This window comes from Paenibacillus canaveralius (assembly GCF_047238265.1).
GTDB lineage: Bacteria > Bacillota > Bacilli > Paenibacillales > NBRC-103111 > Paenibacillus_F.
In genome coordinates this window covers 2,271,170-2,328,840 of record NZ_JBDFMM010000001.1, presented here as the reverse complement: position 1 = coordinate 2,328,840, position 57,671 = coordinate 2,271,170, and the positions used below count along the sequence as shown (strand labels likewise).

43 protein-coding genes, 1 pseudogene and 1 riboswitch (1 of these 45 cut by a window edge) are annotated in these 57,671 nt (G+C 57.0%); of the genes and pseudogenes, 18 read left to right on the top strand and 26 right to left on the bottom strand.

The features are described 5' to 3' along the window. The 4 genes from hrpB to ABC395_RS10925 all read right to left on the bottom strand — a co-directional run. Positions 1 to 406, bottom strand: partial view of an ATP-dependent helicase HrpB gene (gene hrpB / locus ABC395_RS10940; protein ID WP_413002956.1) — the start only. The gene continues 2,156 nt to the left of window position 1, outside the view; 406 of the gene's 2,562 nt are visible here — the first part of the coding sequence; it begins with the start codon at positions 404 to 406; its stop codon lies off the left edge, out of view. A gap of 46 nt (positions 407 to 452) precedes the next feature. Continuing rightward, the gene (locus ABC395_RS10935; protein ID WP_413002954.1) at positions 453 to 626 is read right to left on the bottom strand and encodes a hypothetical protein; all 174 of its coding nucleotides are present in this window, start codon (positions 624 to 626) and stop codon (positions 453 to 455) included. A 411-nt stretch (positions 627 to 1,037) separates the two neighbouring features. Beyond that, a complete protein-coding gene (locus ABC395_RS10930; RefSeq protein WP_413002953.1) occupies positions 1,038 to 15,596 on the bottom strand; it encodes an Ig-like domain-containing protein in 14,559 nt (4,852 codons plus the stop codon). A gap of 229 nt (positions 15,597 to 15,825) precedes the next feature. Then, positions 15,826 to 17,112: an MFS transporter gene (locus ABC395_RS10925; RefSeq protein WP_413002951.1), complete on the bottom strand. Its 1,287-nt coding sequence runs from the start codon at positions 17,110 to 17,112 to the stop codon at positions 15,826 to 15,828. A gap of 175 nt (positions 17,113 to 17,287) precedes the next feature. Between ABC395_RS10925 and ABC395_RS10920 the strand changes: the two genes are divergently transcribed. From ABC395_RS10920 to ABC395_RS10910, 3 genes are all read left to right on the top strand, one after another. Next, a complete protein-coding gene (locus ABC395_RS10920; RefSeq protein ID WP_413002949.1) occupies positions 17,288 to 18,106 on the top strand; it encodes an EcsC family protein in 819 nt (272 codons plus the stop codon). 45 nt (positions 18,107 to 18,151) lie between these two features. Beyond that, positions 18,152 to 19,126, top strand: a complete 975-nt coding sequence (gene gluQRS, locus ABC395_RS10915) for a tRNA glutamyl-Q(34) synthetase GluQRS (protein WP_413002947.1) — start codon at positions 18,152 to 18,154, stop codon at positions 19,124 to 19,126. Positions 19,127 to 19,279: 153 nt separating this feature from the next. Further along, positions 19,280 to 20,584, top strand: a complete 1,305-nt coding sequence (locus tag ABC395_RS10910; RefSeq protein ID WP_413002945.1) for an MFS transporter — start codon at positions 19,280 to 19,282, stop codon at positions 20,582 to 20,584. A 154-nt stretch (positions 20,585 to 20,738) separates the two neighbouring features. Here ABC395_RS10910 and ABC395_RS10905 read toward each other — a convergent pair whose 3' ends face one another. After that, positions 20,739 to 21,413 carry an SOS response-associated peptidase gene (locus ABC395_RS10905; protein WP_413002943.1) on the bottom strand — a complete coding sequence of 225 codons (675 nt, stop codon included), beginning with the start codon at positions 21,411 to 21,413 and terminating at the stop codon, positions 20,739 to 20,741. A gap of 317 nt (positions 21,414 to 21,730) precedes the next feature. Here ABC395_RS10905 and ABC395_RS10900 point away from each other — a divergent pair, with 317 nt between their 5' ends. From ABC395_RS10900 to ABC395_RS10875, 6 genes are all read left to right on the top strand, one after another. Beyond that, positions 21,731 to 23,608, top strand: coding sequence for an LTA synthase family protein (locus ABC395_RS10900; RefSeq protein ID WP_413002942.1), 1,878 nt, complete (start codon positions 21,731 to 21,733; stop codon positions 23,606 to 23,608). Between the two features lie 258 nt (positions 23,609 to 23,866). Continuing rightward, positions 23,867 to 24,307 carry a MarR family winged helix-turn-helix transcriptional regulator gene (locus ABC395_RS10895; RefSeq protein WP_103996009.1) on the top strand — a complete coding sequence of 147 codons (441 nt, stop codon included), beginning with the start codon at positions 23,867 to 23,869 and terminating at the stop codon, positions 24,305 to 24,307. A gap of 6 nt (positions 24,308 to 24,313) precedes the next feature. Beyond that, positions 24,314 to 24,964: a beta-barrel domain-containing protein gene (locus ABC395_RS10890; RefSeq protein WP_413002940.1), complete on the top strand. Its 651-nt coding sequence runs from the start codon at positions 24,314 to 24,316 to the stop codon at positions 24,962 to 24,964. Positions 24,965 to 24,978: 14 nt separating this feature from the next. After that, positions 24,979 to 26,628: a DHA2 family efflux MFS transporter permease subunit gene (locus ABC395_RS10885; protein ID WP_413002938.1), complete on the top strand. Its 1,650-nt coding sequence runs from the start codon at positions 24,979 to 24,981 to the stop codon at positions 26,626 to 26,628. A 46-nt stretch (positions 26,629 to 26,674) separates the two neighbouring features. Then, positions 26,675 to 27,211 carry an NAD(P)H-dependent oxidoreductase gene (locus ABC395_RS10880; protein WP_413002937.1) on the top strand — a complete coding sequence of 179 codons (537 nt, stop codon included), beginning with the start codon at positions 26,675 to 26,677 and terminating at the stop codon, positions 27,209 to 27,211. A gap of 25 nt (positions 27,212 to 27,236) precedes the next feature. Next, positions 27,237 to 28,376 (top strand): hypothetical protein, encoded by a 1,140-nt coding sequence (locus ABC395_RS10875; protein ID WP_413002935.1) that lies wholly within the window; start codon positions 27,237 to 27,239, stop codon positions 28,374 to 28,376. A 154-nt stretch (positions 28,377 to 28,530) separates the two neighbouring features. Here the strand turns inward: ABC395_RS10875 and pdxK are convergent, their stop codons facing one another. From pdxK to ABC395_RS10855, 4 genes are all read right to left on the bottom strand, one after another. Next, positions 28,531 to 29,343, bottom strand: coding sequence for a pyridoxine/pyridoxal/pyridoxamine kinase (gene pdxK, locus ABC395_RS10870; RefSeq protein ID WP_413002933.1), 813 nt, complete (start codon positions 29,341 to 29,343; stop codon positions 28,531 to 28,533). A 302-nt stretch (positions 29,344 to 29,645) separates the two neighbouring features. Then, on the bottom strand, positions 29,646 to 30,173 hold the full coding sequence (locus tag ABC395_RS10865) for an ADP-heptose synthase (RefSeq protein ID WP_413002931.1): 528 nt from the start codon (positions 30,171 to 30,173) through the stop codon (positions 29,646 to 29,648). Between the two features lie 130 nt (positions 30,174 to 30,303). Continuing rightward, on the bottom strand, positions 30,304 to 31,293 hold the full coding sequence (gene mgrA / locus ABC395_RS10860; protein WP_413002929.1) for an L-glyceraldehyde 3-phosphate reductase: 990 nt from the start codon (positions 31,291 to 31,293) through the stop codon (positions 30,304 to 30,306). Positions 31,294 to 31,497: 204 nt separating this feature from the next. Continuing rightward, a complete protein-coding gene (locus ABC395_RS10855; RefSeq protein ID WP_413002927.1) occupies positions 31,498 to 32,163 on the bottom strand; it encodes a YjgB family protein in 666 nt (221 codons plus the stop codon). A gap of 231 nt (positions 32,164 to 32,394) precedes the next feature. On the opposite strand from ABC395_RS10855, the gene ABC395_RS10850 reads away from it, so the two are divergent. The 3 genes from ABC395_RS10850 (at position 32,395) to ABC395_RS10840 (ending at position 34,105) form a co-directional block, all read left to right on the top strand. Continuing rightward, entirely contained in the window at positions 32,395 to 32,757 is a 363-nt protein-coding gene (locus tag ABC395_RS10850; RefSeq protein ID WP_413002925.1) for a VOC family protein, read from the top strand. A gap of 385 nt (positions 32,758 to 33,142) precedes the next feature. Next, entirely contained in the window at positions 33,143 to 33,625 is a 483-nt protein-coding gene (locus ABC395_RS10845; protein ID WP_413002924.1) for a DUF2975 domain-containing protein, read from the top strand. Further along, positions 33,626 to 34,105: a DUF2975 domain-containing protein gene (locus ABC395_RS10840; RefSeq protein ID WP_413002922.1), complete on the top strand. Its 480-nt coding sequence runs from the start codon at positions 33,626 to 33,628 to the stop codon at positions 34,103 to 34,105. A gap of 81 nt (positions 34,106 to 34,186) precedes the next feature. Here the strand turns inward: ABC395_RS10840 and ABC395_RS10835 are convergent, their stop codons facing one another. Both ABC395_RS10835 and ABC395_RS10830 read right to left on the bottom strand, forming a co-directional pair. Beyond that, complete coding sequence (locus tag ABC395_RS10835; protein WP_413002920.1) at positions 34,187 to 35,032, bottom strand: WD40/YVTN/BNR-like repeat-containing protein; 846 nt, start codon at positions 35,030 to 35,032, stop codon at positions 34,187 to 34,189. Then, complete coding sequence (locus ABC395_RS10830) at positions 34,933 to 35,421, bottom strand: hypothetical protein (RefSeq protein WP_413002918.1); 489 nt, start codon at positions 35,419 to 35,421, stop codon at positions 34,933 to 34,935. Before ABC395_RS10830 ends, ABC395_RS10835 begins: the two co-directional genes overlap by 100 nt. Before the next feature lie 345 nt (positions 35,422 to 35,766). Between ABC395_RS10830 and ABC395_RS10825 the strand changes: the two genes are divergently transcribed. Next, the gene (locus tag ABC395_RS10825) at positions 35,767 to 36,636 is read left to right on the top strand and encodes a cation diffusion facilitator family transporter (protein ID WP_413002916.1); all 870 of its coding nucleotides are present in this window, start codon (positions 35,767 to 35,769) and stop codon (positions 36,634 to 36,636) included. A gap of 89 nt (positions 36,637 to 36,725) precedes the next feature. Further along, complete coding sequence (locus ABC395_RS10820) at positions 36,726 to 37,370, top strand: hypothetical protein (protein ID WP_413002914.1); 645 nt, start codon at positions 36,726 to 36,728, stop codon at positions 37,368 to 37,370. Between the two features lie 195 nt (positions 37,371 to 37,565). Here the strand turns inward: ABC395_RS10820 and ABC395_RS10815 are convergent, their stop codons facing one another. The 7 genes from ABC395_RS10815 to ABC395_RS10785 form a co-directional block, all read right to left on the bottom strand. Next, positions 37,566 to 38,057 carry a cysteine dioxygenase gene (locus ABC395_RS10815; RefSeq protein WP_413002912.1) on the bottom strand — a complete coding sequence of 164 codons (492 nt, stop codon included), beginning with the start codon at positions 38,055 to 38,057 and terminating at the stop codon, positions 37,566 to 37,568. Between the two features lie 589 nt (positions 38,058 to 38,646). Further along, positions 38,647 to 39,477, bottom strand: a complete 831-nt coding sequence (locus ABC395_RS10810) for a Cof-type HAD-IIB family hydrolase (RefSeq protein WP_413002910.1) — start codon at positions 39,475 to 39,477, stop codon at positions 38,647 to 38,649. Continuing rightward, entirely contained in the window at positions 39,470 to 40,246 is a 777-nt protein-coding gene (locus tag ABC395_RS10805; RefSeq protein WP_413002908.1) for a DeoR/GlpR family DNA-binding transcription regulator, read from the bottom strand. The genes ABC395_RS10810 and ABC395_RS10805 overlap by 8 nt, the downstream gene beginning before the upstream one ends. Positions 40,247 to 40,455: 209 nt before the next feature. After that, the gene (locus ABC395_RS10800; RefSeq protein WP_413002906.1) at positions 40,456 to 41,409 is read right to left on the bottom strand and encodes an L-lactate dehydrogenase; all 954 of its coding nucleotides are present in this window, start codon (positions 41,407 to 41,409) and stop codon (positions 40,456 to 40,458) included. 72 nt (positions 41,410 to 41,481) lie between these two features. After that, positions 41,482 to 42,327: a hypothetical protein gene (locus ABC395_RS10795; RefSeq protein ID WP_413002904.1), complete on the bottom strand. Its 846-nt coding sequence runs from the start codon at positions 42,325 to 42,327 to the stop codon at positions 41,482 to 41,484. 16 nt (positions 42,328 to 42,343) lie between these two features. Then, positions 42,344 to 42,476: riboswitch (cyclic di-AMP (ydaO/yuaA leader) on the bottom strand. 250 nt (positions 42,477 to 42,726) lie between these two features. Further along, positions 42,727 to 43,266, bottom strand: a complete 540-nt coding sequence (locus tag ABC395_RS10790; RefSeq protein ID WP_413002902.1) for a DoxX family protein — start codon at positions 43,264 to 43,266, stop codon at positions 42,727 to 42,729. A 59-nt stretch (positions 43,267 to 43,325) separates the two neighbouring features. Next, on the bottom strand, positions 43,326 to 43,532 hold the full coding sequence (locus ABC395_RS10785) for a hypothetical protein (RefSeq protein WP_413002900.1): 207 nt from the start codon (positions 43,530 to 43,532) through the stop codon (positions 43,326 to 43,328). A 420-nt stretch (positions 43,533 to 43,952) separates the two neighbouring features. Here ABC395_RS10785 and ABC395_RS10780 point away from each other — a divergent pair, with 420 nt between their 5' ends. Then, positions 43,953 to 45,194: an acyltransferase family protein gene (locus ABC395_RS10780; protein ID WP_413002898.1), complete on the top strand. Its 1,242-nt coding sequence runs from the start codon at positions 43,953 to 43,955 to the stop codon at positions 45,192 to 45,194. Positions 45,195 to 45,618: 424 nt separating this feature from the next. Here ABC395_RS10780 and ABC395_RS10775 read toward each other — a convergent pair whose 3' ends face one another. Further along, complete coding sequence (locus tag ABC395_RS10775) at positions 45,619 to 47,973, bottom strand: YcdB/YcdC domain-containing protein (RefSeq protein ID WP_413002897.1); 2,355 nt, start codon at positions 47,971 to 47,973, stop codon at positions 45,619 to 45,621. Between the two features lie 71 nt (positions 47,974 to 48,044). Continuing rightward, positions 48,045 to 48,764: a potassium transporter TrkA gene (locus ABC395_RS10770; RefSeq protein WP_413002895.1), complete on the bottom strand. Its 720-nt coding sequence runs from the start codon at positions 48,762 to 48,764 to the stop codon at positions 48,045 to 48,047. 211 nt (positions 48,765 to 48,975) lie between these two features. Between ABC395_RS10770 and ABC395_RS10765 the strand changes: the two are divergent. Together ABC395_RS10765 and ABC395_RS10760 are read left to right on the top strand one after the other, a co-directional pair. Next, a pseudogene (locus ABC395_RS10765) lies at positions 48,976 to 50,032 on the top strand (FUSC family protein). 181 nt (positions 50,033 to 50,213) lie between these two features. Further along, a complete protein-coding gene (locus ABC395_RS10760) occupies positions 50,214 to 50,420 on the top strand; it encodes a hypothetical protein (RefSeq protein ID WP_413002894.1) in 207 nt (68 codons plus the stop codon). Between the two features lie 169 nt (positions 50,421 to 50,589). On the opposite strand, the gene ABC395_RS10755 is transcribed toward ABC395_RS10760, so the two are convergent. The 4 genes from ABC395_RS10755 to ABC395_RS10740 all read right to left on the bottom strand — a co-directional run bounded on the left by ABC395_RS10755 (position 50,590) and on the right by ABC395_RS10740 (position 52,819). Beyond that, positions 50,590 to 50,979, bottom strand: coding sequence for a hypothetical protein (locus ABC395_RS10755; RefSeq protein ID WP_413002892.1), 390 nt, complete (start codon positions 50,977 to 50,979; stop codon positions 50,590 to 50,592). Between the two features lie 110 nt (positions 50,980 to 51,089). Further along, complete coding sequence (locus ABC395_RS10750; RefSeq protein WP_413002890.1) at positions 51,090 to 51,335, bottom strand: hypothetical protein; 246 nt, start codon at positions 51,333 to 51,335, stop codon at positions 51,090 to 51,092. A 360-nt stretch (positions 51,336 to 51,695) separates the two neighbouring features. Next, positions 51,696 to 51,977 carry a DUF1294 domain-containing protein gene (locus tag ABC395_RS10745; RefSeq protein WP_413002888.1) on the bottom strand — a complete coding sequence of 94 codons (282 nt, stop codon included), beginning with the start codon at positions 51,975 to 51,977 and terminating at the stop codon, positions 51,696 to 51,698. 89 nt (positions 51,978 to 52,066) lie between these two features. Then, complete coding sequence (locus ABC395_RS10740) at positions 52,067 to 52,819, bottom strand: SDR family NAD(P)-dependent oxidoreductase (RefSeq protein ID WP_413002886.1); 753 nt, start codon at positions 52,817 to 52,819, stop codon at positions 52,067 to 52,069. 108 nt (positions 52,820 to 52,927) lie between these two features. On the opposite strand from ABC395_RS10740, the gene ABC395_RS10735 reads away from it, so the two are divergent. Beyond that, positions 52,928 to 54,802: an ABC transporter substrate-binding protein gene (locus ABC395_RS10735; protein ID WP_413002884.1), complete on the top strand. Its 1,875-nt coding sequence runs from the start codon at positions 52,928 to 52,930 to the stop codon at positions 54,800 to 54,802. 61 nt (positions 54,803 to 54,863) lie between these two features. Here ABC395_RS10735 and ABC395_RS10730 read toward each other — a convergent pair whose 3' ends face one another. Together ABC395_RS10730 and ABC395_RS10725 are read right to left on the bottom strand one after the other, a co-directional pair. Next, positions 54,864 to 55,568 (bottom strand): SanA/YdcF family protein, encoded by a 705-nt coding sequence (locus tag ABC395_RS10730; RefSeq protein ID WP_413002883.1) that lies wholly within the window; start codon positions 55,566 to 55,568, stop codon positions 54,864 to 54,866. Between the two features lie 458 nt (positions 55,569 to 56,026). Continuing rightward, the gene (locus ABC395_RS10725; RefSeq protein ID WP_413002882.1) at positions 56,027 to 57,448 is read right to left on the bottom strand and encodes a class II fumarate hydratase; all 1,422 of its coding nucleotides are present in this window, start codon (positions 57,446 to 57,448) and stop codon (positions 56,027 to 56,029) included. Positions 57,449 to 57,671 lie beyond the last annotated feature (223 nt).

Here is a 57,671-nt window from a genome sequence, read left to right as displayed (position 1 = left end):
GGCCCACGTCCGCCGCCAGATTCCGCTCGTGAAACTCGTCGAACAGCACGATTCCCGCTCCATCGAGAGTAGGATCGCGCTGGAGCATGCGGGTAAGAACCCCTTCCGTAATGACCTCGATCCTTGTCTTCGGCCCGACCTTCGTGTCCGAGCGCATCCGGTAACCGACCGTTTCGCCCGTTTTCTCTCCCAGCAGGGATGCCATGTAAGCTGCGGCAGCTCTTGCCGCAATCCGCCTCGGCTCCAGCATAAGGATGCGTTTGCCGTCCAGCCAGGATTCCTGAAGGAGAGCAAGCGGCACACGCGTCGTTTTGCCCGCGCCTGGCGGAGCGATAAGGACCGCGTTCCGCTCCCGCCTCAGCACGTCCAGCAATTCCGGGAGCACTGCCTCCACCGGTACGTTCATATCTGTATCCCCCGTTTAATCGTTAACAGTTAACGCTTGTCTCACTTTATGTAAAGGTGATTCCGTTAATTGTCTTTATCTTTATCTCGCATTCGGGCCCCGGCCCTGCCGGTTTTCCGCCGATTCCGCCGTAAGCTCGTATTCCTAAAAACGGCAGCCAGCAGTCACGGCGTTTACTTTTGCGACCAGAATCTTCATTAAACCGGATGCCGATCGTCATGAACCCGCTTCTTAAAGAAGCAGACGGCGCCCGAAATATCTCCGGCTCGCCTGATTTTGCAGCAAGCGGAAGCCGGGGATTAATAAATTGTCCGCACCAAGAGAAGCTCCCGCCTGGCGGTGCCCGGCGTCACATGACGGTGGCCAACCACCTGCGCCGAATCGTTTTTTTGAAAAACAAGAAAGAACAGTTCCGCCCGCGTTCCGGTATCATTTCCCAGTCTCGTATCACAGACGAATCCTGCAAAATCACGGATAAAGCGGGTAGAATCCTTCACAGCGAAAACCGGAAGTTCTTTTCACAGCATAAACCAATTGACCGCTTCCCGTCCATTCACCCCTCCGTGCAAAAAAAGAGGACGATTATTTCGTCCCCTTCAGTGTTCTCCCTGTACGCGTACCGCCTGCTTCCCTATTCCTCGACCTGAGGTTCCACAATAACCGTAAAAACGGCTTCGGTACGGTCGTCGCGGCTGTTTGCGATCTCGATAATGAAAACATCTATGCCCGTAAAATTCCGACCGGGATTGTACGTCCAGATCCCGTCTGCGCTAACCGTGGAATTTCCGTGTTTGGCCGGATTTTTTAAGAAATACGTCAACGGCAGTCCCAGCCTGCTCAAGGCTCGGACCCTGCCCTGAACTGGCGTATTCATCGAAGTCGTCCGGGTTTCGCCGCGCGCCGTCAGCGTATCGGGCACGGGCTCGCCGTTTCCGCCCTCGTCATCCTTCCTTTCGACCGTAATCGTAACCAGTGCGACGGAAACGCCTCCTCTGCCGTCACGGATAAGGACCGTAAACCGGTCGCTCCCCGTAAAGCCCGGGTCCGGCAGGTAAATAAACCTGCCTCCGGTCCCGACGCTGACTTTTCCCGATTCCGGCGGCAGCAGAAGCTCGAACCGCAGCGGATCGTTATCGGGATCGACCGCCTGCAGCTGCCCGTCGAGCGGAGTGTCCGCAAAGGTGGCGAAATACTGATCCGATACCGCGGGAGCGCGGTTGGACGGAAGAGTTCCCGCGGGGTTAACGGTAATCCGCACGGCCGCGAGTGTTTTTTCACCGGTGCGCAGGCTTGTGACGACTACTGTAAACACATCCGTTCCCGTGAAGCCCTCAAACGGCGTATACGTAAACGTTCCGTCCGGACGGATCACAACCGTCCCGTTGGAAGGAGCCCCCAGCAGTTCAAAGAGGAGTTGACCGCCTTCCGGATCGGCGGCTGGAATCCGTCCGGTTACCGGCTCCCCTTCACGGGTACCGAGTTCAATATTTCCGGCTACCGGCTGTTCGTTGACGGGCAGCACCGTTACCGACACTTCCAGAACGGTAAACGCCCCGTAAGTATCCGTAACCTCCACTTCAAAACCATCATTCCCCGCGAATCCCGAATAGGGTGTATAGCGGAAGCCTCCGTCCAAATCAAGCTCCACCGTCCCGTGCGCGGGCGGCTTTGCGACCCTAAAGCCGATGGAGTCCGCATCCGGATCGGCGGCGGTCAGCTTTCCGTAAACCGTCGTATCCTCCGGTGTCGAATAGGAAGCATCTTCGGCAACCGGCGGTAAATTCGCGAATGCGGTAGTTACGATGACCGACGCGATGCTGACGGCTCCATCCGCATCCGTTACACGGACCGTGAAAGAATCGGTTCCGACGAAGTTCCGGTTAGGCGTATACGTGTACGTGCCGTCCGCACCGATCGATGCCGTCCCGTTCACCGGCAGGGAATTCAGGTCGTAAAAGAGTGCCCGCCCTTCCGGATCGGCCGCCGCTACCATCCCGGATACCGGCGTATTCCTTGTCGTGGAGCTTTGAGCATCCTGGACCACCGGAGCCTGATTTGCAGGCAGGACGACGACACGGACTAAAACCGTCTGCAGGGTGCCCGATTCCGTAAGGACGAACGAATCGCTGCCCGTGAACCCCGGGTTCGGCACATACGTGAAGCTTCCGCCGGGATTTACCGATACCGTACCGTTCGGCGGGGGCGTGCTCACCTGATAGACCGCCGAAACTTCCGGGACGAGCGGGACCGTGCCGGTAACCGGCGTATTTTGCAGCGTCGTTAGAGTCGTTTCGCTCGCGGAGCCCACAAAAACCGGCGACACCTCGACGGTAATCGTCGCTGTCCCAGAAGCGCCCGACTCGTCTGTGACTCTTACACGGAAAAAATCAGTTCCGATAAAATTCGGATTCGGCGTATACGTGTACGTGTTTCCGGGACCTACAGCCGCCGTACCGCTGACGGGCGGTGTGTCCAGCGCGTAAGTGAGAACATCGCTGTCGATGTCGGCCGCATCGATTGTTCCGCTGACAGACCGGTTTATAAACGTGGATTCCGACACGTCGATCACCTGCGGCGGATCGTTGACGGGCAGCACTGTCACCGTGACGTCCGAAACGAACCCGGCTCCATGATTATCGCTCACGAGGACGGTAAAACCGTCGGTCCCGTTAAAATCCGGATCGGGGGTATAGATGAAGCTTCCGTCCGCGTTCAAAATCACCTTACCGTTCCCTGGCGCCGTATTGACGGTGTATACAAGCGGATCGCCTTCCGGATCATACGCCGGAATCGTGCCGGATACGGGCGTATCCTCTTGGGTAGCAAGGGCCAGCGGAGCCGCGAAAGGAGGATCGTTAACGGGCGTCACCGTGACGTTTACGATTGCCGATGTGATTCCCCCCTGACCGTCCGAAGCCGTCACTACAAAAAAGTCCGTGCCGTTAAAATTAAGATTCGGCGTATACGTGTACGATCCGTCGGCATTTACCACTGCTGTTCCGTTGGCAGCCTGTGCTGCAAGAGCATATACGACGGGATCGCCATCCGGATCGGCTGCCGTAATCTGGCCGTTCAGAACGGTATCTTCCGCGGTCGCCTCACTAAGCGTACCGAGAATGGGCGCATCGTTGACCGGAACGACCGTTACGGTTACGACCGCGCTGTCCGTTCCTCCGGCGCCGTCACTTACGGTTACGGTAAAACTGTCGATCCCGTTGAAGTTCGGATTCGGCGTGTAGCTGAATGCGCCGGCCGCCGTCACCGAAGCGATTCCGTTGGAAGCTTGCTGCGCCAGCGCAAACGACAGCGTGTCGCCGTCGGCATCCGATGCGGCTACGGTGCCGTTAAGCGGCGTATCTTCGAATGTGGCCGTATAAAGATCTTCCGCGACGGGCGGATCGTTTTGCGGAGTAACGACAATTAGTACCTGCACTTCGGCCGTGCCGCCCTGACCGTCGGCGATAACGGCCGTAAAACTGTCCGTCCCATGGTAATCGGGATTGGGCGTATAGATGTAAGATCCGTCCGCATCGAGCAACACCGATCCGTTCACCGGAGGCGTGCCCAGTGTGAAAGTCAGCGTGTCGCCGTCGGCGTCAAAGGCCGCAATCTGCCCCGATACCGGCGTATCTTCCGCCGTGTAATCCGTCTGCCCGGGCGCAGCGGGCGCGTCGTTGACCGGAGTCACCGTTATCGTAACGTTGGAAATCGCCGAGCCTCCCCGTCCGTCGTCCACTACGACCGTAAAAGAATCAGTCCCGTTGAAATCCGTCCCCGGCGTATACACAAAACTTCCGTCCGCCGAGACCGCCGCCGTTCCCCGGCTCGGAAATGTGCCGAGCAGGAACGTCAGCTCATCCCCGTCCGCATCCGTGGCCGTTACCGCGCCGGCAAGCGGTGTATCCTCGGGCGTACTCAGCGCCAGATCCGCCGTCACCGGCGCGTCGTTCACCGGCGTGACCGTCACCGTTACGGCTGCCGTTGCCGTGCCGCCATTTCCGTCGCTCACCGTCACCGTAAAGCTGTCGGTGCCGTTAAAGTCCGGATTCGGCGTGTACGTATACGTCCCGCCTGCCGTCACCACCGCCGTGCCGTTTACCGGCTGCGTTCCCAGCGCGTACGTCAGCGCGTCGCCGTCCGCGTCCGCGGCCGTGATCTGCCCCGTCACCGGCGTGTCTTCCGGCGTCACGTCGCTTACATCTGCGGCTACCGGCGTATCGTTAACCGGCGTCACCGTCACCGTCACGTGCGACACCGCCGTCCCGCCGCTGCCGTCGCTCACCGTCACGCTGAAGCTGTCCGTGCCGTTGAAATCGGCCGCCGGCGTGTACGTGAACGTCCCGTCCGCGTTCAGCAGCACGCTGCCGTGTCCGGGCCCTGCCGCCAGCACGTACGTCAGTGCGTCCCCGTCCGCGTCCGTGGCCGTCACCTGCCCCGCCGCCGGCGTATCCTCTGCCGTCGTCAGCGCCACGTCGGCCGTTACCGGCGGATCGTTCACCGGCGCCACGTTGACCGTGACCGCCGCGGTCGCAGTCCCGCCGCTGCCGTCACTCACTGTCACGGTAAAGCCGTCCGTGCCGTTGAAGTCCGGGTTCGGCGTGTACGTGTACGTGCCGTCCGCCGCCACCACGGCCGTTCCGTTTGCCGGAGGCGTTCCCAGCGCAAACGTCAGCGCGTCGCCGTCCACGTCCGCGGCCGTGACCTGCCCCGTCACCGGCGTATCCTCCGCCGTGTAATCGGTCTGCCCGGCCGCCACCGGCGGATCGTTCACCGGCGTCACCGTCACGGTGACGTGCGAGATGGCGAACCCTCCGGCCCCGTCGTTCACGACGACCGTGAAGCTGTCGAGCCCGTTAAAGTCCGGCGCCGGCGTATAGGTGAAGATGCCGTCGGCCGCCACCGCCGCCGTTCCGTGGGACGGCGGCGTGCCGAGCACGTACGTCATCGCGTCGCCGTCCGCATCCGTGGCGGTTACCGCGCCGGCAAGCGGCGTATCCTCCGGCGTACTCAGCGCCAGATCCGCCGTCACCGGCGCGTCGTTGACCGGCGTCACTGTGATCGTGACGGTTGCCGTGTCCGTGCCGCCGCTGCCGTCGCTCACCGTCACGGTGAAGCTGTCGGTGCCGTTAAAGTCGGGGTTCGGCGTGTATGTGTACGCGCCGGCCGCGGTCACGACCGCCGTGCCGTTTACCGGCGGCGTTCCCAGCGCGAACGTCAGCGCGTCGCCATCTACATCCGCCGCCTGCACCTGGCCGCTTACGGGCGTGTCTTCCGGCGTCACGTCACTAACATCGGCCGCCACCGGCGGATCGTTTACCGGCGTGACCGTCACCGTTACGTTCGCCACCGCCGTGCCGCCGTTGCCGTCGTCAACCCCAACCGTAAACGAATCCGTTCCGTTGAAATCCGGAATCGGCGTATACGTAAACGTGCCGTCCGCGTTCAGAACAACACTGCCGTTCGTCGGCTGTGTCCGGAGTGTAAACGTCAACGCGTCTCCATCCGCATCCGCAGCCGTAATCTGACCGGCCGCAGCCGTATCCTCGGGCGTTGTCAGCGCCAAATCGGACGTTACCGGCACATCGTTCACCGGCGCCACGTTCACTGTGACCGTCGCCGTTGCCGTTCCGCCGCTGCCGTCACTCACCGTCACGGTGAACGTGTCGATTCCGTTAAAGTCGGGATCCGGCGTATACGTGTAGGTGCCGTCCGCCGTCACGACTGCCGTACCGTTCACCGGAAGCGTGCCCAGCGCATAGCTCAGCGCATCGCCGTCCACATCCGAAGCTATGAGCTGGCATGTTACGGGTGTATCCTCCGTCGTGAAGCATTGCTCGTCGCCGACGACCGGCGGATCGTTAACCGGCGTGACGACGACCGTCACATTTGAAATGGCGAAACCGCCGTTTCCGTCGCTGACAACAATCGTGAAGCTGTCCGTACCGTTAAAATCCCGCGCGGGTACGTACGTAAACGTCCCGTCAGGCGCAACTGCCGCAGCCCCTCTTCCCGGACCCGTGCCGAGCACGAACGTCAGCGCATCCCCGTCCGCATCCGTGGCCGTCACCGCGCCGGCAAGCGGTGTATCCTCGGGCGTCGTCAGCGCCAGATCCGCCGTCACCGGCGCGTCGTTCACCGGCGTGACCGTCACCGTTACGGCTGCCGTCGCCGTGCCGCCGTTTCCGTCGCTTACCGTCACCGTAAAGTTGTCGGTGCCGTTAAAGTCCGGATTCGGCGTGTACGTATACGTCCCGCCTGCCGTCACCACGGCCGTTCCGTTCACCGGCGGAGTCCCCAGCGCGTACGTCAGCGCGTCGCCGTCCGCGTCCGCGGCCGTGATCTGCCCCGTCACCGGCGTGTCTTCCGGCGTTACGTCGCTTGCATCGGCGACCACCGGCGCGTCGTTAACCGGCGTCACCGTTACCGTCACGTGCGACACCGCCGTCCCGCCGCTGCCGTCGCTCACCGTCACGCTGAAGCTGTCCGTGCCGTTGAAATCGGCCGCCGGCGTGTACGTGAACGTCCCGTCCGCGTTCAGCAGCACGCTGCCGTGTCCGGGCCCCGCCGCCAGCACGTACGTCAGCGCGTCGCCGTCCGCGTCCGTGGCCGTCACCTGCCCCGCCGCCGGCGTATCCTCCGCCGTCGTCAGCGCCACGTCGGCCGTTACCGGCGGATCGTTCACCGGCGCCACGTTGACCGTGACCGCCGCGGTCGCGGTCCCGCCGCTGCCGTCGCTCACCGTCACGGTAAAGCCGTCCGTGCCGTTGAAGTCCGGGTTCGGCGTGTACGTGTACGTGCCGTCCGCCGCCACCACGGCCGTTCCGTTTGCCGGAGGCGTTCCCAGCGCAAACGTCAGCGCGTCGCCGTCCACGTCCGCGGCCGTGACCTGCCCCGTCACCGGCGTATCCTCCGCCGTGTAATCGGTCTGCCCGGCCGCCACCGGCGGATCGTTCACCGGCGTCACCGTGACGGTGACGTGCGAGATGGCGAACCCTCCGGCCCCGTCGTTCACGACGACCGTGAAGCTGTCGAGCCCGTTAAAGTCCGGCGCCGGCGTATAGGTGAAGATGCCGTCGGCCGCCACCGCCGCCGTTCCGTGGGACGGCGGCGTGCCGAGCACGTACGTCAGCGCGTCGCCGTCCGCATCCGCGGCGGTTACCGCACCGGCAAGCGGCGTATCCTCCGGCGTACTCAGCGCCAGATCCGCCGTCACCGGCGCGTCGTTGACCGGCGTCACTGTGATCGTGACGGTTGCCGTGTCCGTGCCGCCGCTGCCGTCGCTCACCGTCACGGTGAAGCTGTCGGTGCCGTTAAAGTCGGGGTTCGGCGTGTATGTGTACGCGCCGGCCGCGGTCACGACCGCCGTGCCGTTTACCGGCGGCGTTCCCAGCGCGAACGTCAGTGCGTCGCCGTCCACATCCGCCGCCTGCACCTGGCCGCTTACGGGCGTGTCTTCCGGCGTCACGTCACTAACATCGGCCGCCACCGGGGGATCGTTTACCGGCGTTACCGTCACCGTTACGTTAGCCACCGCCGTGCCGCCGTTGCCGTCGTCAACCCCAACCGTAAACGAATCCGTTCCGTTGAAATCCGGAATCGGCGTATACGTAAAGGCCCCGTCTGCTGCAACCACTGCGGTACCGTACACGGGAGCCGTAAGCAGTGTAAACGTCAGGGCATCATTGTCTCCGTCGACCGCTGTCAAGGTACCTGTAACGGCTGTATCCTCCGGAACGGTGACGGAGGCGTTGGACAGAACCGGCGCATCGTTCACCGGCAGGACCGTCACGGTTACCACAGACGTATCCGTTCCACCGTTGCCGTCATCGACGAGGATCGCAAAACTGTCAGTGCCGTTGAAATCGGCGTTCGGCGTATACGTGAAGGTGCCGTCGTCCCCCACAGCCGCCGTCCCGTTCAAAGGAGCTGTACTTAACGAATAGGCCAGCGTGTCGCCGTCCGCGTCCCGAGCGGTTATTTTCCCGCTGTACGCAATGTCTTCGGGGGTCGCCACCTGCAAATCAGCAGCCTCGGGAGCGTCATTGACAGGCGTCACCGTCACGGTGACAAGTGAATAATCGATCTGCCCGCCCGGACTCGAAGTTACCCGGACCGTAAACGAATCTGTTCCGTTAAAATCGGGATTCAGCGTATAGGTGAACGCTCCGTCAGGACTTACTGAAGCACTGCCATTGCCGGGAACTCCCTCCAGGCTGAAAACCAGTGTGTTACCCGGAGGCGGATTTCCCGTGACCGCTCCGCTGAAAGTCGTATCCTCGGGCGTCGTAACGGAGGCATCATTGCCTAATTCGGGATTGAGCGTAGGGATAACCGTTACCGCAACCCGGGCCGTATCCGTGCCGCCGTTTCCGTCGCTCACTTGGACGACGAAGGTGTCCGCTCCGCTGAATCCGGGGTTCGGCGTGTAGGTGAAGGAACCGCCCGCTCCGATGACGACCGAACCGTTCGCCGGTGGAGTTGACGTGATGTAGGAGAGCGTATCTCCATCCACATCAGTCGCCACGATCCGGCCGGTCACGGAAGAATCCTGCGGTACCGAAACGGACGTATTTTCCGCAGCAGGCGGGTCGTTGACAGGCAAAACCGTCAGGTTGAGGACAGAAATCCCCGAACCTCCGTTGCCGTCGTCGATCCGTACGGCCACCGTATCCGTGCCGTTGAAATTCAAACCGGGCGTATAAGAGAACGTACCATCCGGATTGACCGTAAAAACGCCGTTTTCCGGCGAAACGATTACCGTATACGTAAGCGGGTCGCCGTCCGGGTCAACCGCCCCGATAAGTCCGAAGAGTACCGTGTCTTCAGGTGTGGTCAAATTTTGCGGCGGAGCAAAAGGCGGATCGTTCACCGGTGTGACCTCTACCGTCACTACAGCGGTGTCCGTTCCTCCGCCGCCGTCGCTGACGAGGACCGTAAAGCTGTCGGTGCCGTTGAAATCGGGTGCGGGCGTATACGTGTAGGAACCGTCCGTTCCCACGACTGCCGTTCCGTTCGCCGGAGGGGTCGCAAGGCTGTATGTCAACGGGTCTCCGTCCGGATCGGCGGCGGTAATTTGACCGTTGGTCGGCGTGTCCTCCGCCGTGCGGTCCGACACATCGTTCGCGACGGGCGGATCGTTCACCGGCGTCACCGTAACGGTCACATTGGAGATCGCCGACCCGCCGCTTCCGTCGTTGACCACAACCGTGAAACTGTCCAAACCGTTAAAATCGGGTGCCGGTGTATACGTAAACGTTCCGTCCTGCAGAACGGCGGCGGTTCCGTTCGTCGGAACGGTTCCGAGCAGAAAGGTAAGGGAATCTCCGTCCGCATCCGTTGCGGTTACCGTTCCGGCAAGCGGCGTATCTTCCGATGTCGTCAAAGCCAGATCCGCCGTGACGGGTGCATCGTTGACGGGTGTCACCGTGACGGTAACGGCCGCTTCCGCCATTCCCCCGTTGCCGTCGCTGACAATGACTGTAAACGTGTCCGTACCGTTATAATCCGCTGCGGGCGTGTACGTAAAGGCACCCGCCGGCGTAACCGCCGCCGTTCCGTTAGCGGGCTGCGTGCCCAGCGTGAACGTTAGAGAGTCTCCGTCCGCATCCGTGGCCGTCACCTGACCGCTCACCGGAGTGTCTTCCGGCGTAACCAGCGCGATTTCCTCCGCTGCGGGCGGATCGTTCACCGGGGTGACCGTGACTGTGACGCCGGAGATGGCGGTTCCTCCGTTGCCGTCGCTTACCTGCACGGCGAACGTATCGGTTCCGTTAAAATCGGGAAACGGCGTATACACAAACGTTCCGTCCGCATTCACAACCGCGGTTCCGTTAGAAGGAGGAGCCGCCAGCGCGAAGGTTAACGCATCTCCGTCCACGTCCGTTGCCGTAACAGTTCCGCTTGCAGGGGTATCTTCCGGTGTCGTCAGAGCCACGTCCGTCGTAACGGGCGCGTCGTTCACCGGAGCCACTTGAACCGTAACCTGCGCTTCGGCGGTTCCACCGCTTCCGTCGCTGACCAGTACCGTAAAGCTGTCCGTCCCGTTAAAATTAAGCGCCGGCGTATAGGTATAGACGCCGTCCGCCCCCACAGACGCCGTCCCGTTCAGGGGGGGTGCCCCCAAAGCGAACGTCAGCGTATCCCCGTCCGCATCAGTCGCTCCGACCCGTCCTTGGACAGGGGTGTCCTCCAGGGTGAAAACAGCTTCATTAAGCGCAACCGGAGGATCGTTTACGGGCGTGACCGTAACCGTCACGTTCGAAATGGCCGAGCCGCCGTTCCCGTCGTTGACGACAACGGTGAAGCTGTCCGTCCCGTTAAAATCCGGGGCGGGAATATAGGTGAACGTTCCGTCGGCCGCAACCGTTACGCTGCCGTTTACCGGACCCGTGCCCAGTATAAATTGGAGTGCGTCTCCATCCGCATCCGCAGCCGATACCGCTCCCGCAAGCGGGGTATCTTCGGCAGTGGTCAGATTCAGATCCGCCGTCACGGGCGCATCGTTCACCGGCGTGACGGTAATCGTAACGACAGCGGTGTCCGTTCCGCCGTTTCCGTCGCTGACGGTCACGGTAAAGCTGTCGGTTCCGTTAAAATCCGGATTCGGCGTATACGTAAACGTTCCGGCTGCGGTGATGACCGCCGTTCCGTTAGCCGGCTGGGTCCCGATGGCAAACGTAAGCGGATCGCCATCCGCATCCACAGCCGTAACCTGGCCCGTTACAGGTATATCTTCGGGAGTGACATCCGCAAAATCATCCGCAACGGGAGGATCGTTCACGGGCGTAACCGTCACCGTCACGCTTGACAATGCCCTCCCGCCGTTTCCGTCGCTGACGCCGACTACAAAAGAATCGGTCCCGTTAAAGTCCGGTCCGGGAGCGTAAACGAACGTTCCATCCATATTGAGCGTAACTGTTCCATGCCCTGGAGAAGCCTCTACGGTGAAGGCGAGTACATCCCCGTCCGCATCCGCCGCGACGACCGCCCCGCTGACCGGGGTATCTTCCGGCGTCGTCAGCGTCACATCGGAGGTGACAGGCGGATCGTTGACCGGTTCCACCACGACCGTAACCGTCGCCGTCGCCGTACCGCCGCTGCCGTCACTCACGGTCACCGTGAAGCTGTCCGTGCCGTTAAAATCCGGGGCCGGCGTATAGGTGTAAGTGCCGTCGGCCGATATTACGGCGGTTCCGTTAGCCGGAGGCGTACCCAGCGCATACGTCAGCGCGTCTCCGTCCACATCCGCCGCAGTCACTTGACCGCTGACAGGCGTGTCTTCCAGGGTGACATCCGACCTGTCCGAGGCGGCAGGCGGATCGTTCACGGGTGTGACCGTCACGGTCACGTTGGAAATCGCCGATCCTCCCCTCCCGTCGCTGACGACGACCGTGAAGCTGTCCGTGCCGCTAAAATCGGGGTCCGGCGTGTACGTGTAGGTCCCGTCGGGGAGAAGCGATACCGTTCCGTGAGTGGGCAGCGTTCCGAGCACATAGCTCAGGGCGTCGCCGTCCGCATCCGCTGCGGTTACGGCACCGCTCAGGGGAGTGTCCTCCGGTGTGGTCACCGCCGCATCCGCCGTTACCGGGGAATCGTTGACCGGTGACACAATAATGGTGACGACAGCTTCCGCGGTCCCTCCGCTCCCGTCGCTTACAACCACCGTAAAACTGTCCGTTCCGTTAAAATTTAACGCAGGCGTGTAGGTGTAAGACCCGTCCGCCGCCACGGTTGCCGTCCCGTTGACGGGACCCGTTCCCAAAGCGAAAGTCAAGGGATCTCCATCCGCATCCTCAGCCGTGACCTGACCGCTTACCGCCGTATCCTCGGGCGTTGTCAGCGTCAGCGATTCGGGTACGGGAGGATCGTTGACCGGCGTCACCGCAACGGTCACCTTGGACACGGCCGAACCGCCGGCGCTGTCGCTTACTTCAACGACAAACGAATCGCTGCCGTTGAAATCCGGTGCCGGAACATAAGTGAATGTTCCGTCGGAATTTAAAGTGACGGCTCCGTTAGAGGCGGGTGCTTTTAACGTATAGGTTAACGTATCACCGTCGGCATCCGCAGCCGTAACGGCACCGCTTACCGGTGTATCTTCCGCAGTGGTCAGCGCGGAATCCGAGGCGGCGGGAGGGTCGTTGACCGGCGTCACCGTAACCGTTACCGCAGCCGAGTCGGTTCCTCCGCTGCCGTCGCTGACGGTAACGGTGAACGAATCCGGCCCGTTATAATCGGGCGCAGGGGTGTACGTATAGCTCCCGTCGGGACTTACGACAGCCGTGCCGTTAACGGGCGGAGTGCCGAGAGCGAAGGTCAGCGCGTCTCCGTCCGCATCCGATGCGAGGACCCGGCCCGATACGGGCGTATCCTCCGGCGTAACGACGCTCACGTCCTGCGCCGCAGGCGGGTCGTTGACCGGCGTTACCGTGACGACGATATGAGAAATCGCCGAACCGCCTTTGCCGTCGCTAACGACCACATTGAAGCTGTCCGTTCCGTTGAAATCAGGAGTCGGCGTATAGGTCACAATCCCGCCGTTCCCCAGTACTGCCGTACCGTGGGTCGGCAGTGTCCCGAGCACATAGGTCAGCGCATCTCCGTCGGCATCCGATGCGGTTACAGTGCCCGTTACCGGTGTATCCTCCGCCGTCACCAAAACGAGATCGGACGTGACGGGAGCGTCGTTGACGGGCGTGACGGTGACCTGCACAGAAGCAGCCGCCGTGCCTCCGCTGCCGTCAGTGACGACAACCGTGAAGCTGTCCGTGCCGTTGAAGTTCGCAAGAGGCGTATACGTATAGCTTCCGTCCGCCGCCAGTACAACCGTGCCGTGAAGCGGCGCGATGCCGAGCGTGTAAGTCAGCGCGTCTCCGTCCACATCGCTTGCGGTTATTTTGCCGCTCACCGGAGTATCTTCCGGCGTGACGACACTTCCTCCGGCGGCGACAGGCCGGTCGTTAACGGGCGTCACGACAATCGTGACGTTGGCGACGGCCGTGCCGCCTTTCCCGTCGCTTACCCGGACGGCAAAAGAGTCCGTGCCGTTAAAGTTAAGGCCCGGCGTATAAACGAACGTCCCGTTTGCGTTAAGCGTGACGCTTCCGTGCGTAACGGGAGCGGCCAGCGTATACGTCAGGCTGTCCCCGTCCACATCCGTCGCGGGTACGGCTCCGCTGACAGGCGTGTCTTCTGCCGTCGTCAAATTCACATTGGCGGCGACGGGAGCGTCATTTACCGGCGTAACCGTAATGGTTACGGAACCCGCAGCGGTTCCTCCATTCCCGTCGCTGACCGAATAAACGAAACTATCCTGTCCGTTGTAGTTAAGGTTGGGCGTATACGTGAACACCCCTGTCGGGCCGAATACAATCGTCCCGTTAGCGGGAGGAGCGGCCAGACTGAAGGTCAGCGTATCGCCGTCCGCATCGGCTGCCGTCACTTTTCCGCTCAGAGACGTGTCTTCCAGCGTAACAAGCGACAGATTCTGGGCGACCGGCGGATCGTTCACCGGCGTGACCCGGATAGTGACGAGCGAGTTTGCCGTCCCTCCGCTGCCGTCGCTGACGGTGACGGAGAAAGAGTCCGTGCCGTTGAAATTCGGATTCGGCACGTAAGTAAAAGTCCCGTTCGCGTTAAGCGTAACGGTTCCGTGTGCGGGCGGACTCCCGACCGTATAAGCCAAAGCGGCGGATTCGGGGTCCGCTGCCGGAATTTGCCCCGTAAACGATGTATCCTCGGGAATTGTTCCCGATACATCCGAAGCGGTCGGCGGGTAATTCCCGGCGGCTACAGTCACGACTGATGAAGCCGCCGTGCCATTGAAAACCGTTCCCCCGCTTACGCTCTGGAACTGGTACGTGACTGTCGCCTGATCGGCGAACTGCGGCGGATCGGTAGGCCGCGTTATGACCCGGCTTTGAAATTGGACCACGATCGTCTGGCTGTTCGCCAAGTTTCCGAGGGAGATGCCCGTGTAAGGATTCGCCGCGACTTGAGCCGTTCCGTTAACGGTCACGCTGCCCGTTACGAATGTGGTACCCGCAGGCTGCAGGTCTTTGAGCGTAAGCGTGTTGGCCGTAGCATTGCCGGAGTTCGTTATCGTAATTTTGTATGTGATTACTTCATTAATGTAAGCGGTCGTTTTACTTGCTTCCTTCGTTACGCTGATGACCGGCGCGTTGATGTTCACCTGAAGAGCCAGCGCATTGATCAGATAGACGTCGCCTGAAGTCGTTCCACGGATATTGGCGGACGTCTGGGAATTGACGAGTTTGGACGATACATCCACATTCGTGATGTCCCACCCCTGGCGGCCTCCGGATATGACGGAACCGGTAGGATGATTACGGTCTCCGAACGTTCCTGTCGTATCGAGCAGGCCGCCGTCGTTGTTAATCTGCGAGCAAAAAAAGTTGCTTACGGGATTGTTCGGCCCATAAATCGGCGTAAGATCGGCGGCTGTCGGCCCGAACTGCATCTGATCGCCCGTAAGCGGAGAATCCCCTTCCTGGGCGCTGACGAGAAGCCTCCCGCTGAGCGGGCCGCTCGTCGGGGTCGAAAAGCCGCTTACGACAGCCGAGGTCGTGCTTGAAGGTGTGTCCACCATCTCATTGCCTACGAAAACGGTCATGTTGCGCGAAGGCAGCGTCGCATTCTGATAAATGACGGCCAGCGTCCAGCCCGCATGATTGGTGCTGTTCTCGCTGTCACCCTGCGTACCCGGAACCCTGCCAACCGTATAGGTACCGCCTCCGCCGGACTGGACAAGACTCGTCACATTGGCCGACCTGACATAAAAATACCTCGTCGTATTCACGCTGGCCGTAGCCGTATCCGGCGTAACCGTAAAAACGCCGGCGTTGTTCGTGAGCGACACCGTATTGTTCAAGACGCCGGTAACATTTTCCCCGCCCAGGTTATAGCTCCCTCCCCAGATCAGTTCTGCATACAAGACGGTGCTCTGGGCGGGCAGGACGAGAATGGCCGAAGAAGAATTCAGCCGGTAATCGGACGTCGTTCCGAGCGGGTAAGTTCCGTCCCGCAAACTCGTGTTGACTGTCGTGAACGTTCCGATGGAGTGAGCCGTTCCCGGCGCGTTGGTATTGTTCGCTTTGCTGAGGCCGAGCGTATTGCCCGTAAACGTGATGGCCCCGTTGGTCGTCACCGAGTATCTGTTTATAAAAGGCAACCCGTATCCCTCCTTTCCGCTATAGATAGCTTATGCTGCGCCGGGCGGCGATTTGCTTCGACAAAGCTCGACCACTGGAAAAAAATAAAAAAAACGCCGAGCGGAACCATCCGCAAGACGCTTTTTTACAGCTCTATTCAGTGCTTGTAGGGCATGCTTGTAGGGCATGCTTTGATTGCACGGGTCAACGCCGCTTATGGCCGGGCCGCTCGCACTCCGTCAACCTCCCCTACAAAGCGGAAGCGACTTTGTTTTTACCGGCCGTGCGGGAGACGGGCGCAAGCTTGGGCAGAATGGACCCCAAGAGCAGCATTCCTGTAATTCCTGTCGCGAAAAGTAATACAGCCATCGCCCACGCGGGCAGGAACCCGCCGATCACGACATTGATGGCGCATATAAAATGGGCGCCGCTGTACAACATCCCGTTGACCGCCATATACGAGCTGCGCGCATGGTCGGGAACGATGTTCACGAGAAACGCCTGCTTGATCGGAACATAGATCAGCTCCCCTATGGTCGCGATCAGCATCAGGACTAGAAGGGCCCGCGGATGACTGCCCATGGCCAGGTAGCTGTAGCCCGCAATGTTCAGGAAGAGACCGACGAACATCGTGCGGGTGCCGCTGTATTTTTTAAGCAAAAAACCGGTAAACAGCGAAAGGACCACAATGGCTAACGTATTCTCGGTTCTCAGAATGCCCAAAAGCTCAAGACCGCTCAAGCCCGTCATGCCAGGCAGCAGAACGGCTCCGTGAATATCCCTCTCCAGGCGTATTCCGATATACTCCGTCAAATTAAACTCCACCGAAACCAGGAGCAGACTGGCCAGTATGTAGATCATAAAAGTCCGGTCACGGAACACTTCCCCGTAGCTTCTCAGAATGTGAAAAGGTCCGCCGCCCGGGGCCGGGACGCTTTCCCCCTCCGCCGGAGCAGCAGGTGCCTGCAGCGTTTCAGACAACAGGATCAGGGTAACGAGGTAAGAGACGAACGTGACCGCCGCTACCCCGATTAACAATTCGAACAAGTACGAGCTGAACAGGAACGCGCCGATTATACCGGCGATCGAGATCGACAAGTTATTCAGCCAGTACGTAATGCGGTACATAAATTTACGGGCCCCGGGCTCGGTCACGTCGATCAGCATGGCGTCAGCGGCGGGCTTGCTCAGCCCCCAAGCGGCTCCGATGACAAGACTCATCGCCAGGGTCAGGTACGGCGACTGAAACCAGGGCGAATTCGCGGCGGCCATCACCGCGTAAGCGGCGGTGCAGACGAGTTCGCTGGCCAGCATCAGTTTTTTGCGTCCGATGCGGTCCGCATAATAGCCGCCGATAAACGTGGCGGCGACGCCTGCGGTGATGTTGCCCATAACCGCTAGTCCGGCTATCGTCGTTCCGAGCGTTTTGGCGAAATAAACCGCCATGAACGGCAAAACCATGCCGCTTAGAATGCCCGTCACAAAGTGCAGCGTTATCCGGATTTTTACATTAGGGTGAAAATCTCTGAATCTCATATCCATTTCCTCATCTTCCGTCGGTGCTGGGTGCTTGTTTCCGTTTCCCCAGTGTACCAAATCGTTCCCCGTTAAAAAAGGTAAATGAACGGCAGAGGATTTCCCCTTTTCTGAACCGCTTTTCTTCTTTTGCGCGTATTACTAAAAAAACGACATCTCACAAGGAGGTCCGGACATGCACCCGGCGGAAACCAGAGACGAACTCCTCAACCAATTGAACGAAATTCATAGATGGGAAAACGAACAGAAAGATATCTTTTTCTGGGAAAAGCTAAGCCGCCTTCCTTTCGCCCTGCTGGACAAGGTTACCCCCCGTTTTCTTCAGGACCGTATCGGACAGCTTATCGATGAAATGGGAAGCTACATTCAAACCGGCGGTAAATACCTCGTTTCGGAAAAAGGCATGCTTGAACATCTTGCCAAGCATACGGCGGAGGAAAAAGAAGCCCGCCAAGACGTCCCGTCCATCCGGGAAGCCGCGCATCTCCCCCTTGCGGTCATGGACCGGGCCGTGGATTCCCTGTCCGAATCCAGATCGGCGCTCGCGACCGTACAGGGAGCCACCACGGGATTCGGCGGCATTTTTACGCTGGCGATCGATATACCGGCCCTGCTGGGCCTTTCCCTGAAAGTGCTCCAGGAAATCGCCGTCTGCTACGGCTACGATCCCAACGACAAGAAGGAGCGCATTTTTATTATCAACTGTCTGCAATTTTCCTCTTCCGATATCGTGGGAAAGAAAGCCGTCCTGGAGAAATTGTCCGATTACGACAAAGAGGGCCGGCAATCCGTTTCCCAGCTTCAGGGCTGGCGTGAAGTCGTCACGACGTACCGGGACAACTTCGGCTGGAAAAAGCTGTTTCAGATGATTCCCATTGCCGGCATGCTGTTCGGAGCCTATTTTAACCGGGGCACGATCCGGGACGTCGCCGAAGCCGGCAAAATGCTGTACCGCAAACGCCGCATTCTCGAAAGGTTGAACGAAACCTCTTAAAGGAGTATCTTCATAGATATCTCGTATGAAAGGGGCGTAACCACAATGAGCTCAAGCGAAATACGGGGGCGCTTCGCCCCTACTCCGTCCGGCGAACTTCATATCGGCAACGCCCGTACCGCTCTGCTCGCCTGGCTGCAAACCCGGGCGGCGGGCGGTACGTTCGTCCTGCGGATGGAGGACATCGACAAGCCGCGCTGCCGGCCCGAGCTGGCCGAACGGATCACCGAAGACCTGCGGTGGCTCGGCCTCTGCTGGGACGAGGGCCCCGGTGCGGGCGGCCCGTGCGGACCGTACGAGCAGAGTGCCCGCGGGCACCTCTACGAAGAGGCGCTGCGGAAGCTGCGTGAGAGCGGGCATCTGTACCCCTGCTACTGCAGCAGGGCCGAGCTTCACGCCATCTCCAGCGCCCCTCACGGCCTCTCCTCGGAAGGCCCCGCCTATCCCGGCACGTGCCGGTTTCTGACGGAAGGCGAGCGCGAGGCGCGGGCGGCGGTCAAAGCGCCCGCACTCCGCTTCGCGATGCCTCCGGAGGATGTCGCTTTCCGCGATCTTGCCGCGGGAGCGCAGATTTTCCCCGGCGGGGCCGGAGGGGACTTCGTCGTGCAGCGGGCGGACGGCATCGTCGCCTACCAGCTTGCCGCGGCCGTCGACGATGCCGCCATGGGCATCACCGACGTCCTGCGCGGCTGGGATCTGCTCGACTCCACCCCGCGCCAGCTCATGCTGCTGCGGGCGCTTGGGTACGAGCCGCCGCGCTACACGCATGTGCCGCTGCTCTACGGGCCCGACGGCCAGCGCTTGTCCAAGCGGCACGGCTCCTTGTCCGTGTCCGCCATCCGCCGCGCGGGAGTCCCGCCCGAGACGCTGCTCGGCGTGCTGGCCTTCCTGTCCGGCCTCACCGACCGGCCGGAGCCTGTTCAGGCTTCGGAGCTGACGGAGAACTTCCGGCTGGCGGCGTTTCCCCGTCATCCCGTACAGCTCAACCGGCAGCTGCTTCGGCTCTTATCCGCCGGCTGAGATATATTCCGCTCCCGACGTTCGGGAAGAAGCGGCAATTCATCTCCGGCCGGCAGGATAAAATTCCTCTTCTCTGCGCAAAGTATTCCTAGCTTTGGCGACCGGATCACCGGAGATCCTGAGGAATTCAACCGAGGAGAGTGAATCCGCCTTATGGAGGCGAAAAAAAAATGGGATCTCATTTCTGTGGCGTCCATCCCGCTGATCATGACTCTTGGAAACTCCATGCTAATTCCTATCCTGCCTTTGATCCGTGAAAAGCTTCACGTGACCTCCTTTCAGGTCAGTCTGCTTATTACGGTCTACTCGATCGCAGCGATTATCCTTATACCGGTTGCCGGGTTCCTGTCGGACCGGTACGGCCGCAAAATCGTCATCATCCCCAGCCTGATTATCGCCGGCATCGGCGGCGCCGTCTGCGGATTTGCAGCCTGGTTCATGCCCAATCCCTATATAACGATCCTGCTCGGCCGCCTGCTGCAGGGTATAGGCGCCGCGGGCGCGGCTCCCGTCGCCATGCCTTTGGTCGGAGACATGTTTACGAAGGAAAGCGACGTCAGCAGCGGACTTGGCGTCATTGAAACGGCCAACACGGGAGGCAAGGTGCTCAGCCCCATACTCGGGTCCGCCCTGGCCGCCATGGTCTGGTTCCTGCCGTTTATGGCCATTCCCGTTTTCTGCCTCATTTCCGTCCTGATGGTTCTTTTTCTCGTGAAAAAGCCGGAGAAAAACGGCGGCAAGGAAGCCGGCACCGACCATAAGAAAGCGAAGGCGGAAAACAAACGTGCGGACAAAAGCGGGAATCCCGCGAAGGGTCCGTCCAAAAAATCGGAAGACACCGACGGGGCACCGATCTCTCTTCCCGTATTCTTGAAAGACCTGAAATGGATCTTCTCCAAAAACGGAAGATGGCTGTACGCCATTTTCGCCATCGGCTGCATCTGTATGTTTTTGCTTTTCGGGGCTCTTTTTTATTTGTCGGAGCTGCTGGAAGAGAAGTACAAACTGCACGGCATTTTGAAAGGATGCGTTCTGGCGATTCCGCTGACTCTGCTCTGCCTGACGTCTTTTATTACCGGCAAAGTCATCGGCCAGCATAAAAAGCGGATGAAATGGCTGACGTTTATCGGCAGCCTGATTGCTTTGGGGGCGACTGTCGGCTGCCTTTTCTTCAATTCGCTGTACGGCCTGCTTACGATGCTTTCCCTGCTCGGCATCGGCATCGGACTCGCCCTTCCCTGCCTGGACGCCTTTATTACCGCGGGAATCGACAAAGCCCAGAGAGGCACGATATCCTCCTTCTACAGCTCCATGCGGTTCATCGGTGTGGCGATAGGTCCGCCGGTCGTATCCGTCCTGCTGTCCAAATATCCGGGTATTCTGTTCTATGTACTCGGCGCGGCCTGTCTGCTGGCAGTCTCTGCTCGCCCTGTTTGCCATTCATCCCTCTACGGATGAGGAGCCCCGGTCCAAACCGGAGCCTTCCCCCGCCTGAAAACGAAAAGGCTTGTCCCAGGGACAAGCCTCCTCTTTTAAGGAGATTTCTTTTTCCTAATCATCCTTCATTCACTTCGCTTACTTCATTTACTTCATTCAGGCCGGCTCTTGTTCTTCACTCTTTTATCCAGGCGACTTTTAAATTCATCTCTTCGATACAATGCGATTCGTCCAGTTCGAGGTTGGAAATGGCGGGCGTCACGGGATAGGCTTCCATCGCTTCGGCAGGAAAAGGCTTGAGGAGCGGGATGAGCCGATCGGTGTCTATCGCCCCCTGCGACATCCAGTCTCCGATCGAATGCTGATTCAAAATAACCGGCATCTGGTTATGGAAGGAAGTAATCAGCGCGTTCGATTCCGTCATCAGCAGCGTACAGGTCCGAAGCTCCTTCCCTCTCGGGTCGCTCCATACATCATACAAACCGGCGATGCCAAAAACCTCACGATTCCGGGGCACCACACGGACGGGATAGCTTTTCTTCCCTTCCGTCTTCCAATAATAAAAACCCGAGCACGGTACGATGCAGCGCTGACGCATAAAAATTTTACGGTAAGCGGGATCCTGATGAACCGACATCCCGTCCGCGTTGACCGCATCTCTTGCCCAAAACGGGACGAAACCCCAGCGGTATTCGTCCAGCACAAGCTCCCCGTTTACGGAAACGATTACAGGCACATGCTGCCGGGGCGAGATATTGTACCTCGCTTTGTAGGGAACCGCTATTTTGTCCACGGAGAACCGGTTCTGAATCTCGGCTAAATCGGCCGTCAGCGAATATTGTTTGCACATGGAAATCATCCTCCTGTTGCGCTTTATTGTGCCGCGCTCCAGGAAATATATTCTATTTAATTTTCCTTTTTTAGACATTTACCGACATTTTCAGACAAAATATTTGGTGGATGCCGCTTTTTGGGGTACAATAGTCCAGAAGAATATGGGGTTTTCCGTTCCTTTTCTATATAACAGGCGTTTTACATATGAATGGGTATTTCATCAATAAAAGTCTGTTATCCATGATTTGGTTTTACCTGTAAAGGGACACGTTCATAATTCCTTAATATTTTTCTTGTATAAAAGTATAGATCGAAAGGAAAGGAGCCTATTGCATGAGCATTCGATGGAAAGAATGGTATAAAAGCATGTTTGTTTGGACGATCGTGCTGCTGCTTGCCAAGATGGCACTGTTCCGGATCTTGGTCTATGACAAACTGACCCTGGATAAAATTTTAATAGACGCCTTCGATGTGATGGTAGCAGCCTGTCTTATCGAGCTTTTCCGGCCCGGGCGTGTAAAAACAGCACTTTTCTGGATTTTCAACATTGCAGTCAGTTTGGCATTGCTCGCATCCGCTATTTACTTTCAAAACTTTGGAACGGTTCCCATCTACACAACGTTAAAGCAGCTAAATCAAGTGGGACAAGTTTCTTCATCCGTACGTTCGATTATGAGACCGGAGGACCTCCTGTTCTTCGCGGATATTTTCGTTGTTCTGCTGTTCAAGCTCGTCGTGCGTAAAAGACCGAAAAGAAATTACGTGCCTTTCCGGCTTCCGTCACCGGTTACCTATGCGCTCATGATCGTGAGCGTACTGCTGGCCTCCACTTCCATTGCGGCCGCTTCGGGTACCAAGAACGAACTGAAAAAAGGAGAAGAACTCGGTTTCTTCGCTTATCAGGCCGTTTCTTTGTTTGACGGACTCCGCGCCAACCGGACCAACTATGCGGACATTTCCGAAGTCAAGCAAAATTTGACGGAGCTGGAAGCTTCCTATCCTCGGAGCGCCCCATTGGCGCAAGGGGCGGCGCCTAACTATTTCGGCACGGAAAAAGGCAAAAACGTGATCGTGGTCCAGCTGGAAGCATTCCAGAACTTCCCGATCAATCTGGAAGTGAACGGCCAGGCGATCACGCCGAACATGAATGAGCTGGTCAAGTCCAGCTTCTATTTCAACAACTTCTTCCAGCAAGTCGGGCAGGGCAACACTTCGGACGCCGAGTTTATTTCCAATACGTCCATTTACCCCACCGCAACCGTGGCCATGTCCAGCGGCTTCAACAACCGCGAGCTGCCCGGCCTGCCGAGAGCGCTTAACGCATTGCAGTACGAAACGAATACGTTTCACGTCAATGACGTCAAATTTTGGGACCGGGACAAAATGTATCCCGCTCTGGGATTTAAGCAGTATTTCGACAAACCTTCGTACACGAACGACAACTTCAATGCTTTCGGCGCATCCGACGAAGAATTGTACCGCACCGGCATGAAACGTCTCGTGGAACTGAATAACGAAAACCAGCCGTTCTACGCCCAGTTTATCTCGGCATCCAGTCACCATCCGTTCAAAATACCCGCGGATAAACAGACGCTGGTTCTGCCGGAGAACATCAAGGGCAAGCAGCTCGGGGACTATCTGGAAGCCGTCCATTATACGGACTATGCCCTGGGGACCCTGATCGACCAGCTCAAGGAGAACGGCATGTGGGACAAAACGATTCTCGTGCTGTACGGGGACCACTTCGGCCTGCAGCCGCAGGACAACGATCCTAAGATGGTCAAAGAGGCGCTCGGAATCGATTACCATGAGCAAATTTCCCGTTACAATATTCCGCTCATTATTCATGCCCCTTCCCAGCAGGAAGGCACTATGATCGAAACGGCCGGCGGCCAGCTGGACATTATGCCGACCGTAGCCAATCTGCTCGGCATCCGTCTGGAGGAAGCGGGGATTGTGCCGTTCGGGCACGATTTGCTCAATGTGACGAAGAACGTGTCCGGAATCCGGTATTACCTGCCGACCGGCTCCTTCGTCAACAACGATGTTTTATTCGTACCGGGCGAAGGCTTCGACGACGGGACCGCGGTCTCGCTCAAAACGCACCAGCCTGTCACGGATATCAGCCAGTACCGCAAAGATTACGACTATATTATGGATTTGATGGAGCTTTCGGATGAATATGTGAAGCTGCTTCCCGTCCGCAAATAAGTACCTACCGCTGCAGGAGCCGGATTTATTCCAGGCACCTGCCAAGAAGGCGGCGTCCCTCGGGACGCCTGCCTTCTTTCTTTTTTGCGGAGAAACGGTCCGGACGAGGCTGGATAGTTGCTGGATAGTTAGCTGGATAGATGTGGAGAAACTTCCGTTTTGATATGTTTGACATGTTATTTATTCCGTAGCATAATATTGACTATCGAATGTTTCACTTGTGAATCATTAAACAGTACAACGATAGGAGGCGAGAGCATGGAGAGCCCGCTTTACCCCATCTATACTTCTTTTCGTGAAGTTAATCAGACAATCAAGCGTATCCTTCGCACGAATGCGGAAGCGGTGGGGTTATCCCATGTGCAGTTCACGATTCTCCGACTCCTGAAAAATTGTCCCGGCACCAATGTGACGGAGTTGGCCGAGCGCATGCAGCAGACGAACAGCTCGGTCAGCGTAGCCATCGAACAATTGGTCGGGATGGGACTTGTGGATCGGATCCGCAGCGACGAAGACCGCCGGAACGTCAAATTAAACTTGACCGAAAGAGGTACGGAGAAGGTAAAGCTGTCAATGAATGAAGATTCGCATCTTTATAAACAGCTTGTGCGGATTTTGAAAGTCCCGCCTCAGGAGATTCAAAACATGCTGGACACGCATCAAAAAATTTTAGATCAGCTAAATGCCAAGGAGGAATAAAGTAAGATGGGTTACACCAGAATCGTTATCACCAACGTAGTTGTCATTATTGTTTTAATTGTCGCCGCAGTTACCGGCTATTATTTCTATAATCAGTCGACCACTTATATCAAAACCGAGAACGCGCAGATTGCCGGCCAGCAGATGCTGATTACCGCTCCCGCGACAGGCAAGCTTGAGGATTGGAAAGGCAAAGTCGGCCAAGTGTTTAAAGCCGGCGACGTCATCGGCACCGTTCAAACGGCCGGAGCTCAAGGAACTACAGCCGTTAACGTGTCTATGCCTGCCGACGGCACTGTCGTACAGACAAGCGCTTATGACAATGAAACCGTGGCTCCCGGCACACCGCTCGGTTATGCCTACAACATGAGCAGCCTTTTCGTCAACGCCAACATCGAAGAAACACAGCTTAAAAACGTGAAAGTCGGCCAAACCGTCGATATCTATGTCGATGCTTTCCCGAACAATACGCTGACCGGAACCGTGAATCAGATCGGCCAGGCTACTGCCGGTACGTTCTCCATGCTTCCGCAAAGCAACAGCAACGCGAACTATACGAAAGTCACTCAAGTTGTCCCGGTTAAAATCATGCTGACCGATAATCAAGGGGTTGCACTCGTACCCGGTATGAGCGCCGAGGTCCGCATCCATAAGTAAGGAGCGATTAAGGAATGTCCGAAACAAAAGCGTTAGTTGTCTATAAGGAGAAAGAACCCGAAGAAGACATGACGAAGCATCGTGGTACGGTGCTTCTCGTTTTAATTCTGGGTGCCTTCGTCACCATTCTTAATCAGACGCTTCTCAATGTGGCCCTGCCCCATTTGATGAATGATTTCAATGCGTCTGCGGACACCATTCAATGGCTGTCCACCGGTTACATGCTGATTAACGGGATTATTATTCCGATCTCCGCGTTCCTGATCGGTACGTTTACGACCCGCCAGCTGTTCATCTCCGCGATGATTTCGTTCACCGTCGGCAGTCTGATATGCGGCATGGCGCCGAACTTCACGATTATGATGATCGGCCGTATCGTACAAGGCGCGGGCGCCGGTATTATTATGCCGCTCATGATGACCGTTATTCTGAACATCTATCCCCCGCAGGTGCGCGGACGCGCTATGGGTACGATCGGGATCGCAATGTTCTTCGCTCCTGCCGTGGGCCCTACTCTGTCGGGCTGGATCATCGAGCACTGGACATGGAGAATCTTGTTCTACGTGGCCATGCCGATCGCCATTCTCGATATTATTTTTGCTTTTCTTGTCTTGAAAAACGTCACGAAAGTAACGAAGCCCGTTTTCGACTTCCTGGGATTCGTTACGTCGACGATCGGCTTCGGCTCGCTCCTTTACGGGATCAGTGAAGCCGGCAGCAAGGGCTGGGATTCCGTTCCGGTCGTCTCGACCATCATCATCGGGGTCGTCTTCATCGCCCTGTTCATCGTGCGCGAACTGACGGCCAAACACCCGCTTCTGAATCTGCGGGTTTTCAAGTACAACATGTTTTCACTGAGCACGGTCGTCAGCTGTATCGTGAACATGGCCATGTTCGGGGCGTCTATCCTCGTTCCGATCTATGTTCAGAACATCCGGGGGTACAGCCCGATGGAAGCGGGTCTGCTTATGCTGCCCGGCGCGCTTCTTATGGGGATCATGTCGCCGCTTTCCGGCGCCTTGTTCGACCGTTTCGGCATTAAGCCGCTCGCCTTTATCGGTCTTACCATTACAGCCGTCACGACTTGGGAATTCGCGCATCTTAACGCGGATACGACCTATTCGACCCTGATGTGGCTGTACACGATCCGCATGTTCGGCATGTCGTTCATTGCGATGACCATCATGACGACGGGGCTTAATCAGCTGCCCAGAGAGCTGGCCAGCCACGGCACGGCCGCTTCCAATACGGCGCGCCAGATCGCCTCTTCGATCGGAACGGCGATTCTGGTTACCATCATGACAAATCGCACAACCTATCATGTGGGCCAATATGCGAACGACCTGTCCTTGTCCAATCCGAACTACAATCCGTCGGGGCTGGAAAGCATGGGCGCCGCATTTGCCCAACAGATGGGACAGTCTCTGGCGGCCGGCAAAGCGTATGCGAGCCAGATGCTATACGGCCTCGTTACGAAACAATCGACCATTCAAGGCATCAACGACGCCTTCGTCGTTGCGACAGGCCTTACGATTGTCGCCTTAGTCGTTTCCTTCTTCTTCCGCCGCGTCGCTCACGGCAAAACCGCCAAGAAAAAAACGGCCGAAAAAACGGCCGAACCGATTGAATTGACGGAATCGAGCGGACAGACGGCGCGGGTCTGATATCCGCGCTTTCCCATTTGACCTTGTCACGGAAAGGAAGTCCATTATGAAAATTTATGTAGTTTACGACAGCGAGAGCGGCCATACCGAAGCGCTTGCCCGCTCTATCGCCGAAGGCGCCGCCGGTCATCCGGAAGCCGAAGTTCTTCTCCGCCACGTTAACGAAGCACAAATCAGCGAGCTGGAAGACGTGGATGCCATCATATGGGGCTGTCCGGGCCACTTCGGAACGATAAGCTCCGGACTCAAGAGCTGGATCGACAAGCTCGGTTACATGTGGGCCAAAGGCGAGCTCATCGGCAAAGTCGGCGCCGCGTTCTGCACGACGGCAACCGTACACGGCGGCATCGAGATGACGCTGTGGAACCTGATTACACCGATGCTGTACAATGGCATGATTATCGTCGGCCTGCCGAGCAACGTGCCGGAAAACGTGCTCTACGGCTCCTACTACGGCGTCGGCATCACTTGTCCGGTCGAGGCGTCCAAGGATGCGCCTCCCAACCTGCCGACCGAGTCGGACCTGGCTCTGGGACGCGCCCTGGGCAAACGGGTTGCCGATATCGCCCGAAAGCTAGCCTAAAGCGTTAAGGAAAGGATGATACCCGTTGGACTTATTTTATTTCCTGGCCATTGTGGTCATCGGCCTTCTGGTTCTCATCCCGGTTAATCTGAAGCTGTTCCGCAAGTCGGCGCAAAGCCGGCAGCTGGAGAAACCGGCCGAAGAGCAAACTTCGGAAAGCCGGGGCGGCAACTTAACCGAGGGCCGCGCTCCCGGAGCCGGCGAACCGCGCGTAGAAGCTCCTGCGGCACATGCGGGCACAATCGGCGCCGCACCCGCAGCCGCCGCTTCACCGGACCTCGCGGAGGCATCTCATGCCGGCACGGATCACGGACGCCCGGTGGAAGACCGCGCTCCGGAACGAGCCGTTCCCGCCGCAGCTTCCGAGGCGCCGGAAACCGCCCCCGCACGGCCGGACGCTCCGGCTCCTTCCCCGGAAGAGCCGGAGGAGGCACGTTTCGCGCAGACGGCTGACGAGTCCCTAACTCCGCCTGCTCAGCAGCCGGAGGACGAGCCCGAGCTGCCTCCACGCAGCCAGCGGCATGCGGGCCACACGCACGGCCGCAAAGCGTCGCTGCGCGGCGGCAGCATCCGTCCCGCGGCCCAAGCCCGGTCTGCCGAGGCGCCGCTGCCGGCGGAGCCGCCGCACGAAGCGGCCGCACAGCCGGATGCAGGCATGCTTGCATCCGGCGGAAGCCGTGCTGCGGAAAGCGCGGCCCCTTCGGCCGAGCCGCGGCTGCAGTCTGCATCCCTTTGCGGACCGCAAGCGCAGCGCCGAGCCGCCGCAAGCGGCAGACGCCGGCAGTGCAGCCGGCTCCGCAGACGAAGCGCCGCACAAACCGGCGGCTCCTGCGGCTACGGCTCCTGCGTCTACGGCTCCTGCGTCTACGGCTCCTGCGTCTACGGCTCCTGCGTCTACGGCTCCTGCGGCCGCAGCCGGCCACACCCCGGCTGCGGACCGCACGCCGTCCGGCGTTCAAGCGCCGCTTGCCGGCGAAAGAGCCGCTGCGGCTCCCGCCGGTGGGGCCGATGGAGACGACGGAGCGCATCCGGACATGGATTACCGCGAAGCGCTGCGCCGCGGTCTTCGTCCCGAACCGGAGCCGGAAGCCGCGCCCGAGCCGCGGAAAGACGAAAAATACGACGACCGGAAGTACCGCGATACACTGCGGGACATGTTCCGTGAAGCCGCGAAAAACGCCGGCAGCAGCGGAACGGATAATCGCAAGTAATCTCCGCGGAGTTCCACGGTCGTTCAGCACAAAAACCCCCGCATACGGAGATTTCTCCGCATGCGGGGGTTTTTAATATGTGCCGGTCCGGCAGTGACGAATGACGGCTTAGTTTCCGCCGCCGTATACCCGGTATGCCGAATGAAGCGTAGGGCCGACATACTGGTTCAGCGGGAACGAATGGCGGATCGCTTCCGTGATGAAAGCTTTCGCCGTGTGAACGGCTTCCCTCACGGATTTGCCTTTCGCCAGCTCCGCCGTGATCGCCGCCGAGTACGTGCAGCCAGCGCCGTGCGTATTCGACGTTTCGATGCGGTCGGATTCCAGCAGCTCGAACGTTTCGCCGTCGTACAAGACGTCAACCGCTTTGTCGTGCTGGAGCTTGCCGCCGCCTTTGACGAGCACGTATTTGGCGCCGAGCTTCTTGATTGCCGCTGCCGCTTCCTTCATATCTTCCACGGTACGCAGAGGGGCATGTCCGCTAAGCTGAGCCGCTTCGAACAGATTCGGCGTCACAATCGTGGACCGCGGCACCAGTACGTCGCGCAGGCTGACGGTCGTTTCGGGATGAAGCGCCTCGTCGTTGCCTTTGCAGACCATAACCGGGTCGATGACGACATTTCCGACGTTCTCGCGGTCGATGGTGCGGCCTACGAGCTCGATGATTTCAACGGAACCGAGCATGCCGGTTTTCATGGCATCCACGCCGACTCCGTGAAGAACCGTCTCCAACTGCGGCGCAAGCACCTCGGTGGAAATCGGGAAAACCTGATGGGCCCATCCGTTATGCGGGTCCATCGTGACAATCGTGGTCAGGGCAGTCATGCCGTATACGCCGCGCTCCTGGAACGTTTTCAGGTCGGCTTGGATGCCGGCTCCTCCGCTGGTGTCGGAACCCGCAATCGTTAATGCTTTGTACATAGTCTTGTCCTCCTTGCGATAAGGTCTTCGGTGTCGAATCAGAGGTGCGGTTTATAACGATCCTGCTCGAAAATCGTCTACTCTCTATCCTACGGCACCGCGTGAAAATGTGCAATACACCGGAGGCGCCGCGGTGTTTCTGCGGATCCTGCTCTCACCTGCGTACTGCGCCAAGCACCCGGCATCCCGTGCCCGGCAGCGCGGTGAGGATGGTGAACCATGCCGCAACGAAAAAAGCCGCCTTTCGGCGGCTTCACGCAACGGCTTTCACGTAACGGCCCGCCCGGAACGGGCGGGGCGCCTTACAGCAAATTTTTGAAATCGTCCGCGGATATGCCCTCTTCCACCGCAAACTCGAAGTCGTCCACATCGTATATCTGTACCGGAATTTCCGCCTGAATGATTTTTTCAACCAGCTCGACCTGATCGGTCAGCATAGGGGCCTTCTCGTGCAAGGCCGTCAAAATCAGCTCGGTTTCCACCGGATCGAACGATTCTCCGTAATGAGCGTTATCCACGGAATTAATCACGATAAAAGAGACCGAATCGTTCACGAGGATCGGCGGGCTTTTACGCCACGGGACGGTCAGGGCCCGTTCGATTTTTTTCTTGTTCAGCGGGTCCTCGAAAAAAGTGATCAGCTCTCCGATCATCCCTTTAACATGCGCGTCCTCCTGCGGATCGGGCATAACCGGCTCCAGGCTGTCCTTCAACTCGTACAACTCGGCAACGGTGGAGTACGGCAAAATATATTCTACCGGACGTCCGGGTACCAGCAGTTGTCCATATATGGCAACCAGGACGGACTCGATAATAAAGCGTCGGCCCATCGTTTCTTCCCCCTTTGTAGATCGGCACAGCCAAAATAGTCAACTACCATCATAACACTTCCCTCAGGGTCCTTCCAGCGTTATGGGAATATTTTGTCCGGCCGGGTGAGCATCGCAAGAAGCTGCCTGCTCAGGCTAGTACGGACTCGATCAGTTTCAGCTCTTCCGCGGTGAAGTGGAGGCCGGAGACAACCGCCGCGTTCTCCTCGATCTGTCCCGGCCGGCTTGCGCCGATCAGCGCCGAGGTCAGGCGTCCCTCCCTGAGCACCCAGGCAAGCGCCATCTGGGCCAGTGTCTGCTTCCGGTCGCCGGCGAGCTCGTTGAGCCTCCTGATCTGCTCCAGCTTCTCCGGAGTCACGTCTTTTTCCTGCAGGAAGACCGACGGTTTGGCCGCGCGGGAATCCGCCGGAATGCCGTCCAGGTATTTGGTCGTCAGCAGGCCCTGTGCCAGAGGACAATACGCAATGCTGCCGACGCCGTTTTCCTGGAGTACATCCTGCAGCCCGTTTTCGATCCACCGGTTGAACATCGAATACGACGGCTGATGAATAAGCAGCGGCGTGCCCAGCTCCTTCAGAATACGGATCGCCTCGGCCGTCTGCTCCGCCGTGTAGTTGGACACGCCGACATAGAGCGCTTTGCCCTGCCGGACCATCGAATCCAGCGCCATCATCGTTTCTTCGAGCGGCGTCTCGGGATCAAAGCGGTGGGAATAAAAAATATCCACATAATCGAGTCCCATCCGCTTCAGGCTCTGATCCAGGCTTGCCGTCAAATTTTTGCGGGAGCCCCACTCCCCGTACGGGCCTTCCCACATGAGATATCCGGCTTTTGAAGAAATGACGAGCTCATCCCGGTAAGGCGCGAGGTCCGTTTTCAGTATACGGCCGAAATTTTCTTCCGCCGAACCCGGTGGTGGCCCGTAATTGTTTGCGAGGTCGAAATGGGTAATACCGAGATCAAACGCTTTTCTGATCATCGCCCGGCTGTTCTCAAATGAATCCGATCCGCCGAAATTGTGCCACAATCCCAGTGAAATGACCGGCAGTTTCAAGCCGGAACGTCCCACCCGATTGTAAACCATGGAACCGTAGCGATCCTTATCCGCCAAATAATGCATAAATATAAGCACCTCCGTCGATGAGTAAGTTAGTATGTCCGTTAGGAACTTCGTTCCGGCCCCGCTTCCCTCTTATAAAAAGCCGTATAAAAAGACCGGTATACATTGAAATTCGCCCGCAAGCTTCATTTACCTGCCGCGCCGCTTCTTAATCATTCGGACACATTAAAAAAGGCGGCTCCCTCGGAGGGAACCGCCCGTCTTTTATCCGGCCATCAGATTTTTGGCATCCTGGGGGCTGTACACCGAGATGTGATCCACCCTGCCGGTCGATTTAGGAATGACGAACTTCAACTGATACTGACTGCCGGCTGCGTACGTATAAATCGTATCGCCCCCGTTGACGGTTACTTCCGCCGGCTCGCCCAGCGTCTGTTTTATATCCGCAAGAGCAAGCTGCCGGAGGGCTTTATCGTAGGAACGCACATCGAAGATCAGCATCCCTTTGTTGAAGCCGAAAGTGACTCCACGTTTCTCATAAGTCGCATATTGGCCTTTCCCCGCCCCTTCCTGCTTGTCGGGCTTGCCCCATTTCTTCTCTACCTCGTCAAAAAGTCCCGTGTGGGCGGCATACTCCACGCCGGCAATCTGACCTTTGCGCGCCAGCTCCATGAGGCCTTTGACCTGCGCCGCTTTATCGGCAGCGGCCGAATCCCCTTCTTCCGGCTTGGCCGACGGAGTCGGCGCTGTGCTCGGAGCCGGGCTGCCGCCCGGACTTGCCGACGGAGTCGGCGCGGCGGAAACGGTCGGCGCGGCTGTGGGAGCCGGCGCGGGTTTCGAATCCGAGCCGCATGCCGTCAAAGCAAGCGGCAGGGACATAACGGCAGTCATCATCAGCATACGGCTTTTGTGCGTTAAGTTTGAGTTCATGGCTTCCATCACTCCTCGGGTCGTTTCAGGGAGTCTGCGCTCCCCGTTTTTTTCTGGGCTGTGATTCACGGATCTGACATTTACGGCCTCGGCCCTCATCTTGCCGAACGATGCGCGCTTTCGCAAGCGTACGCTTCCCTTCGCCGGTTTGATCTTGGGCGGAAGCTCCACTATACTTGAGCTGGATACACTATCCAGACCCTATTTCGAGTATACTCCAGGAGGACAACCATGATCAAACAAGCGGGCACGATTGCGGTTTATGTCAAGGAGCAGCAGGCATCCCTCAAATTTTGGACGGAACAGGCCGGGTTCGCCGAAAGGGCCAACCATCCGATGGGTCCCGACGCGTCCTGGATAGAAGTGGCGCCGCCCGGCGCGCAGACGCGCCTCGTGCTTTATCCGAAAGCCATGATGCCCGGCTGGGAGGAGCAGAAGGCGGCCATCGTTTTCGAATGCGACGATATTCATGAAACCTACAAGACGTTGTCCGCCAAAGGCGTCCGTTTTTTGGAACCGCCGAACAAGATGCCTTGGGGAACCTATGCGCGTTTCGAGGATATCGACGGAAACGAATTTTTGCTGAAGCAGTAGAAGGCCCCGAAAATCCGGACAGCTCTTCCTGCGCAGCCAAAAACACCCGCCTTTACGGACGGGTGTTTTTTATTTCGGCTATGTTAAATCTTAGGATATGGAACCTATTCGAGTAATTGATGAGATTCAAGAGCAAAAGCACAAAAAGGGACTGGTCTGCCCGCATTGTCCTAATAGAGTCGTCGTACGTTTCGGCCAATATATTAGTTTCTTGCTGCGCTAAAAAAGGTCCTGACCGAAGCATTCCAAGGTATTGTCGAAATGGACGAGACTTATTTCTTGTGAAAATTTCAATAACAATATAATAAAATACAATATAGAATTATTGTAAAACGATATATCACATGCTAAAATCATGTTGTCATAAATAAGTGAGGTGCTTTAAATGAATGTTAAACAAGGTTCAACCATTTTCTTAAAGGTAATTATTTTTCTCGCTGGAATTGCAGTGCTTGCTTTGTGTGTCTATTGGTTGCCTGCAGCAACGAGGAGAGATGCCCTAGCAAATCCGGATTACCATTACCAGGTTTATCCCCTTTTAGTATGCGCGTATGGAATCTGTATGACGTTTTCTGTCGCATTGTATCATGTGTTTAAGCTATTAACTTATATCGAAAGGAACAACGCTTTCTCCGAGGTATCCCTTAAATCTTTGAAGGTGATAAAGAGATGTGCCTTTACAATCATCTTCTTCATTTTGTTAGTGATAGCATACTTAAAGGTGCTTGCTAAAACCACAGGAGATGACGCGGCGGGTCCGATATCGCTAAGTCTAATGGCTATTTTTGCAACAAGTATAGTTGCAGCCATTTTAGAAGTTCTTCAAAAACCAATCAGAAATTTTCTGGATAAAAAAGAGGTGTTATAAATGGAAAAAGCACCCACATTGTTTTTAAAATTAGCGGTCATTCTTATGGGGATTCCAGTTCTTGCTCTGTGTATATTTTTAGTGCCTCATGTAGCGAATTTCGCATCCGAATCATACCCGAATATCGCTTCAGTGAAATATTTCGTTTTCATCCTTATGTATGGAGCGGCTATCCCTTTCTATTTTGCTCTCTATCAAGCTTTCAATCTTTTGCGTTATATGGATAAAAGCAAATCATTTTCAACCTTATCCGTACATGCATTAAAGAATATAAAACATTGTGCGATTACCATCAGCAGTTTATATGTATTAGGCATGCCGCTCATTCATTTTATTGCGAAGAAAGTTGACCCTCCTATTGGTTTATTGGGACTCCTTATCATTTTTTCTTCGTTGGTTATCGCTTTTTTTGCCGCTGTCCTTCAACGGCTTTTGCAAGAAGCGATTCACATAAAATCAGAAAATGATTTGACGGTCTGAAAAAGTTAATAACCGCCCTTTACAGGGCGGTTATATTTTTGGTTGAACATTAACATTGAAAATGAACATAGCCTTATTTTTTTATAAAACGGACCACGATTTGCCGCCGTCTTTGGTCTGCACCAGAACGGATCTCTTCTGATCCTTCGTTTCGAGAAGAATCCAGCCCACATTTTCCGAAATAAATTGGAGCTGGGTCAACTGAGGGTATTTGCTCCACGTTCTCGACAAGATCTTATCCTCGCTCAGAGGTGCCCACGTTTTGCCTCTGTCGGTCGAGTGATACACGATATTTTTATCCAGGTACCATCCGTCCGTCTCACTCAGGAAAAAAGGCAGAGTGAACGCGTTGGACTCTTTGTCGGTTCCGACTTTGAAAGGCGCGTAACTCCAATTGACGCCTCCGTCGTCGGTAAATAAACCGTGAAACTGATCCGCCTCGCTGCTCGGACAGCTGAACGGAATCCAGCCTTTGCTCCGGTCCGACCCGAAGAAAACGGGCTGCAGCACGTCCACCACCTCGCAGGCTTCGCTGCTCCGGGCACTGGCGATTACTTTGCTTTCTTTCCACGTCCGTCCGCCGTCCTCGCTCCGGTACATTTTCGGCTGTCCTTTCACTTCCATGGACAGCCAGCCTGTCCGCAGATTCTGAAAAGTCAGTCCGGTAATGGTCCCTTCCTGGGGAAGATCGGCATCGGCTGTCCGCTGCCAGGTTGATCCCCCGTTGGAAGTGGAGTACAGGACGTGGCCGGAATCGGCCTTGGACGGGTCGGTGATGCTGAGCATCCAGCCGTTCTGCGGCGTCTGAAAATCCAGTACGACCGGGTTCATCTGTTCGGGCAGCTCGGCGGCTTTCCAGCTTCCTCCCCGTTCTCCGTCTGCCAGATGGTGGTCTTTCTGCCCTCCATGTCGCTGCGGACGATCCATCCCCTCTGCTTGTCCAGGAAGGAAATAGCCTGTCCGTAGCCCGGTGAGAACTTGAAATTACCGGCTGACGGAGGAGACACGTTCTGCCAGGTCTGCCCGCCGTCCAGCGTCCGGTACATGCGTAAAGACTCGTTCGTCACGCCCCAGGCGTAGCCTGTCCTATCATCGATCAGATGAAAATCGAGCAGCCTGGTCTGGATCTGGAACTCCGAAGGGGTATCCTTCTTGGTGTCCGGCCCCGGCTTGACCGTCGGCTGCGGTTCGGGAGTCGCCGTCGGTACCGGCGCCTGAGGCGCACCGGCCTCTTTGCTGCTGTCCGTACTGAGGCAACCGCTTAACAATCCTGCCATAAGCAGGCCTATCAGGAGCAGAGTGCTTCTGCGAATCATGCTGATACCTCCTAACCGGTCAAAATACAACCTTTTGCGTAACCCTGTTTGTAGACCGGCTTGCAAGCAGCCGGCTCATTTTCTATCAAAACAACGCTATCTGAAATTTCGCGGGGTTAAATACCTTACCCTATTGTAAAGAATTTTTCGGTTTCATTCCACCCCCCGGCGAATAAGTGCCGGAACAGCCCGCTGCCTGCGCTCCCGCGAAAGTTGTCCCGAACCAACATAGTGGACCCCGCCCATGTTTTCAGCCGCTGGTCAACACTGTTTCTCTAGACCCACACGGTTATCGTCCGGTACGATAGAAGTCCAGAACTAAGCAGGGCTATGGAGGCAGCGCAAGTGGACGCATATAACGATTTAAAACAAGGCGAACGGGGTGCGTGGACATCCATTGTCGCCTATATCGCACTGACCGTGCTTAAACTCGGCATCGGATACCGGGCCGGTTCGGAAGCGCTCACGGCCGACGGCCTTAATAACGCCACCGATCTCATCGCTTCCGTGGCTGTCCTGATCGGCCTGCGGATCTCCCGCAAGCCGCCCGACAGCGATCACCCTTACGGCCATTTCCGTGCCGAGACCATTGCGGCGCTCGTCGCTTCCTTTATCATGTTTGCCGTCGGCATACAAGTATTCATTCAGGCGGCCGGCTCTTTCGCGGGCCCGAAGCTGGAAGCCCCCGGCATGCTCGCCGCGTGGGTCGCTTTGCTGTGCGCGGCCGTTATGTACGGCGTGTACGCGTACAATATCCGGCTTGCCCGCAGGATCAACAACAAAGCGCTGCTGGCCGCCGCTTATGACAACCGCTCGGACGCTTTCGTCAGCCTGGCCGCTTTCGCGGGCATTATCGGAGCGCGGCTCGGGCTTCCCTGGCTCGATCCCGTTGCCGCCGTTCTCGTAGCCTTTCTGATCTGCAAAACGGCCTGGGGCATTTTCATCGATGCCGCCCACGCGTTAACGGACGGCTTCGACGATAAGAAGCTCGTGCTCTATAAACAGACGATTGCCGGAACACCCGGTGTGGAAGGAATCGAAGACGTCAGAGCCCGCGTTCACGGCAACCAGGTGCTGCTCGACGTCGTGATCGTCGTGGACTGCCGGCTTACCGTCGCCCAGAGCCACGATATCGCGGAAGATGTGGAGCAGCGGATGCTCCGCAAGCACAAGGTCGGTCATGTGCATGTGCACGTCGAGCCGACCCCGATGTAAAAAAAGCGGACGATTTTCTCTTGAACCTCACGCTGCGTGATGTGTTATTCTCCAATGCATAGACATGAAGCGGAGGTGATCGTCAGTTGTTGGATTTTATTTTACAGTATAAGTGGGCGTTTTTTATCGGAGGAGAGGCGGTTTTCTGGGGCAGCATCGTATGCTTTCTCCTGCTTCGCTACGTCTGGAATTACAGGAAACTGAGCAAGCTGTTTATTGCGCTGTTCCTGCTGAGCGATTTGTGGATGGCGGCCATCGGGTACCTGGATTACAGACGTACCGGACAATTCGAAACCTTCCAATGGGTGATTCTGATTTTTCTCGCTTACGCGTTGTTTTTCGGACGGAGCGATTTACGCAAGCTGGATACCCTTATCGCCAGAAAAACCGCAAAATGGCGGGGAATTCCGGAACACGAGCTTCCTCCCGCCGAGCCGAAATTAACGGGAGCCGCCCATACGCGCCGCGAGCTGAAGAACTTCTCGGTACATTTTGTTCTCTATGCCGCCGTTACGGCCGTTCTGATCGCGGTTTATGGAATACTTCCCGAGGAATCGCTCCCGCCCGAACCGTCCGGCCCGCTTGCTATTCGCCTAGTCTTGGCCGGCATCGTAAACCATGAGACGGCGGCCTCCGTTTTGAAAGTGTGGAGCCTCATACTGGCTGTTGACGCCGCCATTACGCTGTCGTATGTGATTTTTCCCAAAAAGCCGGATAAAACGATTTCCGGATAGCGTTTTGTCCGGAATGAATGCCGTTATATAGCACCGGACGGATCTCCGTTCGCTTGAAAGCCGCTCAAAAAGCCCCGGATGCGCCGGGGCTTTTGTTTTTTTCTTTTGCTAAAACCGCTGCCAGCCTCACTGCTTCACGTGTATCTTCGGACTGTGGCGTGCCAGTCCGGCAGCGAGGCAAAACACGCGCAAACATCAGATCACGAAGTCAAGCACCTCACGGTAAGGCAGATACGCTTTCGTCCCCGTTAACGGAGGCGAGTATACGTGAAGGCTTACAATCCGCTCTTTATGTTCGTTGCGCATTTCGTGAATTTGGCCGCGGGGGGCGTACATGCACTCACCGCTGGCGACGGTAGCCGCCATAAAAGGCTCGGGATACCCGCCCCGGTCCAATTCGTACCACACATTGAGCATCTCGCCTTCAATAACGCGGGCACAGCCGATCGAAGAACCGTGATCGTGAATAGCCGTTTTGCCGTGCCCCGGCAGATGGACCACGACGACCTCCACATCGGCTGTCCGCAGCAGCACATGCCGGCCGTAAGCCAGCCGGTCCGGCTCGGTAACGTGCGGTGCGATTTTGTCCTTCGTCAGGGCTAAGGCTTCCAGTCCTGCCCTAAGCTCGTTCATCGTCGGTTTTTTTAAGCCGCCGAACGCATGTTCAATCGATTGAAGCAGATTCATGCCGCATCCTCCTGTATATCAGGTATTCTTATGGAATGAATAACCGGAATTGATATCAGGATATGGGCCGGACCGCAGGATGGTGCCTGATCACGCCTTGCGGTTCAGCTTTAAAAACGCGGCAATCCGGCTTCCGACCGTCGTTAAAAGGCCCGCCCGGGAAATCCCGGACGGGCCTTTTCGCGTTGCGGCCGTTATCGTGCCGCGCCGCACACAGGGTACTGCGCGCCGCGTGAGCACGCGGGGACGGTTCCCCGCGAAACGCCTGCGGACCGGCAGGATTACGCTCCCGCTGCGAAAAGATGCCTCTCCGCGGGGGATTACGCTCCTGCGGGGTCCGTTCCGGCTTACGAACACCGCCGGCTGAAAGAAGAGCCGGGGCTGGCTTCGCAAGCCGGGAAACTCCGGCCCGCCGAGCGTCCGCCATAGACGTGCGCTGACCGTCTTTAAGCTTTAGTTTTGGTTTTGGTTTTGGTTTTGGTTTCGGTTTTGGTTTTGGTTTCGGTTTCCGTTTTGCTTTCGGTTTGCTTTCGGTTTTGCTTTCGGTTTTGCTTTCGGTTTTGCTTTCGGTTTCGCTTACGGTTCCGGCTTAGGCTTTCGCCCCCGCCGCCTTACGGCCAACGCCGCCGTGGTTGTGCTCCAGGACGGCCGTCACCGCTTCCGCGACCGACGAGGTTGTATGACCGGCTCCCGCTTTTACCTCGTCCCGGCTTTTGATCATCGCAAAGCTGTGCGGCGTCAAGGCGAACATCGGCAGATCGTTGAAAGAATCGCCGATGCAGGCAGCTTCCTCATGCCGGAGACCGAGTTCTTTAAGCAGCAGGGCCAGGCCGGTTCCTTTGGAAACCCCCGCGGGCATCAGATCCATACAGTCATGATCGGAAATGACGGCCTCCACGCTGCCTTCATATTTTTGCATAAGCTCCTCGCGGAAAGACAGCAGCTTCTCCATATCGCCGAACAGGGAGAGTTTGCAGGGCTTCACCTGTCCCGAGCGGATTTCCTCGCCGATATCGGGCTGAAGATGAACCGGGCTCAACTGGCGCTCCTCGTAAGGCCTGGAAGCGTCCGTGCTTCTGTGAAGGCGGATCGTCTCGTCCGAGCAGCAAACGAAGAAGACGAGTTCCCGCTTCGAGACGATCTCGAACAGATCGGACGCCCGGTCTGCCGGGAAATGCGAGGCGTGAAGCTGCTCTCCTTCCCTGGTGTAGACGGCAGACCCGTTCTGGCTGATGCCGTAAGCCCCGACGCCTACCCGGTCCATAATCTTCCGGATATCGGGATACAGCCGGCCCGATGCGATGCAAATCTGCACGCCCTGCCCAGCCGCTTCGCGCAGCATGCGGGCATCCGGTTCCGCGACCTCCAAATCGGCATTCATGAGTGTACCGTCCAAATCCGTTACGATCAGTTTAATCATGCTGAGTATCCCCCTCTACGATGAGCAGCTCCACATCATGCCTTTCCAGCAGGCGGAGTATGCTTTCTTCCGGCTCCCGGTCCGTTACGATCACATCCACATCTTCCATACCGGCAACTTTATAAAACAACTGTTTGCCGAATTTCGTGTGATCCGCCAAAACGACGACACGATCAGCTCTGCGAATCATTTCACGCTTAATGGAGCCGTCCTCTTCATGCGGGTAAGAAAGCCCGTCAGGGCTGATCCCGCAGGCGCCGAGAAACAGCAAATCCACGTAGTAATCCCCCAACTGCGCCAGCGCAGTCGCCCCGAACAAAAACCGGTGCTCGAGATCAAGCTGCCCGCCGAGCATATGGACCTTGAAGCTTTTACTGTCTGCGAGTTTCGCCGCAATATCGATGGAATTCGTCACAATGACATTGTCCGTCGTCTGTATATGCTCGGCGACCGTCGCAACCGTCGTCGACGTGTCGAGAAACAAGTAATGCTTGTCGCGGATCAGCTTGGCGGTTTCCCGGCCGATCTGCCGCTTCTCGTCCGACGCTTTCTGCATCCGGTCCTTATAAGCGGTCACCGCGCGGTTCATCGACGGCAGCATGGCTCCTCCGCGTGTCCGGACAATCAGCCCCTGCTCATCCATCCGCACAAGATCCCTCCGCGCGGTGTCCCGCGACACGTCGAACCTGTCGCAGATTTCCTTCACGTCCATCCGCTGATGATCCCTTAAGTAGTCCATAATCGCTTCGATTCGTTCTTCCTGAAACATATCGGCACACCCTTAAGTGATTTCATGTAATTGTTAATGATTTATAAGTAATTATAAGTTTTGTTAAGTCGTTTTGTCAATCAAACGTATTTCCCTCCAAAAAAACACCTGCACAACAAACAAAAACAACTGCAAAAAAGCGGCTGATAAATCAGCCGCCCGTTTGACATTTTATTAGCATGCCCTGTATGAGTTCATCTATCTTCCGCCTAAAGGCGTTCCGAAATCGACTCGATCATTTCCCGGATTTTCGCTCCCGATTTGCGGAGCTTCTCTTCTTCTTCATCGCTCAGAGGCAGCGTAATGACTTCCCGCACGCCCGTACGATCCACAATACACGGAACCCCGAGATACACGTCTGACATCCCGTGATAATTGGAGACGAACGTCGATACGTTGAGCACGGCTCCCTCATCGCGCAGAATCGCGGTACAAATCCGGTCAAGCGCCAAAGCGATCGCATAATAGGTCGATCCCTTCGCTTCGATAATCTGATAAGCCGCGTCCCGCGTATTCCGGAAAATTTCGTCCTTATCATCCTGATTCAGTTCAAGAGGCAGACCGGCAAAATTCGCCAGACTCCATAGAGGCACTTCGGAATCCCCGTGCTCTCCGACAATCGCCGCATGAATGCTGCGCGGGTCCACTTGAAGCTTCTCGCCGATCAAATAACGGAAACGCGCGCTGTCCAGCAAAGTTCCCGAGCCGATGACACGGTTGACGGGCCATTCCGACTTTTTCCACGTAAAATAAGACATAATATCGACCGGATTGGTCGCCACCAGAAGAATACCTGTCTGGTTGTACTTCGTCACATTCTCGACGATGCCGTTAAAAATGTCCACGTTGCGCTTAAGCAGATCGAGACGGGTTTCCCCCTGCTTTTGCGCGACACCCGCACAAATAATGATAATGTCGGCGCCTTCACAGTCGGAATAATCTCCCGCCCATACTTTGACCCTGCCGGTAAACGGCAGGCCGTGGTTCATATCGAGTGCGTCCCCGTTCGCTTTCGCGTGATTATAATCGATGAGGACAAGTTCGGACATCCGCTCTCTGAGCAGCAGGGTATACGCCGTAGTGGAACCGACGGCCCCCGTTCCGATGACAACAATACGTGTTTTTTTGGCTGTTTCCAGGTTATCGAATTCGTTAGCAGACACGAGAACCTCTCCTTTCAGGGGAATTCTGGTATTATTGTAGGCGAATTTCCCACTAAAAAGCAAACGTCCGGTCTACAAAACGATAAAATAGGCCCGGGATTGCTCGAAAAGCGCCGGCTGGTCCAACTGAAATCCGGTACCGATATACCCGCAAGTCTGCACCGGGGCAAGACGCGCGGGTTCGGGATAGCCGCCTTCTTCCAGCCAGTCCGCTCCCAGCACCGCAGCGGTATGCTCCCACAAGCAGCAGGCCGGACCGATCAAATAATCTTTATGCATCGCCAGAGCCGTTCCTTCCTGCCGAAGCATGTACGCGCTGCGCAGATCATCCAGCAGAGATCCGCCGCATCCCGGGTGAATCTCCCGCTCCGTCCGGAGCGCATTAGCGGAGCTTTGCGCCGAAACGGCAATTTCGATGCGCGCGACCTCACCGCTGCGGGAACGGTAACGCGGTTCCGGGCCGGACCGTAGGCCGCCTTCCTCATTCAGGACCGCCGCCGGCCGGGCACTGAATGAGCTCGTAACGGAACGGCCGCAGCTCCCGTAATATCCGGCTCCCCCGTAGCTTCCGAGGACTTCCACAAACGGTTTACGCCGTGACCGGGATATCAGATCGAACAGCGCCATCTCGGCGAGATCCGCTTTGACATTTCCCCAGAGAACGCGGTTCAAACGGACGATATCGAGTGCTTGCGTCGTCGTCGTTTTTTGTAGCCGGTACAGGAAACGGGCCCAGGTCACAAGGTCGAAATATTTCTCGTTCACCGCCATCAAGCATTCTCCCCAGCCTGTCTCTCCCGCCTCGTCCGTAAGCTTCAGCAGCCCGTACCGGCAATTCTCCAGTGTTCCTTTGGCATAATGATAGCAGCAGGGTACATCGAATTCGAACAGTTCAATCCGGATAATTCGTGCGTCCATTCTTCCTTTTCCACTCCTTTTCTCCCAATAACGCTTGCGAGGTTAGCTGCCGGGTTCGGGTTTGAGAGACCCCTACGGATACGGATTCCGATTCACCCCAGAAATGTGGGTCCCCCGCTTCTCGTTTGAGAATTAAGCGCGCAGATGAAGATGATGACAGAACCGCCTCCGGCGTCCGGACAAGCGCTCCGAAGCCGGATCCGGCGGACCCTGAGAGTATGTTACCTCCGCGAATCGGGCCTGTAAACAAATCCGGTGGACAGCCCGATTCCATTTTGTGCCATGTAACCCCATTCATTCTATCGTTGCTTCATCAGGCTGTCCGGTGCTCATTCTTTCTCCGTTTATCACAAAAAAGCCCCGGTATCCGGGGCTTTTTCGGTAAGCATTATCGTTCGGTCAGATATGAGCGCGTGTCTTGCCTCCCCCGAGAGTCGGGTTTGCGCCGTGGTCTCCGCGATGGCGGAGAAGCTTGCGAAGGTAAGGAAGGATGTAATAGTCGGCTCCGAACTTGCCGGCGTTGGCTCCTGCGGCGATGACGATCACACCGAGCAGGATCATCCAAGGGTTCGTGCTTACGGTACCTGCGAAGAGGAACATGAAGTTCATCAAGACTCCGAAGAATGCTGCCGCCGTTGTCAATGCGCCGAGGACAAGACCCAGTCCTACCAGAAACTCTCCGAGCGGAATCAGTACGTTAAACAGTTTGGCATTCGGCAGTGCGAAGTTTTCGAGGAACGCGGTGAATGTCGGATAGACCAGCTCGTTGGTCGCTTTATCCATAACCGGCTTCGCTACCGCGCCTTTCAGGAAGCCCGTGGCGTCAAATCCGCCCGTCAGTTTGTGCCATCCTCCGGTAATCCATGCGTATCCGAGATAAAAGCGGAGGATGAGCATCAGACCTGCCGCGTAGACGTTCGTTCTTAACCAGTTAAACATATAAATTTCCCCTTTCAAGCTGCGTATTCTGTATGATGGTTTTGCGTGTTTCCGTTTCTTTAGAGCCAGTACTGCTCGATCAATCCGCATTCCGCTTCCAGAGGAAGAGGAAGTCCGGTTTTGCCGGCCGCTTGCATTCGGCCGATTTGCCCTGCCTGCACACAGTCGAAGCATAAATCTTTATAACCTTCGGGGTGCTGCTGAAGCCGGGCGCCGCATGCCTCACAGTGTGCAGGTGCCGCGTTTACAAGATGAAGGGCGGTCATGATACTCGCATCCTTTCGAGTTCGCAATTTATTTTGTGAATATTTTCACATTCTTGGCCGTAGAAAGCTTTTCTTCCCTTCCCGAATCATTCAGGAAGTTCGGATGAGCCGGCGGAGCCGTCAGCTCTGGTTATCAGAGGCTTTAACCGGCAGTCTTCGCAAATCCAGGAGGATTTGATTTTTTTCACGATCGGAATACCGGAACCGCATTGCGGGCATCTTCCTTGTTGAACTTGCGGGTCAGCTGTCTCTTTCATGGCTCCTTCACCTTCTTTCGTGTGTTGTTCTCTCTTTCTGACTTTAGTATAGTCCTCCCTCGGGAGGTATGTATGTGATATTAATCACACTTAGCCCAAAATAAGTGATAATAATCATGTTCAAGCATTCTTCATAATGAAAGCCGTTACTTAATAAGGGCATGTGAATAATATCACAATTACTTCAACCAAGAAGTTCTATACTTTTTTTAGAAAGCCAACTACCCGTAACAGCCGCTTCCGGCAGGTTTGGCTGCCTGGCGTTTCTACTATAGAAAAAGAAACAACGAAAGTCCGAACCGAACAAAAATTTGCACAAAGCGAGATGACCTCCATGCGAAACCATACTGCCGTCTATTTCACAAATGTCCGTTTTTTCCTGATCCTGCTGGTCGTTCTGGTCAACCTGCTGCTAACCCTCCCGCCTCTGCCGGAAGCCGCGCAGGCTGTCGTGACCGCCATCTTCACGTTTCATCTGCCGGTGTTCGTGCTGGTAACCGGCTATTTCGCCAAAACCTACTGGCAGAAACCCGAAGCGGCAGCCGGAATGCTGCGGATCGCCCTGCAGTATCTTTTCTTTCAGACCTTGTATTCGGTCCTTGATCTGTTCTGGCTCCACAGCCCCGGCATCCGGTATTCGTTCTGGCTGCCTTACTGGATGCTCTGGTTCCTTACCGCACATTTCGGCTGGAAGCTGCTTCTCATCCCGTTCACCCGGCTTAAGCACCCGGTGGCCGCCGCCATCCTGCTCGGCGTAGCGGCCGGCTTCCTGCCGGCGGAAGCGGGCGCGTGGCTCGGCCTGACGCGCACGCTCGTGTTCTTCCCGTTCTTCCTCGCCGGCTACTACTGGCGGGAAGAACGGGAGCCCCGGCGGCGCCCGGCCGTGCGGCGCCTCGCGATCCGGGCCGCTGCGGCGCTGCTGCTGCTGGCGCTGCCCGCGTTCTGGCACGCGGCGGGCGCGGAAAGCGCCGCGCAGTGGCTCGCCGGCGGCGCCGGCTACGCGCAGCTCGGTGTCCCGGCCGCGGCGGGCACGCTGCTGCGCCTCGGCTGCTACGCGGCGCAGGCCGCCGCATCGGCTGCGTTCCTGCTGCTGCTCCCGCGCGCGGAAAGCCGTTTGACCGTCCTCGGCGGACGGACGGTCTACGTCTTCCTGCTCCATGGCGCCGCCATCAAGCTGCTGGGCGCAGCGGGGCTCCTGGAGCTGCTGGCCCGGCTGATGGGCGCGGGAGCGGCGGGGACCGCCGGGGCGCTTGCGGCGGCATGTGCGGCCGCGGCCGCGATCGTGGCGGCGCTGTCGGGCCGCCGGTTCGCCGCCGCGATGCGCCCCTGCATCGAGCCGGACGCGGCCCGCGCCCTCCGCTGGCTGCAGCGGAGACTGCCCGGCCGGGCGCGCAGCACGTACTAGCCGCCATGCGCGGACTTTGCCCGTTCGGATTGCGGCTGTTTCCGGCATCAGGAGCGGAGTTTCGCCGCGGTGCGGCGCGTAGGGCCGGAATTAACCGCCTCCGGCGCCGGGCTCTCGAGCGTATGCCTGGCAGCAGGTTATGACGCCCCGCGGACTGATCCTTTGCACCGGCTTATCGAAGCCTGATTATAAGCCGCCTCCGCTTCCAGCCGTTCACGAACTAGAGTCGCGCGGCATATCGGTCTACAGCAAAAAAGCCCGGCCTGAATAACTCTGGCCGGGCTTTTTTTGTCGCTATGCTGCCCTCATTTCCGGACTCCGCGCACCGGTCATCCTCGCTGCGCATTCTTTAACGGGCCAGCGGGTTTACGCCCCTGCGAGGCCGGATCCGCTTCATTGCCGCCATTCTTGGCTTGGACGCCGGCTAATAGGCTATCGGCTGATCCGTTCTGCCTTGAAGCCCCGCCATCCGCAAAAGAACGATGGCCGCCTGCGCCCGCGTTACCTTATCATGCGGACGGAACTCGCCCCCGATATCCCGCATCAGGCCAAGCTTCATGACCAGGAAAACATCGGCTTTATTCCCGATAACGTCTTCGTCCGTTACCCCAAGCTTGCCGATCGGTTTATTCAGCAGGGAGGAAAGCTTCTCGTACCGCAGCTCGTTGACAAGCGCCGCGGCAAGCTTCTCGCGCGTCAAAGGCTCATCCACACCGAGCTTCTTTTCGGGGTCTGTCTTCAACCGGTTCAGATCGGTGAGCAGACTGACGGCTCCGTAGTAGGGACTCCCCGGCTGGACATCCGCATAAAGCGCTTCGGCCTTCCGGTAGCTCTCCCCGTAAAACGGCACCGGTCTGATTCCACGGGCAAACATCGTCAGCCAATCCCCGTAAGTAAGAACGGCTTCCGGGTTCACATTCCCGTCCCCGCCGGGCACGAGAACTTGGAGCCGGAGGAGTTCGGCCAGCTCTTTTTGCGCCCAATGGTCTTGTATATCCTTTGCCTCGGGCGGCTTGGCGGCCGGTTGGCTGAACGGTCTCAAATCCCGGAGCTTGCCGGACGACGCATCGAGTACCTGCTGGATCGTCTCCTCTCCGGTGACCTGCCGGTAAACGAGCAGCAGTTTTCTGTCTTTCTCATCGCCCCTGTTGTAGAAAGCCCCGTTCATCGTATAGGCCAAGCTTACTTGTCCGTCGCCCTGCAGACGTTTCAGGGCCTCTTCCTTCGTTACGGCAGCGGGTTTAACCGCCTTTAAAGCCTCACCGATGTCTTCCTGCTCGTAAGGAAGCTGAAGCGTATACAGGCTCCCGTCTCCGTGGAGATTGAGGATAATGAGCTGATCCTGAACGGGAATTCCTTTATAAACCCGCTGAAACTGGTACGTAAACGGCTCGTTTTTCTGACTTGAAGCCTGGTTCGTTATCGAATCGTTCTTGATCAGCTTCCAGTTTTCAGAGGCTTGCGGAACGAGCTTATCAATCAATTGAAGCGCTCTCGCATCCGCGGTTTCTTTTTTAATGCTGCGCGCCTTCACGTTAGAATTCCGGTTCCAGGGCGGATAGACTCCGTTATCGTTTAGTTCGAGGATTTGCCCCGTCCGGACATCGACAATCGCACTGTATTTGTCGCGGTTTTCGGCTTCGTCCTCCCAGTTCAGACTCCAGACGAGCTGTCCGGGCACGCGCCAGTCTTCCTGCTCAAATTTCTGAACCAGCTTGCTTCCCTCCGGAACGTAACCCGTCGCTTTTACGCGTTCTGCCGCTTGCTCCGCGCTTAGCGGCGCTCCCGTATGCGTTTTGAAAGAAGAGCCGGTTTTCGGGATATCCACATAAGCCGAAGGCCCGTAGGCGGTATAAATTCCCGTGGACACATACTCCCCGCTCTGCGCGTCGACAGGCATATAAAACAAAGGATTCCGTGCATAACCGAGTATCCATTCTTCAGGACCCGATTCATTATGAAGTTTCACGTACTGCAAATCGACCGTAAAATCCTTCTTGTACTTGGCGGCCGCCTCCTCCGAGGTTATTTGAGGGGCGGCGGAAGGAAACGAGCCTCTGTGAAAACTGGCGTTGAGCCCCGTAACCCGGCCGTCCCCGCTTACCCGAACGTTGATGCCTTCGAAATCGACGAACAAACCGTTCACTTTACGCCTGAATGACAAATCGTAAGAGAGCGGCCCGAACAGCGCGCTTTGTGATCCGTTGGCAAAATAACGTTCAAGGGTTTCTTTTTCCAGGGACGGCACCGCCTTTTTCACAAAGTCCAGGGCGATTTGAGCGGCTTTCTCCTGATTGACCGCCGGGGGATAAAAACTCTCCTTTTCTTGAAGCCGGTCGTCAGGAATAGCGGTAGACAGAACATCTCCGGTCCGTGCATCCACCCTACTGTGGAAGGACGTAGTGGAATTTCCTTGCGTCACGGACCAGGAAATCGTCCAGGCAAGTCCCGGAAGGGGCGGATAGCCGTCCGCCGAATCGTCCAGCTTCGCCGACGACACTTCCGCTTTCTTGAGGTCGGGAAACAACTCTCTCAGCCTGGCAATCGCCTGCTCTTTCGTAATCTTGGCCTCTTTCTCCAGCTTGGCGCTATCCGGTATTTCGGCTGCTGGAACCGGTGCGCTTCCGGATACGACTTTCGGTTCCTCCTGAAACCTGTATGCAGGAGCGGACACCGGTTCCGCACCGATATTTCCGGGCAGCAGAAGACCGACTCCAAGAGAGCCGGCCACCGTAAAGAGCCCCGCTTTGCGCAAGCGGTCCGCGCGTTTGTTCTTCATCCCAAATCCCTCATCTCCATTTGTTAAGGTTTTCCATATTATTTAAACGCATGGAAGAAGGAATAGTTTCGTCACAAGAGAGAAACGGCCTTGTTTTCGTCGATCAGATTTTCGTGCCTGTGTTCCAGTTCTTTGCTGAATTTTTCCGAAATCTGCTTTCTGTTCCCGTATACGTACAAAACATCCCCCGCTTCGATGGTGGTATCGGAATTTTTGCTCCGTCTCCGGATTCTCAGCGATCCCCGCTGCACAAAGAGCAGGTTAATGTCTTCTTCTTCCGTACAGAGCTCGTCGATATGACAATGCTCGTACTCGGAATTTTCCATGATGGGAATATCGGTGATCCAGTCTTCTTCGTCCTTGTATAAAAGCTCGCTTACCGGCAGCTCCTCCACGCCTTCGTCTTCCTCCAGAGGCGCATGAAGCTTTTTGCTCAGCCGTTTGTGCATCGGCTTCATTTTCAGAACGAACAGCAGTAAAACCAGAATACCCGTGATGATAAGCAGCTCGGGCAGCCGGAACCTCTTTTCAAGCAGGTTGGACACGAGTGTAATGATAACGGCCAGAGAGAATACGCCGAACAAAATGAGAAAAATACCGATTCGCCTGCGAACCGGATGCCGGATAATGAGCTCGGATTCCTGTGTGGTAAAGCCCGTGCCTGTCAGCAGGGAAGTGACTTGAAAGCGGGCGATTTCGTTGTCCAGCCCGGTCAGCATCATCAGTACCGCCGAAATTTCAATAACGAGCAGTACGATCCCTAAATAGATGACGATTAATAGTAGCTCCATGTTATGCCTCCCAGCCTCTACACCTTTTCAATAACCGTTCCCGCGGGTATGTGAAACTAACAGCTTTTGACTGCAGCAGGGGGGATTTTACGGTTTTCACGCCGCTCTCAAGGCCCGCTCCGCCGGTAATTTTCCGGCCGATTGACTAGTCCGCTCCTGCAATGCGATAATGAGTTCGTCATCTCGAACCATCTGAAGGGAGTTACTGCATGTGACGTTCGGAGCCAGAATGTTAAAGACGGGCATGGCCGTCACTCTAGCTTTGTACTTAAGTATGCTTTTGCATACGACCGCCCCGGTTATTGCCGCGGTTGCCGCGATCTTCGCCCTGCAGCCGTCCATTTACCGGTCCTGGCGATATTTTCTCGATCAGACTGCAAACCAACACCTTGGGAGCCGCGCTCGCGCTCGTCGCCGGTACGTTCTTTCCCAAGCACCCGATAGCCATCGGAATCGTTTGTATTCTGGCCATTATGATCTGTCTTAAAATGAAAATGGAAGCGAACATCGGCCTCACCCTCGTAACGGTTATCGCGGTCATGGATGCTTCCGGCGGCCACTGGTGGTTCGCCGTCAACCGCTTCCTGCTCACTTCGCTCGGAGTCGGGTCCGCCTTCGTCATTAACGTGCTGTTCTTCCCGCCTAACTGGCAGAAGCGGTTTATGGAAGAAGTGCACGGCGTTTTCAGTCAGATTTCGCCGCTGCAGAGGACCGTCATTTCCAATGAAATGAAAGAATCCGTTTTTCAGGAGACGAAAGACGGCGTCGTGGGCGCGCTGTTCCGGCTGGAGGAGAAATACAAGCTCTTCGAAGAAGAACAGAAGAAGCTCAAGCGGCTGAAATACAGCCAGTCCAAGCGGCTTGTCGTCTATAAGCAGATGCTTCATACCCTGCGCAAGGGCGTGGATATTTTACAGCTGGTCGAAGAGCATTATTTCCAGGCTTCACGCACTTCAAACATGAACGCCTTCGTCGACGAGCACTTGGAAGCCCTTACCCAATATCATGAGTATGTGCTTATGAAATTCGAGAAGAAGTATAAGAACGAGTCCTACGAGAAGCTTGAAGCGATGGATCTCAAAAACGACGCCTTCCTGAGACTCATAACGGACGCTTCCAGCAGCACCGGGGACCTGCACCGGCTCGTTGTGGTTGCTTCCGGGATCTATGACTACGGTCATCAGATCGTGAGGCTGGACAAACTGGTCGAGCAATTTTTCAAAGGCGCCGAAGAAAACGAAAAACAGACGGGCATTAAGTTTTTTTAATGTCTGGTCTGTTTTTCTTTTTTTAAAACTATGTGAACTCTTGAAGTTGATTTCAATCCATACAAAACCGGGCGGCACGTTAGTTAAAAGCGCAGCGAAAGTTATAATCCGGCCGTGTCCGGCACATACTAACGCCATCCAGGACTTCCATACGGAAGTCTTTCTAAAGGAGAACCTGTTTATGACCGAAAATCACGATCCTAATTTCGTACTGGGCGCCCCCCAATCTTCCAAGGAAGCAGCCGAAGTCACTTCCTCTCAGGGAACGGAACTGACCCGGGAGCAGTTCCTCAAGTCCTACACAGCCGGCACCATCGATGATGACCATGGCTTTGGCGAGGAATCGGAAGCCGGCTACCGGCCCGAATCGACACCCGACAGAGCCTGAGCCTGCCGCCGAAAACGGCGTAAGCCGGTTGACCCGAGCGCAGCACGGAAGGCCGACAGCCGGAGCCGGCTATGCAAAAACCCCCGCAGTCATGTGGCCGTAAGGCTTGTCTGCGGGGGTTTTGTATGTGCGTCGCCCTGTGTTCAGGCTGCCTGCGATGCTTGCGGCCTTACTCCACGGCGTGAAGGCCGCTCAAGCGCGAGACGGTCAGCAGCAGCTCGTCGCGCAGCGGAACGATGAATTCCACCGCACCCATGGTGAAGATGCCGCTTCTGTTGTGAAGCTTTACTCCGCTGACGCTGAGCTTGTAATGCGGAAGACCGGCCGACATCGAAGTCAGCTCGCTCCCGCCTCCGCTTCGGGAAGAAAGCGTAAGCGTGCGTCCTTTGGCCTCGAAAGGCACAATGCTGAGAATCGCCTGCAAAGGGATATAGTAATTGACGTGGGGTTTCTGGACGATGAGTTCTTTCGTCGTGACCGTAAGTCCCAGACCGCTTTTTTTGTGGGAATATTTCAATTCGCCGTCTGTCATCTGGATAGAAATAAAATCGGGATTCATTCCGTCTGGCGCCCCCTTCAAAAAGGATGTACGTCCACCTTAGCATACCGGTTATGGACTGACAACCTTAAGGGACTGTGATCCCGGAACGGAGAAGCGCGGAAAATGCGCTACGACGCCAGCATCAGCACCTGGAAATCCATCTCGATGCTTTGAGCCGACATCAGCCCGCCCAGCAGTAATTTGGCTTCCGTCAAGCGGGCGAGATCCCCGCGCAGAATCAGGTGAGAGCGGTGTCTCTTCCCGGGCGTTTTCCAGGCCAGCAGAGGAGCCAGCATATGTTGTTTCAGGGTTCGGATCACCGTATGTAATTGTTCCTGTTCCGCCACTTTGACGATCAGAAATGTATGCTCCATCACGATCTCCTCCGGTCGTTAAAAAGAATGTGCGTTTCCGGCCGAAAATATGGCGCGACTGCGCCGGGAGCCGGGGGTTGAAGTCCACAGCATAAAGCCATCCGCGAGCAGCAGCGGACGGCAGCCTTTCCATCATAGGGTGTTTGGTTCAAGGAGTCAAGTCGGATGGCTTACTTCCCTGCTCTTCGGCCGGGCGGCCCTGGAGGCACCCCGGCTTAACGACTGTCGTCGTATCTTTGTAATCCCGGTTAAAATAATTTCTATGTATTTTTTTATTCTACCACATCAATTGGAGTTTTTCTTCATTAATCTTCAAGTAGTTTCCAGTTTCGTTTACCCGGCTTGCTCGGGCATGAATCTTTACTCGCCCACAAAGCGGAACAATTTCCAGAAGACGATCACATTAACGGCCAGCAGAAGCGGGATTCCGTATTTGAACGCGAAATGTCTGGTCTTGTGCTTGTAAGCGTACATGCCTGCCCAGATACCGGGAGCTCCTCCGATAAGAGCCGTCAGGAACAGCCGCTTCTCCGGTACGCGCCACTCCCCGCTGCGCGCTCTGCGTTTGTCCGCACCCATCCACACGTACGCGACAAGATTAACGATAAGAAGATATATAATAAGAATCTTGATGAAAAACACCTCTTTTTTAGTCTAAAGTCCCTTTCCTTATTAGTTTACAATTATTCGGTTAAAAAGCGAAGACCGGAGCGCATCCCGCCCCGGTCTTTCTATTCTTCATACATCATTTTGCGGGTCATTCCCCCGTCAAGTACGAGATTCTCTCCGGTAACGAAGCCGTTCTCGGGATCGGTGAAATAAAAGCAGGCCCTTGCGACATCGTCCGGCGTCCCGACCCGGCCCGCAGGGTGCTGCTTGTGGTCGGACGGCTTCAGCGCCCCGTAGTCCCCCGTCTCGATCCAGCCGGGGCTGATGCAGTTCACGCGGATGCCGTCCGGGCCCAGCGAAACCGCGAGCGCATGCGTCAGCGCCGCGATTGCTCCCTTCGAAGCGGCGTACGCTTCCGAGGAGGGCTCCGACATCAGCGCCCGCGTGGACGCGATGTTGACGATGCTGCCGCCTCCGGTTTCGCGCATCCGCTTCGCCGCCTCCCGCGCGCACAGGAACGTGCCGCGCAGATTCGTGTGGAGGACGCGGTCCCACTCCTCCACCGTCAAATCGTACGGCGACTTCCATTCGGAGACGCCGGCGTTGTTGATCAGGCTGCCGATCGCGCCGTATGCCGCGGCCGCCCGTTCGATAAGGCGGACGATGTCGCCGGGCCGGCTCATATCCGCCGGAACGAACAGCGCTTCCCCGCCTTCTTCGCGGATTCTCCGCGCGTTGTCTTCCCCGGCAGCCTCGTCATAATCTGCCAGGACGACGGCGTCCCCCCGCTCGGCATAGCGGCGCGCGAGCACACGGCCGATGCCGGAGGCCGCTCCCGTCACGATGACGGCTTTGCCGGCCGGTTCTGTTTTCACAAACGGACCCTCCTTTGTATTCCTTTATTTTTTGAGCTTGTTCGCTTTCGCTCCTTACCCGCTTCTTGTATAATCAGGAGAAAATTCTCAAGGAAAGGCGGGATCGGGATGCAGGTCACCCATCATTATCTCGAACTGTGCCGGGCGTACAGCGCCGTACCCCAAGGGCTTCCCGTCTCCCTCACCCTGGAGGAACTCGCCGAACGCCTGCACTGCACCGTGCGCAACGTCAAAATCGTGATCCGCAAGATGTCCGAATCCGGCTGGATCACCTGGGTTCCCGGCCGCGGCCGCGGAAACAAATCCGAGCTCCACTTCCATTATACCCTGGAAGAAATGCTCCTGAAGCAAACGGCCGAATTTGCGGAGAAGGAACAGTTTCAGCAGGCTTTCGAATGGATACACCAGTATGCGGATACGCTCCTGATGAAAGAACAGCTGCTCCAGCATGTGTCCCGCTATTTCGGATACAAGGCGAAGGAAACGGAACAGGACGCCGACGTGCTGCGGCTGCCCATCAACAAAACTTACCGGACGTTCGATCCGGCCGCCCTGCTCTTTGCCAATGATGTGCATCTGAGCCGCCAGCTGTTCGACACTATCGTGCGGTATGACAGAGCCGCAGACGACTTCGTCCCGAGTCTCGCCCATCACTGGGAGTCGGATGAAACCTGCACGGTCTGGACGTTCTACCTGCGCAAAGGCGTGCTCTTCCACCACGGCCGAGAGCTGGAGGCGGCCGATGCCGAATATTCCTTACGGAGGCTGCTCGATCCCGGGGTGTTCTCGCCCCAGCGCTGGATGCTGGAAGATGTCCGGCAGATTCGCGTTCCGAGCCGGATGACCATCCAGTTCGTGCTGAGTAAGCCGCATGTGCTGTTCCCGCACTGTCTGACCTCCCCGTCCGCGGCGGTCCTGCCCCGGGAGCTTTGCGAGTCGGATCCCGCGGCTTACTTCGCCTGTCCGGTCGGCACGGGGCCTTTCCGGCTGGAGATCCGTCCCGGCTACGGGTACCTCCTGCACGCCAATGAACGCTACTATCTGGGGCGTCCTTTCCTTGATGTCGTCGAGCATATTCTGCTCCGGGATTATCCGGAACTGGTGGTGATGACGGACGCCTGCAATATGGTTCAGCGTTCTCCTTACGCTCCGGGTTCCAAGCCTCAGCAGGACTGGCAGGCGGTGGAATGCATCTCGTCGGGATGCGCGCTGCTCTCGTTTAACCGGCGCAAGGAGGGTCCCTTGCAGGACGCCGGCCTACGCCGGTTTGTGCGGTCCGTAATCCGGGCATGCGCGATGGTCGAAGAGCTTGGCGAGAGCCGCGCCCTGGCGGCCGCCAGTTTTTTGCCCGATAAAAGTTTGAAGATGGGCCGCGATCCTTACCGGGACACGCAGGAAGGAGACACGGCCGGTATCCCGTATTCCCCTGACTATGCCGGAACGGAGCTGACGCTCCACTGCAAGGATTCGTGCAAAACGGTCGAAGACTTCGATTGGATTGTAAAACGCTGTCTCAAAGCGGGACTTCATATCAAGGTCGTGCTGCATGAGCACAATGAGCTCCTAACACCCGATGTGATGTGTGAAGCCGATCTTGTTCTGTATGAAGTCGTCCTGGACGAAAGCGAGACGCTTTCTTTGCTGGAGCTGTTTATGCAGGAGGAAGGATCTATCCGGCGCATGTTTGACGACCCGCTGCGCGCGGAGCTGAACCGGAGAGTCGCCGGACTGCTTGCCGAGCCCGATCCCCGCAAGCGGTTGGACCTGTTCGACAAGCTTGAATCCCTTCTTACGGAAGACGCCGCGGTCCATTTTCTTTATCACCGGAAAATGCAGACCACCTATCACAAAAGCGTACGGGGGCTGCGGCTGAACGCCTTCGGTCATATCGACTACCGCCATATCTGGTTCGAGCCGGAAGACCCGCTTAACGGCTGCACGGCCTCGGCGGACGCGGCTTCCCCGGTCAGCGGTATTCGCTGAAAAAAAGCGCCCTCAAGAGGCGCTTTTCATGTTCATGCGGTATGTCCGTTTCACCGTTCACTTAGGCATTGGGGCGCCACACGGTTTCCTCGGTCAGCCAGGAATCTTTGGTCGCCCGGCCGTCCCCGGTAATGGGAATCACATCCCCCAGGTATGTAGGCTGCGGTTTGAAAAACCGGATCAGAGCGAAATCTTTGCTTCTGGCGGCCATTTCCCGGGCCCTGAACTTCGTCATGCCCCGGTATTCTTGACGATCCGCCGCTACGCCGTACGCTTCAATGCCAAGTCCCTCCGCATCATACAGCGCGCGTGCCAAGTGATAGTCCTGGCTTACGACGACGGCTCTTCGGATCTGAAAAATAGCCTTGGCCCGGTACATGGATTCATACGTGTTAAAGCCGGCATGATCCATAAAAATATGCTCTTCCGCGATTCCCCGCTCCAGCAGGAAGTCTTTCATCGCGCCTACTTCGTTGTAGCCGAGTGTCCCATGATCGCCGGATACGAGGATTTTATCCGCCTTCCCGCTCTCATACAGCTCCGCTGCCGTGATCATCCGGTCTTTCAGCATATCCGAAAGCCGGCCGTCCGGGTGTACCTTCGCTCCGAGCACGATAATCGCGTCGGCACCGGGCGCATTCTCCGCGCTGACTTTACGGGCCGCTCCTTCTCTTCTCACTTCGTAATCCGAAGCGGCCAGCCAGATTCCCCCTGCGGCAGCCGCGGCTCCAAAGCCGGCTGCCCACCTTTTCCAACGCAGCTTCATTCCAGCTCTCCCCCGTACCTTTAATCGTGCTTTTATTCCCGATCCGGCTCCAAAAGAGTGAACAAGGAGATCGAGGATATTATACCTTAATTTTCCTTTTCTTCGCTATATAAAAAGAGACGGTCCGTATTCCCTCGCGCCGCTTCCTGACGTGCCTTATTAAAGCACGCCTTTCCGCACCGCGCGAAGCTTGCGGCTTCCGGCGTGCGGTGTCAAGCGTCACATAACCGTGGTCAGCCAATCACGCTACAGCACAACCGCCTTTTCACCTTCACACATACAGAAGAAGAGGGGGAATGCGCGGCCCGGACAAGATGGTGATTCTCCTCCGTCTGTTTCCGCTTGTTCCTCAACCGGAAAAATCCCGGCTCGTGCACGCAGGATGCGGCACAAACCGGGATTTTTTTGCCTTGGATCTACGGCCGCCGGAACATCTGATCGGGCATCGTCCTTGGCGATCAGTCGGACAGACTATCCCGCACAATCTCCTCCCACTCGTCCTCGGTTAAAATTCCCTTCTCGACGACGAGCTGACGGAGCGGCTTTTGCGTTTTGAGCGATTCCTTCGCAATGTCGGCCGCCTTATCGTAACCGATAACCGGATTCAGCATCGTGACCAGGGACAGGCTGCGATCCATCCAGTAGCGGCACTGCTCCTCGTCGGCTTCGATCCCTTTCACGCACCGATCGCAGAACGCTTCCGTCGCGGTGCTCAAAATATGCGCCGACTGCAACACATTATGGGCGATAACCGGCATCATCACGTTGATTTCAAGCTGGCTGCCTATCATCGCCGTCTGCACGGCCGTGTCGTTGCCGATTACCTGGCAGCAGACCATGTACAGCATCTCCGGCAGCACCGGGTTCACCTTGCCCGGCATAATGGAAGAGCCGGGCTGCACGGCAGGCAGCCGGATTTCGGCAAGCCCCGTCTGCGGGCCGGAATTAAGCAGCCGGATATCGCTGGACAGCTTAATGAGATGCACAGCCGCATCCCGCAGCAGTCCGCTTACACGGAGAGCCGCCGACGGGTTTTGCATAAAGGCGAACCGGCTTGGAGCCTGCCGGTAAGGCGTGCCGGTGCGGCGTCCGATCTCGGCCACCATCCGGGCCGCATATTCGGGGTGGGTGTTCACGCCCGTGCCGACGGCATTCCCGCCGATGCCCAGCTCCAGAAGACCGTCCGCGGCCCCTTCAAGCTGTTTCCGCATCCCGCCGATCGTGGCGGCGTAACCCTCGAACTCCTGCCCCAGGCGAAGCGGAACCGCATCCTGCAAATGGGTGCGGCCCGATTTTACGACCGAATGGAATTCCCGCGATTTGTTCGCGAGCTCGTTCGTCAGCTTTTCCAGCGCAGGCAGAACCTTCCGCTCCAGAGATTCGTGCAGGGAAATGCAGATCGCCGTCGGGATCGTGTCGTTCGTCGACTGCCCTTTGTTCACATGATCGTTGGGATGGATCTTGTCCTTGCGGTCGCGTTCCAGCCCCAGCTTCTCCAGCGCAACGTTCGCGATCACTTCGTTGGCGTTCATGTTCTGCGACGTCCCCGCCCCGGCTTGAAAAGCGTCGACGACAAACTGGCTGTCCCAGCGCCCTTCGATTACCTCGTCCGCCGCTGCCAGAATGGCATCCGCGATGCCGGCGTCCAGTTCGCCCAGATCTTTATGTACGGCCGCGGCCGATGCTTTAATAATGCCCTGGGCTTTAATAAACTCCCTCGGCAACCGGTAGCCGCTGATCGGAAAATTCATCACCGCACGCTGAGTCTGGGCTCCGTAATAGGCATCAGCCGGGACCTGAACCTGTCCCAGGGAATCGCCGGCAGTGCGGTGCTGCTTCGTATTTTGCCCGTTTCCGTTGGATGGTTGCTGTTCTGTCATGATCTCACCCTTCCTTCCGTTCACTCTTCTTGGGCCTCCCGATAAAAGAGTGTAGACCGTTCCCGTACGGCAAACGATTATTGCTGCCTTTGCTTGCGGATGCCGCACCGGTTCCGGTAAAAGCCTCTTTTCATAGATACCCGTTTTGGCTGACGGTGATACCCCGTAAACAAAAAGAACGGAGAGCTTTCGCTCCCTATTCCGGGGCCTGATTTAAAAAGAG

Excerpts from the sequence above, each read along its gene's own strand:
- ABC395_RS10935 (WP_413002954.1), bottom strand. The coding sequence starts at position 626 with ATGACGATCGGCATCCGGTTTAATGAAGATTCTGGTCGCAAAAGTAAA.
- ABC395_RS10925 (WP_413002951.1), bottom strand. The coding sequence starts at position 17,112 with ATGAGATTCAGAGATTTTCACCCTAATGTAAAAATCCGGATAACGCTG.
- ABC395_RS10920 (WP_413002949.1), top strand. The coding sequence starts at position 17,288 with ATGCACCCGGCGGAAACCAGAGACGAACTCCTCAACCAATTGAACGAA.
- gluQRS (WP_413002947.1), top strand. The coding sequence starts at position 18,152 with ATGAGCTCAAGCGAAATACGGGGGCGCTTCGCCCCTACTCCGTCCGGC.
- ABC395_RS10910 (WP_413002945.1), top strand. The coding sequence starts at position 19,280 with ATGGAGGCGAAAAAAAAATGGGATCTCATTTCTGTGGCGTCCATCCCG.
- ABC395_RS10905 (WP_413002943.1), bottom strand. The coding sequence starts at position 21,413 with ATGTGCAAACAATATTCGCTGACGGCCGATTTAGCCGAGATTCAGAAC.
- ABC395_RS10900 (WP_413002942.1), top strand. The coding sequence starts at position 21,731 with ATGAGCATTCGATGGAAAGAATGGTATAAAAGCATGTTTGTTTGGACG.
- ABC395_RS10895 (WP_103996009.1), top strand. The coding sequence starts at position 23,867 with ATGGAGAGCCCGCTTTACCCCATCTATACTTCTTTTCGTGAAGTTAAT.
- ABC395_RS10890 (WP_413002940.1), top strand. The coding sequence starts at position 24,314 with ATGGGTTACACCAGAATCGTTATCACCAACGTAGTTGTCATTATTGTT.
- ABC395_RS10885 (WP_413002938.1), top strand. The coding sequence starts at position 24,979 with ATGTCCGAAACAAAAGCGTTAGTTGTCTATAAGGAGAAAGAACCCGAA.
- ABC395_RS10880 (WP_413002937.1), top strand. The coding sequence starts at position 26,675 with ATGAAAATTTATGTAGTTTACGACAGCGAGAGCGGCCATACCGAAGCG.
- pdxK (WP_413002933.1), bottom strand. The coding sequence starts at position 29,343 with ATGTACAAAGCATTAACGATTGCGGGTTCCGACACCAGCGGAGGAGCC.
- ABC395_RS10865 (WP_413002931.1), bottom strand. The coding sequence starts at position 30,173 with ATGGGCCGACGCTTTATTATCGAGTCCGTCCTGGTTGCCATATATGGA.
- mgrA (WP_413002929.1), bottom strand. The coding sequence starts at position 31,293 with ATGCATTATTTGGCGGATAAGGATCGCTACGGTTCCATGGTTTACAAT.
- ABC395_RS10855 (WP_413002927.1), bottom strand. The coding sequence starts at position 32,163 with ATGAACTCAAACTTAACGCACAAAAGCCGTATGCTGATGATGACTGCC.
- ABC395_RS10850 (WP_413002925.1), top strand. The coding sequence starts at position 32,395 with ATGATCAAACAAGCGGGCACGATTGCGGTTTATGTCAAGGAGCAGCAG.
- ABC395_RS10845 (WP_413002924.1), top strand. The coding sequence starts at position 33,143 with ATGAATGTTAAACAAGGTTCAACCATTTTCTTAAAGGTAATTATTTTT.
- ABC395_RS10840 (WP_413002922.1), top strand. The coding sequence starts at position 33,626 with ATGGAAAAAGCACCCACATTGTTTTTAAAATTAGCGGTCATTCTTATG.
- ABC395_RS10835 (WP_413002920.1), bottom strand. The coding sequence starts at position 35,032 with ATGGATCGTCCGCAGCGACATGGAGGGCAGAAAGACCACCATCTGGCA.
- ABC395_RS10830 (WP_413002918.1), bottom strand. The coding sequence starts at position 35,421 with ATGATTCGCAGAAGCACTCTGCTCCTGATAGGCCTGCTTATGGCAGGA.
- ABC395_RS10815 (WP_413002912.1), bottom strand. The coding sequence starts at position 38,057 with ATGAATCTGCTTCAATCGATTGAACATGCGTTCGGCGGCTTAAAAAAA.
- ABC395_RS10810 (WP_413002910.1), bottom strand. The coding sequence starts at position 39,477 with ATGATTAAACTGATCGTAACGGATTTGGACGGTACACTCATGAATGCC.
- ABC395_RS10805 (WP_413002908.1), bottom strand. The coding sequence starts at position 40,246 with ATGTTTCAGGAAGAACGAATCGAAGCGATTATGGACTACTTAAGGGAT.
- ABC395_RS10795 (WP_413002904.1), bottom strand. The coding sequence starts at position 42,327 with ATGGACGCACGAATTATCCGGATTGAACTGTTCGAATTCGATGTACCC.
- ABC395_RS10790 (WP_413002902.1), bottom strand. The coding sequence starts at position 43,266 with ATGTTTAACTGGTTAAGAACGAACGTCTACGCGGCAGGTCTGATGCTC.
- ABC395_RS10785 (WP_413002900.1), bottom strand. The coding sequence starts at position 43,532 with ATGACCGCCCTTCATCTTGTAAACGCGGCACCTGCACACTGTGAGGCA.
- ABC395_RS10775 (WP_413002897.1), bottom strand. The coding sequence starts at position 47,973 with ATGAAGAACAAACGCGCGGACCGCTTGCGCAAAGCGGGGCTCTTTACG.
- ABC395_RS10770 (WP_413002895.1), bottom strand. The coding sequence starts at position 48,764 with ATGGAGCTACTATTAATCGTCATCTATTTAGGGATCGTACTGCTCGTT.
- ABC395_RS10760 (WP_413002894.1), top strand. The coding sequence starts at position 50,214 with ATGACCGAAAATCACGATCCTAATTTCGTACTGGGCGCCCCCCAATCT.
- ABC395_RS10755 (WP_413002892.1), bottom strand. The coding sequence starts at position 50,979 with ATGAATCCCGATTTTATTTCTATCCAGATGACAGACGGCGAATTGAAA.
- ABC395_RS10750 (WP_413002890.1), bottom strand. The coding sequence starts at position 51,335 with ATGGAGCATACATTTCTGATCGTCAAAGTGGCGGAACAGGAACAATTA.
- ABC395_RS10735 (WP_413002884.1), top strand. The coding sequence starts at position 52,928 with ATGCAGGTCACCCATCATTATCTCGAACTGTGCCGGGCGTACAGCGCC.
- ABC395_RS10730 (WP_413002883.1), bottom strand. The coding sequence starts at position 55,568 with ATGAAGCTGCGTTGGAAAAGGTGGGCAGCCGGCTTTGGAGCCGCGGCT.
- ABC395_RS10725 (WP_413002882.1), bottom strand. The coding sequence starts at position 57,448 with ATGACAGAACAGCAACCATCCAACGGAAACGGGCAAAATACGAAGCAG.